This window comes from Streptomyces coelicoflavus, from assembly GCF_003112555.1.
Lineage (GTDB): Bacteria > Actinomycetota > Actinomycetes > Streptomycetales > Streptomycetaceae > Streptomyces > Streptomyces coelicoflavus.
The window spans coordinates 1-57,671 of sequence record NZ_BEWB01000024.1 but is presented as its reverse complement, the minus strand read 5'-3'; the positions used below and the strand labels follow the sequence as shown (position 1 = coordinate 57,671).

Genomic DNA, 57,671 nt, shown 5'->3' with positions numbered 1-57,671 from the left:
TGGGGACCCAGGCGTACAACCCGGCGTTCGACGTGACCCCGCCCGAACTGGTGACGGCGATCGTCACCGAGGAGGGCGTGGTTTCGCCCGTGACCAACGAGGCCCTGGCCGCGCTGTGTGCCAGGTCACGCCAGGTAACGATTAGCTAATGGGATGATGTCGTTTATGAAGGGACGAGTCCTTGTCGTCGACGACGACACCGCACTGGCCGAGATGCTCGGCATTGTGCTGCGTGGTGAGGGTTTTGAGCCGTCTTTCGTAGCCGACGGCGACAAGGCGCTGGCCGCCTTCCGGGAGACCAAACCCGACCTGGTGCTGCTCGACCTCATGCTGCCCGGCCGGGACGGCATCGAGGTGTGCCGCCTGATCAGGGCGGAGTCGGGCGTACCGATCGTGATGCTGACGGCGAAGAGTGACACCGTCGACGTCGTGGTCGGTCTCGAGTCGGGTGCCGACGACTACATCGTGAAGCCGTTCAAGCCGAAGGAGCTGGTGGCCCGTATCCGGGCGCGCCTGCGGAGGTCGGAGGAACCGGCGCCGGAGCAGCTCGCCATAGGCGACCTGGTCATCGACGTGGCCGGTCACTCCGTGAAGCGGGACGGGCAGTCGATCGCGCTGACGCCGCTGGAGTTCGACCTGCTGGTGGCGCTGGCCCGAAAGCCGTGGCAGGTGTTCACGCGCGAGGTGCTCCTCGAGCAGGTCTGGGGCTACCGGCACGCCGCCGACACCCGGCTGGTCAACGTGCATGTTCAGCGGCTGCGCTCCAAGGTCGAGAAGGACCCGGAGAAGCCGGAGATCGTGGTGACCGTCCGTGGCGTCGGTTACAAGGCCGGACCGAGCTGACATGACCAGGGACAGTGCCGCTTCGGCGCCCGGGTCCGGGGCCCGCGCCGGACGGCCTGTCGGCCCCGCCCCAGCCGGTCGCAAGCCTCCCGGCTCGCGGTGGAGCCGCCTGCTGGAGGGCGGGCTGCTGCACGGCGGGGTGCAGGGCAGCCCGGTGCTCCGGCTGTTCATGCGCTGGGTGCGCCGCCCCCTGCTGCCGGTCATGCGGCTGTGGCGGCGCAACATCCAGCTCAAGGTCGTCGCCACGACGCTGCTGATGTCGCTGGGTGTGGTGCTGCTCCTCGGTTTCGTGGTGATCGGGCAGGTCCGCAACGGACTGCTCGACGCCAAGGTGAAAGCCTCCCAGAGCCAGGCCACCGGTGGTTTCACGGCGGCCAAGCAGAAGGCCGAGGAAGCGGCCAGCACCAACGGCGACGACACCACCCCCGCCGACGGCCGTCCCGCGCAGAACGTCATCCAGTGGATGAGCGAACTGGTGAAGTCGCTCTCCAGCGGCGGTCAGAGCGCCTTCGACGTGGTCACCCTGCCCATGGGCGGGGAGAGCGGCAGTGGACGCGGTCCACGCGCCTCCGGGACGGTCAACTGGGCGGCCAGCGTCCCCGAGGCCCTGCGCGAACGCATCGACGGCGACACCGCCGCCGCCCAGAGCTACACCCGGATCGTCTACAACTCCGACCAGCCCTCCCAGCCCGGACTGGTCATCGGCAAGCAGGTCAACGACCCGAACGGCGAGCCCTACCAGCTGTACTACCTCTTCCCGCTGACGCAGGAGGAGAAGTCGCTCAGCCTGGTCAGGGGCACCCTGGCGACGGCCGGGCTCTTCGTCGTCGTCCTGCTGGGCGCCATCGCCTGGCTCGTGGTGCGCCAGGTCGTCACACCCGTACGGATGGCGGCGAGCATCGCCGAGCGGCTGTCCGCGGGGCGGTTGCAGGAACGTATGAAGGTCACCGGCGAGGACGACATCGCCCGGCTCGGCGAGGCCTTCAACAAGATGGCGCAGAACCTCCAGCTCAAGATCAGCCAGCTGGAGGACCTGTCGCGGATGCAGCGGCGGTTCGTCTCCGACGTGTCGCACGAGCTGCGGACCCCGCTGACCACGGTCCGGATGGCGGCCGACGTCATCCACGACGCGCGCGTGGACTTCGATCCGGTGACCGCGCGGTCTGCCGAGCTGCTCGCCGACCAGCTGGACCGGTTCGAGACGCTGCTCGCGGACCTGCTGGAGATCAGCCGCTTCGACGCGGGCGCCGCGGCCCTGGAGGCCGAGCCGATAGACCTCAGGGAGGTCGTACGGCGGGTCGTCAGCGGTGCGGAGCCGCTCGCCGAGCGCAAGGGGACGCGGATACGCCTCTCCGGCGACCAGCAGCCCGTGGTCGCCGAGGCGGACGCCCGGCGTGTCGAACGCGTGCTGCGCAACCTCGTCGTGAACGCCGTCGAGCACGGCGAGGGCCGGGACGTCGTCGTCAAGCTCGCCGCCGCCGGGGGCGCGGTCGCCGTCGCGGTGCGCGACTACGGTGTCGGACTCAAGCCGGGCGAGGCCACCCGGGTCTTCAGCCGTTTCTGGCGGGCCGACCCGGCACGCGCGCGTACCACCGGCGGCACCGGCCTGGGACTGTCCATCGCCCTGGAGGACGCGCGGCTGCACGGCGGCTGGCTGCAGGCATGGGGCGAGCCCGGTGGCGGTTCGCAGTTCCGGCTGACCCTGCCCAGGACGGCGGACGAGCCGCTGAGGGGTTCGCCGATACCGCTGGAGCCGGCCGACTCGCGCCGCAACCGCGGGCTCCAGGACGCGGGCCTCAACGACACGACATCGACGCGCGCCGCGGACAAGGCGGTCGGCGTCCCGGCACAGGCCCCGGCCGGGCAGGCCTCGTCGGTCCCCGCACGGGGACCGATACCGCCGCGGCAGGCCGCGGTCGCTCCGACGGCCGACCCGACGGCGCTGCCGGGCAACGGGGCACGCGTGGTGCCGAGGCCGGTCTCGGGCGCCGCCCGGAGACAGGACGACGGGCCGGCGCCTGGGGCGGCGAGCCGTCCGGACACCGGGTCCGAGGAGTCGAGCAGGCAAGGGGAGGCAACTCGTGGGCGCTGACCGCGAGGGGAGCGGTCGGCGGGGGCCGGCACGCGTGATGGCGTACGCCGCCTGCGGGTTCGTACTGCTGGCGGGATGCGCGTCCATGCCCGACAGCGGGGACCTGCGAGGAGTGGAGTCCACGCCCCGGCAGGACCCGCAGGTGCGGGTGTTCGCGATGCCGCCGCAGGACGACGACCCGCCCGCCGACATCGTGCAGGGCTTCCTGGAGGCGCTGACCAGCGACGATCCGCACTACGAGACGGCGCGGAAGTACCTGACGGGCGACGCAGCGAAGAACTGGCGGCCGGACCGGTCGGCGACGGTGCTCGCGGACGGCCCGGGGACCATGTCCGACCACTCGGGCAACCGAGAGGACGCCAACGACTACTCGGTCAACCTGACCGGCACCAAGGTCGCCACGGTGGACGCGCAGCAGTCCTACTCGCCGGCACAGGGCTCGTACCGCGAGTCGGTGCACCTCAGCCGCAACCCCAAGACCAAGCAGTGGCGCATCGACGTGCTGCCGCAGGGCGTCGTCATGGGCAAGTCGGACTTCCAGCGCAACTACATGTCGGTCAACCGGTACTACTTCGCCTCGAACACCGTGACGCGGGCGGACACCGGCACCGGCACGGTCCGGGAGCCGTCGGCCGTCGCCGACCCCGTCTACGTGCGCCGACGGGTGGATCCGCTGACCCAGGTGGTGCGTTCCCTGCTCAGCGGGCCGACGAGCCTGCTCGACCCCGTGGTCAGGTCCAGCTTCCCGACCGGGACGGCGCTGGCGGAGGAAGTCGACTCGCTGACGCCGGACGACCGCAACAAGCTGACCGTGCCACTGAACGACAAGGCGGCCGCGGCGGGCTCCGACGAGTGCGACGAGATGGCCGCGCAGCTCCTGTTCACGCTGCAGAACCTCACGCCGGCGGTCGAGGAGGTCGAGCTGCGCTCGGGCGGCGAGCAGATGTGTTCGCTCTCCGAGGACCGGGCCGAGACGGTCGCGACGCGCGGCTCGGCGCAACGGCCCGACTACCTGTACTTCATCGACGACCAGGACCGGCTGGTGCGGATCGCCGCCGGCAGCAACGGGACCCGGGCCGAACCGGTGCCCGGCCCGCTGGGCGAGGGGCACCGGGCCATGCGGTCGGTCGCGGTGTCGCGCGACGAGCACAGCGCGGCGGGGATCGGTCTCGACAGCAAGTCGCTGTACGTCGGCTCGCTGGTGTCGGGCGGTTCGCTCGGCGACCCGGTGCTGACCAGCGGGGGCAAGGCGGAGACGGACCGGCTGACACCGCCCAGCTGGGACACGCAGGGCGACCTCTGGATCGCCGACCGCGACCCCGCGAACCCGCGGCTGCTGCTGCTGAAGGAGGGCGCGGGCGATCCGGTGGAGGTCAGGACCCCGGGCCTCGACGGGCGCGTGCAGGCCGTGCGCGTGGCCGCCGACGGGGTGCGGATCGCGCTCGTCGTGGAGAAGGACGGCAAGCGGTCCCTGCTCATCGGACGGATCGAGCGTGAGGTACGGGCCGGCGAACAGCCCGCGGTCACCGTGCTCGAACTGCGCTCCGCGACCCCGGAGCTGGAAGAGGTCACGGCCATGTCGTGGGCCGGTGACGCCCGCCTCGTCGTGGTCGGGCGCGAGCGCGGCGGCGTCCAGCAGATCGGTTACGTCCAGGTCGACGGCTCGACGCCGGAGGCCTCGGTGCCCGCGGCGCTGACCGGCGTCAAGGAGATCGCCGCGACCGAGGACGAGCGGCTGCCGCTGGTGGCGTACTCGGAGAAGCTGATCGTGCGGCTGCCGTCCGGGCTCCAGTGGCAGAAGGTGACCGAGGGGACCGCGCCGGTCTATCCGGGGTGAGGCCCCGGCGTCCGCACCTTCTGGGGGCGCGACGGGGTTTTCCACAGGCCTGGCAGGGTTCTGCGGGCGCGGGCACAGTGGTGGCCATGAGCGGATCGCGGACGTTGCGGGGATGGTGGACGGACCTCACGGACCTGGTGCTGCCGGCCGAGTGCGGGGGCTGCGGCAGGGCTCGTGCGGTGCTGTGCCCGCGCTGCCGTACGGCGCTGGGCGGGGCCCCGCCGCGCCGGGTGCGTCCGGGGCCGGCGCCGCCCGGACTGCCGGCGGTGCACGCGGCCGCGCCGTACGCGGACGAGGTGCGGGCCGCGCTGCTGGCCCACAAGGAGCGGGGGGCGCTGTCCCTCGCGGGACCGCTCGGTACGGCACTGGCGGGAGCGGTGCGGGCGGGGCTCCGGGAGGCGTGGGCGGGAGCCCGTGAGGTGGGAGCCCGTGACGCGGATGCCGGTGGTGCGGGTGCCGGAGACGTACGGGGGCGGGGTCCGGTGCTGCTCGTGCCCGTGCCGTCGGCGCGCCGAGCCGTGCGGACCCGCGGACACGATCCGGCGCGGCGGATCGCCCTCGCGGCCGCCGGGGAGCTGCGGCGCACCGGGACGTCCGCCCGGGTGCTGGCCGTGCTGCGGCAGCGGTACGCCGTGGCGGACCAGTCGGGGCTCGACGCCAGGCAGCGGGTGGCCAACCTCGCGGGTGCGCTGGCGGTGGCGCCCGGCGGCGGCGTGCTGCTGCGCGGCGGTGGGGCGCTCGTCCTGGTCGACGACCTGATGACGACGGGGGCGTCGCTGGCCGAGGCGGCACGCGCGGTGCGGGCGGCGAGTGCTCCCGCCGTTGAGTCGCGGGCGGGACCGGCCACGTACGGGAGGGCGAAATCGGCTGTGTATCCGGCGGAGGCAGGGGAAGGCAGAGAGGAACGGAAGACCGGGCCCCGAATGGCGGGACGGTACGGAGGCGGTGGCGTGATCCGTGAGGTGTTCTGCGCGGCAGTGGTCGCGGCGTCACCAGATTCCTTCGAAATAAACCGGAACTGACTGAGAACTTTCGTCGTTGCAGGTAATGAGAGGTTCAATTCACCGGAACGGAGGTACGCCGCGGTAGAGGGTGACGACATCCGTCCGGGCGAGATATGTTCGGTTGTGAGGCAAAGCCGCAGGCCACACCTCTCAAATCCGAATGCCGTGCTGCGGGTTATGCCGTCATCACCCGCACCGGTGGAGTGGAGATCCCGCCCACGGGGGAGGAGGTGGACGTCACCGAGTCCGAGGTTTCGGGAGAGACCGGAACCTGGTGCAAAAGGGAGATGCTCCGCCGTAGAAGCGGAGCGATCCGGGAACGGAGTTCTGCGTGGACATCGTCGTCAAGGGCCGCAAGACCGAGGTGCCCGAGCGGTTCCGGAAGCACGTGGCCGAGAAGCTGAAGCTGGAGAAGATCCAGAAGCTCGATGGCAAGGTGATCAGCCTCGACGTCGAGGTGTCCAAGGAGCCGAACCCCCGGCAGGCCGACCGCTGTGACCGAGTGGAGATCACCCTCCGCTCCCGCGGTCCGGTGATCCGGGCGGAGGCGGCGGCGAGCGACCCCTACGCGGCGCTCGACCTGGCGGCGGAGAAGCTTGGCGCACGGCTGCGCAAGCAGCACGACAAGCGCTTCTCGCGCCGCGGCGCGCGCCGGATCTCGGCGGCCGAGGTCGCCGACCACGTACCCGGTGCGGCGACGCTCAACGGGAACGGCGACGTCGTCCCGACGGAGGAGCAGGACGGCGTCCCCACCAAGAAGATCGGCTCGCTGGAGGTCCAGGGCGACGGCCCGCTCGTCGTCCGGGAGAAGACCCACGTTGCCGCCCCGATGTCCCTCGACCAGGCGCTCTACGAGATGGAGCTGGTCGGGCACGACTTCTACCTGTTCGTCGACTCCGAGACCAAGGAGCCCAGCGTCGTCTACCGGCGGCACGCCTACGACTACGGCGTGATCCACCTCACCACGGACACGATGGTCACCCAGGCGCACGCTCCCGACGCGGGCGACGCGCTCGGCGGCTGACACAGACCGCCGGGTGACAGCGGTTCGGTGCCCCTGGAGCGCGTGTGCGCCCCCCAGGGGCACCGGTGTGCGACGGTGCGCGAGGGTGTGCGACCCCATCGCTGCCCGTTCGGTCACCCCGCTGTCGGCCAGGCATGGAATCATGGCGGCAACGGCCCAACGGGTGGGTCGTTGCTCTGGGTTGGCGATGGCTCAGGACCACGTGCCACAGCCTTCAGGGGGAGGAACGATGGCGGACAGTTTCGGACCGATGCGGAGCGCGGGCGTCGACCACGGGATCGACGGCGCGGCGGTCGGCATGGGCCCGGACGCGGACGCGGGCTCCGCACGCGAGGAGCCGATCAGGGTGCTGGTCGTGGACGACCACGCCCTCTTCCGCCGCGGCCTGGAGATCGTGCTCGCGGCCGAGGAGGACATCCAGGTCGTCGGCGAGGCCGGGGACGGCGCCGAGGCCGTGGAGAAGGCCGCCGACCTGCTGCCGGACATCGTTCTGATGGACGTGCGGATGCCGAAGCGCGGCGGTATCGAGGCCTGCACCTCCATCAAGGAGGTGGCCCCCAGTGCCAAGATCATCATGCTGACGATCAGCGACGAGGAGGCCGACCTCTACGACGCGATCAAGGCGGGCGCGACCGGATATCTCCTCAAGGAGATCTCGACGGACGAGGTGGCCACCGCCATTCGCGCGGTGGCCGACGGGCAGTCCCAGATCAGTCCGTCCATGGCGTCGAAGCTGCTCACCGAGTTCAAGTCGATGATCCAGCGGACCGACGAACGCCGGCTGGTCCCCGCCCCCCGGCTCACGGATCGCGAGCTGGAGGTCCTCAAGCTCGTCGCCACGGGAATGAACAACCGGGACATCGCCAAGGAACTGTTCATTTCCGAGAACACCGTGAAGAACCACGTGCGCAACATCCTGGAGAAGCTTCAGCTGCACTCCAGGATGGAGGCCGTGGTGTACGCGATGCGGGAGAAGATTCTCGAGATCCGGTGAGCCGGTTCCCGATCAGGCGAGCAGTCGGGCCAGCTCCCGGGTGAGGGGCTCGCACAGCTCCGGTGTGTCGACCCGTTCCACGCGTACGTTCGTGCAGTCCACCCAGCTCGCGGCCTCGGCCAGGGCCTGGGCCACCGCCGGAGCCGCCTTGGGGCCGTCCAGCGTGACCTGCTTGGCGACCAGGGTGTGTCCCTCCCTCCCCGGGTCCACACGGCCGACGAGTCGCCCGCCGGCCAGGACCGGCATCGCGAAGTAGCCGTGCACCCGCTTCTGCTTGGGCACGTAGGCCTCCAGGCGGTGGGTGAAGCCGAAGATCCGCTCCGTGCGCGCCCGCTCCCAGACGAGGGAGTCGAAGGGGGAGAGCAGCGTCGTGCGGTGACGCCCGCGCGGGACCGTCTCCAGGGCCGCGGGGTCCGCCCAGGCCGGCCGGCCCCAGCCCGCCACGGTGACCGGCACCAGGCCCGAGTCGGCGATCACCGCGTCGACGTGCTCGGCCTTGAGGCGGTGGTAGTCCGCGATGTCCGCGCGCGTGCCGACGCCGAGGGACTGGCCGGCCAGGCGGACCAGGCGGCGCAGGCACTCGGTGTCGTCCAGGTCGTCGTGGAGCAGCTCGGCCGGGACCGCGCGCTCGGCCAGGTCGTACACCCGCTTCCAGCCACGGCGCTCCACGCACACCACCTCGCCGTACATGAGCGCGCGCTCGACGGCGACCTTCGTGCCCGACCAGTCCCACCACTCGCTGGTCTTCTTCGCGCCGCCCAGGTCCGTCGCGGTGAGCGGGCCCTCGTCGCGCAGTTGCTTGACGACGCGGTCGTAGTCGCCGTCGGGGAGGTGGTGGTTCCAGTGCGGGCGGTTGCGGTACGCGCGGCGGCGGAAGGCGAAGTGGGGCCACTCCTCGATGGGGAGGATGCAGGCCGCGTGGGACCAGTACTCGAAGGCGTGGGTGTCGGTCCAGTAGGCGTCCTCGACGGTGCGGCGGCCGACCGCGCCGAGGCGGGCGTAGGGGATCAGCTCGTGGGAGCGGGCGAGGACCGAGATGGTGTCGAGCTGCACCGCGCCCAGGTGACGGAGGACGCCGCGGACGCCTGCGCGGCGGTCGGGGGCGCCGAGGAAGCCCTGTGCGCGGAGGGCGAGGCGGCGGGCCTCGTCTGCGGACAGTTCCGTGGCGGGGGGCGGGAGGGTCGTCATACGTCCGCAGGGTAGGGGGTGGGTCTGACAGTGGGGGGTGGGCCGGCTCCGGCCGGGTGCCGCTGCGCCCACCCGGTGCCGCCCCGGCGGCACGACTGCCCGCGGCTACGGGGGGCGACTGTCCGCAGCTCCGTACCTGCCGGCGGTTACGTCCGTGCCGGCAGGTACGGGGACGTGGAGGGGAGGGAGAGGTCCGAGGGGAGGAGGGAGCCGATCCAGCAGTCGCGGCGGACGCCCTTGTTGTTGATCCCGGAGCGCAAGGTGCCCTCCATGGTGAAGCCCGCGCGTTGGGCCACCGCGCGGGAGGCCGTGTTGCCGACCTCGGCGCGCCACTCCAGGCGGTCGACGGCCCGCTCGGTGAAGGCCCAGCGGGAAGCGGCGACGGCGGCCTCGGTGACGTAGCCCCGGCCGCGGTGTTCCTTGGTGCCCCAGAAACCGATCTCGCCGACGCCCAGGGAGATCATCGTGACGCCGAGCATGCCCACCAGGTCTCCCGCGGGGAGGAAGAGGCCGAAGTTGAACACCGAGTCGTTCGCCCAGCCGTCGGGGACCATCTGCTCCGTGAAGCCCCGCGCGTGCTCCGGGAGGTAGGGCGAGGGGATCGTCGTCCAGCGCTGGATGTCGGGGTCCTGGCAGGCGGCGTACACGGCGTCGGTGTCCTGCGGGCCGACCCCGCGCAGCGACAGGCGGTCGGTGGTGAGTGTGGCGGGTTCCATCGGCCGATTCTGCGGGGTGCCGGGCGGGGGTGCCAATATTTTTGCCGTCCGTGAAACTCCCGTCACCTCTTGTGCCGATTCGCCGGAAGGGTGCGGCACCATCCGCGGGGCCCGGACGTTGAAAGGGGTGACAGCGGACAGGGATGCTGGACGTAAGGATTGGACGGTCCCCGTTACGGCAGCCTCCCGGTGCGGCGGGGTCCTCGCATACGATGGCCGTTGCCCGATCCGTCACAGGAAACCGACCGTCCCAGGCCCGACCGGCAAGGAGACCAACCCCCGTGTCCGTCCTCTCGAAGCTCATGCGTGCAGGCGAAGGCAAGATCCTGCGCAAGCTGCACCGCATCGCGGACCAGGTCAACTCCATCGAAGAGGACTTCACTGACCTCTCCGACGCCGAGCTGCGTGCCCTCACCGACGAGTACAAGCAGCGCTACGCCGACGGTGAGAGCCTTGACGACCTGCTGCCCGAAGCCTTCGCCACCGTCCGCGAGGCCGCCAAGCGCGTCCTGGGCCAGCGCCACTACGACGTGCAGATCATGGGCGGCGCCGCCCTGCACATGGGCTACGTGGCCGAGATGAAGACCGGTGAGGGCAAGACCCTCGTCGGCACGCTGCCCGCCTATCTCAACGCCCTGTCCGGCGAGGGCGTGCACATCGTCACGGTCAACGACTACCTGGCCGAGCGCGACTCCGAGCTGATGGGCCGCGTCCACAAGTTCCTCGGTCTGAACGTCGGCTGCATCCTGGCCAACCAGACGCCGGCCCAGCGCCGCGAGATGTACGGCTGTGACATCACCTACGGCACGAACAACGAGTTCGGCTTCGACTACCTGCGCGACAACATGGCGTGGTCCAAGGACGAACTCGTCCAGCGCGGCCACAACTTCGCCATCGTCGACGAGGTCGACTCCATCCTCGTCGACGAGGCCCGTACGCCGCTGATCATCTCCGGTCCGGCCGACCAGGCCACCAAGTGGTACGGCGACTTCGCCAAGCTGGTCACCCGCCTGAAGAAGGGCGAGGCCGGCAACACCCTCAAGGGCATCGAGGAGACCGGCGACTACGAGGTCGACGAGAAGAAGCGCACCGTCGCCATCCACGAGCCGGGTGTGTCCAAGGTCGAGGACTGGCTGGGCATCGACAACCTCTACGAGTCGGTGAACACCCCGCTGGTCGGCTACCTGAACAACGCCATCAAGGCCAAGGAACTCTTCAAGAAGGACAAGGACTACGTCGTCCTCGACGGCGAAGTCATGATCGTCGACGAGCACACCGGCCGTATCCTCGCCGGTCGCCGCTACAACGAGGGCATGCACCAGGCGATCGAGGCGAAGGAAGGGGTGGACATCAAGGACGAGAACCAGACGCTCGCCACGATCACCCTCCAGAACTTCTTCCGCCTCTACAAGCGCCACGACCACAACGGCAAGGAACAGCCCGGCCTGTCCGGCATGACCGGTACGGCGATGACCGAGGCCGCCGAGTTCCACCAGATCTACAAGCTCGGCGTGGTGCCCATCCCGACCAACCGGCCGATGGTGCGCAAGGACCAGTCGGACCTGATCTACCGCACCGAGGTCGCCAAGTTCGAGGCCGTCGTCGACGACATCGAGGAGAAGCACCGCAAGGGCCAGCCGATCCTCGTCGGCACCACCTCGGTCGAGAAGTCCGAGTACCTCTCGCAGCAGCTCAGCAAGCGAGGCGTCCAGCACGAGGTGCTCAACGCCAAGCAGCACGACCGGGAGGCGACGATCGTCGCCCAGGCGGGCCGCAAGGGCTCCGTGACGGTGGCCACGAACATGGCCGGCCGTGGTACGGACATCAAGCTCGGCGGCAACCCGGAGGACCTCGCCGAGGCCGAGCTGCGCCAGCGCGGCCTCGACCCCGAGGAGCACATCGAGGAGTGGGCCGCGGCCCTGCCCGCCGCGCTGGAGCGTGCCGAGCAGGCGGTCAAGGCCGAGTTCGAAGAGGTCAAGGACCTGGGCGGCCTCTACGTCCTGGGCACCGAGCGGCACGAGTCGCGCCGTATCGACAACCAGCTCCGCGGTCGTTCCGGCCGTCAGGGCGACCCCGGTGAGTCCCGCTTCTACCTTTCCCTGGGCGACGACCTGATGCGGCTGTTCAAGGCCCAGATGGTCGAGCGCGTGATGTCCATGGCGAACGTGCCGGACGACGTGCCGATCGAGAACAAGATGGTCACGCGCGCGATCGCGTCCGCCCAGTCGCAGGTCGAGACGCAGAACTTCGAGACCCGCAAGAACGTCCTGAAGTACGACGAGGTCCTCAACCGCCAGCGCGAGGTCATCTACGGCGAGCGTCGCCGCGTCCTGGAGGGCGAGGATCTCCAGGAGCAGATCCAGCACTTCACGAACGACACGATCGACGCCTACGTGCAGGCCGAGACCGCCGAGGGCTTCCCCGAGGACTGGGACCTCGACCGGCTGTGGGGCGCCTTCAAGCAGCTCTACCCGGTGAAGGTCACCGTCGAGGAGCTGGAGGAGGCGGCGGGCGACCGGGCCGGACTGACCGCCGACTACATCGCGGAGTCCATCAAGGACGACGTCCAGGAGCAGTACGAGGCGCGGGAGAAGCAGCTCGGCTCCGAGATCATGCGTGAGCTGGAGCGCCGGGTCGTCCTCTCGGTCCTGGACCGCAAGTGGCGTGAGCACCTCTACGAGATGGACTACCTCCAGGAGGGCATCGGCCTGCGCGCCATGGCGCAGAAGGACCCGCTGGTCGAGTACCAGCGCGAGGGCTTCGACATGTTCCAGGCCATGATGGACGGCATCAAGGAGGAGTCCGTCGGCTACCTGTTCAACCTGGAGGTCCAGGTCGAGCAGCAGGTCGAGGAGGTTCCGGTCGAGGACGCGACGCCGTCGCTCGACAAGGGCGCGCAGGACGCGGTCCCGGCCCAGGCGGGCGCCCGTCCGGAGATCCGGGCCAAGGGGCTCGACGCGCCGCAGCGCCGGGACCTGCACTTCTCCGCGCCGACGGTGGACGGCGAGGGCGGTGTCGTCGAGGGCGAGTTCACCGACGGCGAGGCCGCGCAGGACCAGTCCGACGGGCTCACGCGCGCGGAGCGCCGCAAGCAGGCCAAGGGCGGACGCCGCCGCAAGAAGTGACGGTGCGGTGCCTGCGGGCGCCGCGTCGGTGAGAAGGGCCGGTCACCCGGGGGTGACCGGCCCTTCGGTCTGCCCGGCGGAGGCCGCGGGGCCGGCCGGGCCAGCTGTGCCAGATGTGTCAGGTGTGCCAGGCGTGCCAGGGTCGTGTCAGTCGTCGTCCGAGCGAGGCCTGCGCGGGCCGCCCACTTCCACCGCCGTGCAGCGCCAGCGCAGATCCCGGCCCTGCTCCAGCCGGAAGGCCAAGGCGCGCAGCCGGCCGCCCGCGCCGATGCGGGCGAAGACCTCGAGAGCGCCCGGCCGGGGCTCGAAATAGCCGATGTCGCGGACGACGGGACACGCGCCACGGGTGCGCAGCGGGCCGCGTTCGGCGAGGTGGGCAAGGTCGTCGTAGGCGCGGCCGACGGTGTGGCGGAGCATCGAGTGCACGGGGCGCCGGCCGCTCAGGACGCCGAGGAGAAGCTCGGCGAAGTGATCGGTGGGGCGGAGCTGCGGGACCGGCCGGCGCGGCGTCTGAGCGGGGACCACGGGCGCCGTGGCGGGCCGGGCGACCCGGCGGTGGCCCCCCGGTGCGGCCCGCCCCGCGACGGGGACTGCGGCAAGGGCCGGGGCGGGGTTCGCGGTGCGGGCGGGAGCGACGCCCGTACCCCTGCCGGGGGTGGGTACGGGGGCGGTCACGGGGGCGGGGGGCGTGGTCGGGCCCGGCACCGAGTCCCTGGCGGGGATGCCCGGTTCTGCGACCGGACCCGGCCGTGGGCCCCGGCCCGGCCCGGCCGTAGGCGGACGGGTGTCCGCCGGCCGCGTACGTGACCGCTGGGAGCGGCCGGGAGCCCCCGGCGGACGCCCACCGCCCGCCACGGCACGCGCCCCGGGCGCCCCCGGCCTACGGGGCGGCGCACCGCCGGACGCACGGGGCGGGGTCTCACCGGGCCGGGCGGCCGGGGCAGCACCGGGCAGGCGGGCGGAGGCGCCGCCGGGCGAGCGGGGCGGCATGTCGCCGGGGCCTCCGGATGGGGCGTGGCCGGGAACGGCACCCAGGGGTGAGTAGCCGGGCGTGGACATGGGACCGCCCTCGGCGGGGTGGAGCCCGCCGGACCGGCGGGAGGGGGCACCACCGGGCACACGGGCCGAGGCACCGCCGGGCACACCGGACGGCGTGGCCTCGGGGCCGTAGGACGGCGTGCCTCCGGGGCCGTAAGGCGGCGTGCCTCCCGGACCGTAAGGCGGCCTGCCTCCCGGGTCGTGAGGCGGTGGCGGGGGTGGGGTGAGAGGGGCTGTGGCGGCGGGGCGGCGTTGGGTTCTGGTCATGACCTTGCGCATGGGGGTCCCCGTTCTGCGGCCCGGGAAATACCGGGCGGTAACTTTCGCGGTCGGGGATCTTGTACGGGCTGGAGGGGCGGCACGGCAAGCAGGCCGACGTCCGTGCCGAGGGGGCGGGGAAGTTCACCTATCCGAGTGATGGCAGGAGGTGGGGAGCCCCGGGCGCCGGGGTGGACCGGGTGAATTCCGGGCCCGGAGTGGACGCCTCCGGTGCCTTGGGTGGGGACCCGAAAGGGGACACCCGCACGTATCCTGAAGGCCTCCCGCCGGGTCCACCGAGCGCCCGGCGGCGTCCCCGACCACGAAAGCGGCAGACTCATGCGCGTCTACGTCCCCCTGACCCTGTCCGGCCTCGCCGAGGCGCACCGGGCCGGGGAGCTGGGGGCCGGGCCGCTCGTCGCCTACGCCGTTACGCCGGCGCTGCGCGAGTGGTACCGGTCGGACGACATGGAGGAGCTGGAGTACGCCGCCCTGAACCGGGCCGCGCTGGCCTCGCTGCGGCTGCTCGCGGCCGACGCCGGCGCGGCGCGGCGGCGGGTCGTGGTCGCCGCCGACGTACCCGACGCCGCCGCCGAGCCCGGTCCGGACCGGGGGACCGACCCGGCGGCGCTGGGCGAGGTCCTGGTCGCCGGCCCGCTGCCGCTGGCCAAGGCGGCCGCCGTGCACGTCGACTCCGCCGACGCGGAGGCGGACGTGAGTGCCGCGGCCGAGGCCCTCGCGGCGGCGGACGGCGGGGACGACGACGCCCGGTTCGTCGTGGACGGCGCGGACGACCACGAGCTGCTCTGGTACGCGACGCAGGAGCTTCCGAACCTGGTGTGACCAGGCACGTTGCATCGCGGTGTCCCGATTGTCAGTGGCGGCGGGTACGTTTTCGGGCATGGGGATGCAGACGGGCGCACACATCGTGTGGGACTGGAACGGCACGCTGTTCCACGACAACGACGCGATCATCGGAGCGACGAACGCGGCGTTCGCCGAGCTGGGGATGGCGCCGATCACACTGGAGCAGTACCGGGCGCTGTACTGCGTGCCGGTGCCGAAGTTCTACGAGCGGCTGCTGGGGCGGCTGCCCACCGACGCCGAGTGGACGGTCATGGACGCGACCTTCCAGCGCCACTACGGCGCCCACCGGGACCGGTGCCGGCTCGCCGACGGTGTCGCGGAGCTGCTCGCGGGATGGCGGTCGGCGGGGCGCAGCCAGTCGATCCTCAGCATGTACGGCCACGACGAGCTGGTGCCGCTGGTCAGGGGCCTCGGCATCGAGGCGCAGTTCATACGCGTCGACGGGAGGACCGGGCCGTCCGGGGGCAGCAAGGCCGAGCACATGGTCCGGCACCTCGCGCAGCTGGCGCTCTCCGGAGTGGAGCCCGCTCGCACGGTGGTGATCGGGGACGCCGCCGACGACGCGGTGGCGGCGCGCCACGTGGGGGCGGGGGCGGTGCTGTACACGGGCGGATCGCACAGCCGGGCCAGCCTCGAGGGGGTCGGGGTGCCGGTGGTGGACACGCTGGGGGAGGCCGTGGTGGTGGCGGAGCGGCTGGCGGGATGACCGTGCCGTCCCGTGCCGCCGGCGGTGCGGTTACCCGGCCGTAGCTGTGCGGAACGTCCAAGTCGCGGGCCCGGTTTTGTACACAAGCGGCTCATGACGGGGAGCCCGTGCGGGGCGATAGCCTGGTGGCGTGATCAGCGCGATAGCTCGCGGGGGCACTGGTGCCCCTGCCCTGCGCCCGGCACGCACGGACGACATCCGTGACCGGGCGGCGGTCGCTGATCCTCGCGGGCGGGACGGGGTGGCCGAGGCCCCCGGTAGGCCGCCGCACACTCCCCGGACGGTGACGGCGAGAGCGAAGTCACACCCGGCGACAGCGGCGACATTGGCTGATATGCCCCCGCTCCTCTCGTCTTGCGGCATAGCGTCGAAGTGGACCGGACACCCCGTGTCCCGACGTCATGCCGGAAGGCAGGAGACCGTACTTCCTTCTACGTCACGCAACGGCGCGCGACAGGAGTCAGAGGACAATGCAGACCAAGCTGGACGAAGCCAAGGCCGAGCTGCTCGAAAGGGCTGCGCGGGTAGCTGAGAACAGCCCGGTCGGGGGGCAACTACCGACCGGGACGACGGGCGAGGGCACTCCGGGTACCCCGGGCACGCCGGACGCCCCGGACGGCGCCCCGGACTACGCGTCCGTGTTCGCGTTCCTCCAGCGCTACTACCGGCACACCGCCCCGGAGGACCTGGCCGACCGCGACCCGGTCGACGTCTTCGGAGCCGCCGTCTCGCACTACCGGCTGGCGGAGAACCGCCCGCAGGGCACGGCGAACGTCCGGGTGCACACCCCGACGGTCGAGGAGAACGGCTGGACGTGCAGCCACTCCGTCGTCGAGGTGGTCACCGACGACATGCCCTTCCTCGTCGACTCCGTCACCAACGAGCTGACCCGCCAGGGCCGCGGCATCCACGTCGTCGTCCACCCGCAGATCGTGGTGCGGCGCGACATCGCCGGGAAGCTCGTCGAGGTGCTCGCCGGTCCGCCCGCCGCCGACCTGCCGCACGACGCGCACGTCGAGTCCTGGATCCACGTCGAGATCGACCGCGAGACCGACCGCGGCGACCTCAAGCAGATCACCGCCGACCTGCTGCGGGTCCTCAACGACGTCCGCGAGACCGTCGAGGACTGGGGCAAGATGCGCGACGCGGCCGTCCGCATCGCCGACCAGCTGTCGGACGAGGCCACCCCGGAAGACCTCCCCGCGCGCGAGCTGGAGGAGGCCCGCGAGCTGCTGCACTGGCTGGCCGACGACCACTTCACCTTCCTCGGCTACCGCGAGTACCAGCTGCGCGAGGACGACTCCCTCGCCGCCGTCGCCGGTACCGGCCTCGGCATCCTGCGCTCCGACCCGCACCACGCGGCCGACGAGAGCCACCCGGTCAGCCCCTCCTTCGAGCGGCTCCCCGCCGACGCGCGCGCCAAGGCCCGCGAGCACCGGCTGCTGGTGCTGACCAAGGCCAACAGCCGGGCCACCGTGCACCGGCCGTCGTACCTCGACTACGTCGGCGTCAAGAAGTTCGACGAGAACGGCAACGTCGTCGGCGAGCGGCGCTTCCTCGGTCTGTTCTCCTCCGCCGCCTACACCGAGTCCGTCCGCCGGGTGCCGGTCGTGCGGCGCAAGGTGGAGGAGGTGCTGGAGCGCGCCGGGTTCTCGCCCAACAGCCACGACGGGCGCGACCTGCTGCAGATCCTCGAGACGTACCCGCGCGACGAGATGTTCCAGACCTCCGTCGAGGAGCTGGAACCGATCGTCACCTCGGTGCTCTACCTTCAGGAGCGGCGCCGTCTGCGGCTCTACCTCCGCCAGGACGAGTACGGCCGCTACTACTCGGCCCTCGTCTACCTCCCCCGCGACCGCTACACCACCGGTGTCCGGCTGCGGATCATCGACATCCTCAAGGAGGAGCTCGGCGGCACCAGCGTCGACTTCACCGCCTGGAACACCGAGTCGATCCTGTCCCGGCTGCACTTCGTGGTCCGCGTCCCGCAGGGCACCGAGCTGCCGCACCTGTCCGACGCCGACAAGGAGCGCGTCGAGGCCCGTCTCGTCGAGGCCGCCCGCTCCTGGGCCGACGGGTTCGGCGAGGCCCTGACCGCCGAGGTCGGCGAGGAGCGCGCCGCGGAACTGCTGCGCCACTACGGCTCCGCCTTCCCCGAGGGCTACAAGGCGGACCACGGCCCCCGCTCCGCCGTCGCCGACCTGGGCCACCTGGAGCGGCTCGACGACGACAAGACCTTCGAGCTGAGCCTGTACGAGCCGGTCGGCGCCGCGCCCGAGGAGCGGCGTTTCAAGATCTACCAGAAGGGCGGCTCGGTCTCCCTGTCGGCCGTGCTGCCGGTGCTCAGCCGGCTCGGCGTCGAGGTCACCGACGAGCGGCCCTACGAGCTGCGCTGCGCGGACCGCACCACGGCCTGGATCTACGACTTCGGCCTGCGCATGCCCAAGGCGCCGGCCGGCGGTGCCGACTACCTCGGCGACGACGCCCGCGAGCGCGTCCAGGACGCCTTCGCCGCCACCTGGACCGGCAAGGCGGAGAACGACGGCTTCAACGCCCTGGTGCTCAGCGCCGGCCTGACCTGGCGCGAGGCCATGGTGCTGCGCGCGTACGCCAAGTACCTGCGGCAGGCCGGCTCGACGTTCAGCCAGGACTACATGGAGGACACCCTCCGCAACAACGTCCACACCACGCGCCTGCTCATCAACCTGTTCGAGGCGCGGATGGCGCCGGAGCGGCAGCGGGCCGGACGGGAGCTCGTCGACGCCCTGCTCGAAGAGGTCGACGCCGCCCTCGACCAGGTGGCGAGCCTCGACGAGGACCGGATCCTGCGGTCCTTCCTCACCGTCATCAAGGCGACGCTGCGCACGAACTTCTTCCAGGAGGCGAGCGGCGGCGTGCCGCACGACTACGTCTCCATGAAGTTCGACCCGCAGGCCATCCCCGACCTCCCGGCGCCGCGCCCGGCGTTCGAGATCTGGGTGTACTCGCCGCGCGTGGAGGGCGTGCACCTGCGCTTCGGCAAGGTCGCGCGCGGTGGTCTGCGCTGGTCGGACCGCCGGGAGGACTTCCGCACCGAGATCCTCGGCCTGGTCAAGGCGCAGATGGTGAAGAACACCGTCATCGTGCCGGTCGGCGCCAAGGGCGGCTTCGTCGCCAAGCAGCTGCCCGACCCGGGCGTCGACCGCGACGCGTGGATGGCGGAGGGCATCGCCAGCTACCGGACGTTCATCTCGGCGCTGCTCGACATCACCGACAACATGGTGGCCGGCGAGGTCGTGCACCCCGAGGACGTCGTCCGGCACGACGAGGACGACACCTACCTCGTCGTCGCCGCCGACAAGGGCACCGCGAAGTTCTCCGACATCGCCAACGAGGTCGCCGAGTCCTACAACTTCTGGCTCGGCGACGCCTTCGCCTCCGGCGGCAGCGCGGGCTACGACCACAAGGGCATGGGCATCACCGCCCGCGGCGCCTGGGAGTCCGTCAAGCGGCACTTCCGGGAGCTGGGCGTGGACACCCAGACCCAGGACTTCACCGTCGTCGGCATCGGCGACATGTCCGGCGACGTGTTCGGCAACGGCATGCTGCTCAGCGAGCACATCCGCCTGGTCGCCGCCTTCGACCACCGGCACATCTTCATCGACCCGACGCCGGACGCCGCCACCTCGTACGCCGAGCGCCGCCGGCTGTTCGAGCTGCCCCGCTCCTCCTGGGAGGACTACGACACCGGGCTGATCTCGGCGGGCGGCGGCATCTTCCCGCGCTCGGCCAAGTCCATCCCGGTCAACGCACACGTCCGCGAGGCCCTCGGTATCGAGCCGGGCATCACCAAGATGACCCCGGCCGAGCTGATGAAGGCGATCCTCAGCTCCCCGGTGGACCTGCTGTGGAACGGCGGCATCGGCACGTACGTCAAGGCGTCCACGGAGTCCAACGCGGACGTCGGCGACAAGGGCAACGACGCCATCCGCGTCGACGGCAAGGACCTGCGGGTCCAGGTCGTCGGCGAGGGCGGCAACCTCGGCCTGACCCAGCTGGGCCGGATCGAGTTCGCGTTGCAGGGCGGCCGGATCAACACCGACGCCATCGACAACAGCGCGGGCGTGGACACCTCCGACCACGAGGTGAACATCAAGATCCTGCTCAACGGTCTCGTCAAGGACGGCGACATGACCGTCAAGCAGCGCAACAAGCTGCTCGCCCAGATGACCGACGAGGTCGGCGCGCTGGTCCTGCGCAACAACTACGCGCAGAACACGGCGATCGCCAACGCGCTCGCGCAGTCCAGGGACATGCTCCACGCCCAGCAGCGCTTCATGCGGCACCTGGTCAGGGAGGGCCACCTCAACCGGGCCCTGGAGTTCCTGCCCACCGACCGCCAGATCCGGGAGCGGCTGGGCAGCGGACACGGGCTGACCGGTCCGGAGACGGCCGTGCTGCTGGCGTACACGAAGATCACGGTCGCCGAGGAGCTGCTGCACACCTCGCTGCCGGACGACCCGTACCTCAAGGGCCTGCTGCACGCGTACTTCCCGACGGCACTGCGCGAGCAGTTCGCCGAGCAGGTCGACGGCCACCCGCTGCGCCGTGAGATCACGACGACCGTCCTGGTCAACGACACGGTCAACACGGGCGGTACGACGTATCTGCACCGGATGCGCGAGGAGACCGGCGCGTCGCTCGAGGAGATCGTGCGGGCCCAGACCGTGGCGCGGGCGATCTTCCGCTCCTCCCCGGTGTGGGACGCGGTGGAGGCCCTGGACACCAAGGTCGACGCCGCCGTCCAGACCCGGATCCGGCTGCACTCGCGCCGCCTGGTCGAGCGCGGCACGCGCTGGCTGCTCAACAACCGGCCGCAGCCGCTGGAGCTGGCCGAGACGGTGGACTTCTTCGCCGAGCGGGTCGAGCAGGTGTGGTCGCAGCTGCCGAAGCTGCTGCGCGGCGCGGACGCGGAGTGGTACCAGCACATCTACGACGAGCTGACCGCGGTCGGGGTGCCGGACGAGCCCGCCACGCGGGTGGCCGGGTTCTCCTCGGCCTTCGCGACGCTGGACATCGTGTCGGTGGCCGACCGCATGGGCAAGGAGCCGCTGGACGTCGCCGAGGTGTACTACGACCTCGCCGACCGGCTCGGTGTCACGCAGCTGATGGACCGGATCAGTGATCTGCCGCGGAACGACCGGTGGCAGTCGATGGCCCGTGCGGCGATCCGCGAGGACCTGTACGCGGCGCACGCGTCGCTGACCGCGGATGTTCTGGCGGTGGGCAACGGGTCGTCGACGCCGGAGCAGCGGTTCAAGGCGTGGGAGGAGAAGAACGCGGCGATTCTCGGGCGGGCGCGGACGACGCTGGAGGAGATCCGGTCGTCGGACGAGTTCGATCTGTCCAACCTGTCGGTGGCCATGCGGACGATGCGGACGTTGTTGCGTACGCATTCGTAGGCCGCCATACGGTGTTTACGCCGTTGCCGTGTGAGGCGCCCCGGGCCGGGTTCGGTCCGGGGCGCCTTTGCGTCGTGGCCGGGGTGGGAGTGAGCGTAGGGGTGGGTGCGCAGCCCGGCGTCGGCGGGGTGCCGCTGCGCCCTCCCGTGCCGCCCCAGCGGCACGACTGCCCGCAGCGGCGGCGGAGGCGGAACGACTGCCCGCAGCGGCGGCGGGGGCGGAACGACCGCCTGCAGCGGCGGCGGGGGCGGAACGACCGCCTGCAGCGGCGGCGGGGTGTGGCACGACTGCCCGCGGTTGCCTCAGTGCAGGATGTTCGCTGCCAAGCGGGCTGCTCTGCGCGTGCGGGGTGTCGACAGGCGGCGTGCGGCAGGGCGTAGTACCGCGGCGGTGGCACCCACCGGCTGCCAGGTGATCTGAAGGCGTCCCGGGTTGTGGCCCTCCGGGCGGAGGGTGACGCGGTGCGGGGTGAGACCGGCGCGGTAGGGGACGCGGGCGGTGAGGGGCGGGAAGGCCAGGGGCGCCAGCAGGATGCCCGTGTGGGTGCGGCCCCGGTGGCGGAGGCGGAGCACGGGATGACGGGTGCCCTCGAAGCCGTGGACCGGGAGACGGGCCGCCGCCAGGTCCAGGCGGACGCGGCCCTCGAAGAGCCCGGGGCGGACGGGCGAGAGACGGAAGGCGACCGTGAGGCGCCGGCGGCCGGGGGAGAGGTGGAGTACGGCGCGCTGGGGCCCGACGGGGAGGCGCCGGGCCGGGTCGTAGGTGCGGACGGTCAGGTCGACGGACGCACCGGGGCCGCGCGTGATCCGCGTGATCTCGTGCCGCAGCAGGGCGGTGAAGAAGGGACGGGCGTCCAGCTCCAGGTCCGTCAGGTCCAGCTCGCGGCGGGCCTGGGGCGACTCCGGGACGCGCTCGCCCCAGTACACGCGGCCGTTCTCCTCGTCCGGCGTCACCCGGCGGGGTGCCACGTCGTGGCCGAGGCCACGGGCCGCCGTGCGCACGTCGGACAGGCGCCGGTCGCGCAGCAGCCGCAGGACGACCCGTTCGGAGCGGGGCAGCCGGGCGTAGGCACCCTCGGACAGCGTGTCGAGGTAGGGGTTCATCAGGTCCGCGAAGGAGGTCAGCCAGGCGTCGTCCCGGTAGGGGAGGTCACCGGCGTACATCCGGAAGTCGTGCTTGAGGAACTTGAAGTCCTTGTCCTCGCGCAGCCCCTCGTGCCCGCTCTCGGCCAGGAAGGCGTCGATGAGGCGCTGCACGTGGACGCGGTCGCGGACGTTGCTGAGCTTGTGCCGCTGGTTGGAGATGGAGGCGGTGTCGGAGGTGGCGTACGGGGCTATGTACCAGCGGTACACCGGCTCCGGGACGACGGTGAACGTCTTGGCCAGGCAGTATGCCTGCGCCGAGAAGAGCTGGTCCTCGTAGTGGATGCCCTCGGGGAAGCGCAGGCCGTGCCGGTCGAGGAAGGCGCGGGCGTACATCTTGCTGGTGGAGAGGTGCTCGAAGAACAGGCGCGGGTCGGCCTCGATGCCGTCGAGGGTGCGGCGCTCGGCGACCAGGTGCGGCATCCAGGTCGTGCGGCGTCCGCCGTCCACGCGGACGCGGTGCACGGCGCCCATGGCGAAGTCCAGGTCGCGTTCGCGGTGGGCGGCGAGCAGGGTCTCGACGGCGCGTTCGGGAAGTTCGTCGTCGCTGTCCAGGAACATCAGGTAGGGCGCCCGGGCGATCTCCAGGGCGCGGTTGCGCGGGGCGCTGCACCCGCCGCTGTTCTCCGGCAGCCGGAGGTACACGATCCGCGGGTCGTGGGCGGCCAGTTCGCGGGCCACCTCCTCCGTCGCGTCGGTCGAGTGGTCGTCGCTGATGACGATCTCGATGTTGGCGTGGGTCTGGCGGAGCACGGACGCGACGGCGCGGGGGAGGCGTTCGGCGTCGTTGTACACGATGACCGTGACGGTGACGTCCGGAGTACTCGACGAAAGGGGCGGGAGCGTGCCCGTGGCCGGGCTCGTGGTGGCTGTCCTCATGACGCGGTGGCCTCCTCGGGGCTCGGGGCCGGGGTGCGGTCCTCGATGGGCAGGACCGGGGGCAGCGTCCGCTCGTCCTCGCCGAGGAAGACGCGGCGTACGACGCGTTCGGCGGCGTGGCCGTCGTCGTACTCGCAGAACCGGCGCCGGAAGGCGGCCCGTGCCTTCGTCGCGCGCTCGTCGTGCCAGGCGTCGGTGGTGAGGATCTCCGTCAGTTCCGCCTGGGTGCGGGCGACCGGGCCGGGGGCTTCGGCCGTCAGGTCGAAGTAGACGCCGCGGGTGGTGCGGTAGGTCTCCCAGTCGTCGGCGTGGATGACGATCGGGCGGTTCAGGTTGGCGTAGTCGAACATGATCGACGAGTAGTCGGTGACCAGCGCGTCGGCGGCCAGGCACAGCTCCTCGACGGGTTCGTAGGAGGAGACGTCGACGACGCGGCCGGTGCGGCGCAGGTCCCCCAGGGGGGAGGCGGCGCCGTCGTAGAAGTAGTGGGCGCGCACCAGCAGAATCGTTTCCCCGCCGAGCGACTCGGCGAGGGAGGCGAGGTCCAGGCGCGGGGTCCAGCCGGCCTCGTAGTCGCGGTGGGTGGGCGCGTAGAGGACCGCGCGGCGGCCGGGCGCGATGCCGAGGCGTGCGCGGGCGGCGCGGACCTCGGCGGCGCCGGCGGTGTAGTAGACGTCGTTGCGGGGATAGCCGTGGTCCAGGGAGATGTGGTGGGACGGGTAGGCCCGCTGCCACATGCGGGTGGTGTGGCTGTTGGCGGAGACGCTGTAGTCCCACTTGTCGACCCGCTCGAGCAGCGCCTGGAAGTCCAGGCCGTGGGCGGCGGCGGGGTAGGGCAGCTGGTCCACGCCCATGCGTTTGAGCGGGGTGCCGTGGTGGGTCTGGACGTGGACGGTGCCGGGGCGTTTGACCACCGCGTCGGGGAAGTTGACGTTGTTGACGAGGTACTTGGCGCGGGCCAGCACCTCCCAGTAGCGGCGGGTGCCGGGCACGACGTGGTCCGTGCCGGGCGGCAGCAGCGCCGCGCCCTGCGCCGTGACCACCCACACGGGGTGGATGCTCGGGGCGAGTTCCGCGAGCCTGGCGGCGACGGCGGCCGGGTTGCAGGCCACCCCGCGGTTCCAGTACGCCGAGAACACCGCGAGGTGCGGGTCGACCGGCCGGGCCAGGGCGGCGCGGTACTGGAGGGTGCGCAGCCGGGTGCTCGCACGGCGCCTGCCGGTGCGCGCGGCGGAGCGCACCGCGCGGCGGGCGTGGCTGGCGCTCCGGAGGGCGCGGTACTTGCCGTAGGCGCCCTCCTCGAGCAGCGACCGGCGCATGCCCTCCAGGCCGGCGGGGTGCCGGTGGCCGTCGGGGCGGTGGCGCCGGGCGGTCACGGACGCCCGGTGGAAGAACTCCCGCGCCACGTCGTCGGGCATCCCGGCGCGGGCGAAGGTGTGCAGGCAGTCGCGGATCATCAGGTCGTACAGGACGCCGTGGACGGCGGGCCGGCCGGCGGTGAGACCGAGGAGCGCCTCGTAGCGGTCGACCAGCGCGTACCGTTCGGCCGGCGTGAGGGGCGGGAGGCTCTCGGGCCGCAGCCGGCGGTCCTCGTACGCCGGGTGCGGCAGGCAGGCGACGCGGTCGGCGAGCAGCAGGGCGGCGTACGCGGCGAACGGCTCGTCCTCGGTGGTCAGGAGCCGTTCGTGCCGCCGCCAGAAGCCGGCGCGCACGGCGCGGGTGCCGAGCAGCGGGGTCAGGCGGAGCAGCGCGGCGCGGTCGTCCAGGGAGAGGCCGTCCTCGGCGCGGCCCGCCCGGGCCAGGCGGGGCCCGTCGGGGGAGGGCAGACCGGAGGCCCGCCAGGAGCTGCGGACGTGGTCGCACAGCAGGACGTCCACGCGGTCGGGGAGGCCCGCAGCGTGCCGGGCCAGGGCGGGCGGGGCGCCGGCCGGCAGTCCGTCCTTGGCGTGCACGAAGTGCAGCCACCGGCCCCGCGCCCGTGCCGCCCCGGCCGAGCGGGCCGCGGCGTCCCCCGCCGTGTCCGGGAGCGGCAGCACGGTGAAGGCGGGGGCGTGCCGCTCGGCCGTCTCCCGCGCCCAGTCCCCGACGGCGGCGACGATCACCTCGACGCCGGTGAGGGGGTGGGCGTCCAGGGAGTCGAGGAGGGCGGGCAGGTGGTCCTGCACGTTGCGGCCGTGGACGACGACGCTGAGGTCGGGGGCCGTCTCGGGGAACGGATCGGGGACCGTCTCGGGCATCGCGGGGACTCCTTCGCCTCGGCCTTCGCTTCGTCGCTCCCGGAGCACTCCTGTGGGTCGTTTTCTATTCGGTCATAGTGACATCAATCGGGCAAAAGGATTAATCGGAAGGGTGGGGACTACGCCTTCCGGGGGACGCAGCGCTCAGGCGACCGCCGTGGCCTTCGGCGCGGGTGGGGGTGCGGGCTTGGATGCGGCGGGCTTGGGCGCCGCCTTGGGCTTCGCCGCCGGGCCGCCGGTGAACTTCTCGTACTCCTTCAGGACCTCCTCCGTGGGCCCGTCCATCCGCAGCTCGCCGCGCTCCAGCCACAGCACCCGGTCGCAGGTGTCGCGGATGGACTTGTTGCTGTGGCTGACCAGGAACACCGTGCCGGCGTGCTCGCGCAGCTCCCGGATGCGTTCCTCGGAGCGCCGCTGGAAGGAACGGTCGCCGGTGGCCAGCGCCTCGTCGACGAGGAGCACGTCGTGGTCCTTGGCGGCGGCGATGGAGAACCGCAGCCGGGCCGCCATGCCGGAGGAGTACGTGCGCATCGGCAGGGTGATGAAGTCGCCCTTCTCGTTGATCCCGGAGAAGTCGACGATCTCCTGGTACCGCTCCTTGATCTGCGCGCGGGACATGCCCATCGCCAGGCCGCCGAGGTACACGTTGCGCTCGCCGGTGAGGTCGTTCATCAGGGCGGCGTTGACGCCGAGCAGGGAGGGCTGGCCGTCGGTGTAGATGCGACCGTTCTCCACCGGAAGCAGGCCGGCGACCGCCTTGAGCAGCGTCGACTTGCCCGAACCGTTGGTGCCTATGAGGCCGATGGCCTCGCCGCGGTACGCGGCGAAGGACACGTTCTTCACGGCGTGCACCCGGCGCACGCCGGCCGCCTTCTCGGCCTTCCCGCGGCGCAGGATGCGGTTGAGGGCGGCGGTCGCGGAGCCGCGGCCGGCTCCGGTGCCGTTGACCCGGTAGACGATGTCGACGCCGTCGGCGACGACGGTGGGTACGCGCTCGGCGGGGGTGTTGTCAGCGGGGGTGTCAGCCACGACCGTACGTCTCCTCGGCCTTCCAGAAGTAGATGAAGCCGCCGATCCCGGCGACCAGCGCCCAGCCCAGGGCCAGCGCCCAGACGTGGTCGGGCAGCATGCCGCCGCCGAAGCTGTCGATCAGCGCGAAGCGCATCAGGTCGATGTAGACGACGGCGGGGTTGACCTGGAGCAGCGGGCCGATCCAGGACGGCAGTCCGCTGTCCGGGCCGGTCATGTGGTGGATGCTGAACATGACGCCCGAGGCGTACATCCAGGTGCGCAGCAGGAACGGCATCAGCTGGGCCATGTCGGGAATCTTCGCGCCGACCCGGGCCATGACCATCGCCACGCCCGTGTTGAACACGAACTGGAGTACCAGCGCCGGGATCGCGAGCACCCAGGAGGGGCCGGGCGGCACGCCGAAGGCGAGCAGGATCACGACGAGGGCGCCCATCGAGAACATCAGCTGCTGGAGCTGCTGGAGGCAGAACGACACCGGCAGCGCCGCCCGCGGGAAGTGCAGGGCGCGTACGAGGCCGAGGTTGCCGGAGATCGCCCGGGTGCCCGCCATGATCGAGCTCTGCGTGAACGTCCACACGAACACGCCGGTCACCAGGAACGGGACGAAGTCCTCCACGCCGCGGCTGGTGTTCATCAGCATGCCGAAGATGAAGTAGTACACCGCCGCGTTGAGCAGGGGCGTCATCACCTGCCAGACCTGACCCAGCTTGGCCTGGCTGTACTGGGCGGTGAGCTTGGCGGTGGAGAAGGCGCCGATGAAGTGCCGGCGTGCCCACAGCTGGCGGACGTACTCGGGCAGGGAGGGGCGGGCGCCGCTGACCGACAGCCCGTGCCGGGCGGCGAGCGCCGCGAGGTCGTGGTCCGGTGCGGGGGTGGGGGCCGCCTCGGTGGTCGGGGGCGGTGGGTCGAGGACCTGGCTCACATCCGGTGCTTTCGCTCGGGGGGAGGGGGCGAGAGGGTGGCGCCCGGCGTTCACCTGGGTGACCGTGTGTGTTCACTTACGTCGGGACGGCACCGTATCGTCGTGACGTGAGCGTAGGGCGTGGCGACGCCGGAACGCAACCGTTTCGTCGTGACGCCCTATGCTTGACGCGCATGACGACCAACGCCGCCGCCGACGAGCCGACGCCGCGCCCGCGCCGCCGGGCCCCCGCCGGGGCGGCGGTGCTGCGCGAGGACGTGACGGAGGCCATCCGGGCGGCGGTCTTCGAGGAGCTGGCGGCGGTCGGTTACGCCCGCATGTCCATCGAGGGCATCGCGCGCCGTGCGGGCGTCGGCAAGACCGCCGTCTACCGGCGCTGGCGCTCCAAGCTGCACCTGGTGCTCGACATCGTCTCCGCCCTCGCCGTCCAGGGCCTGCCCGCGCCGGACACCGGCTCCCTGGAGGGCGACCTGCGGCTCCTGTACGAGGTGACGTCCCGTGCCCTGCGCCACCCGGTGGCCTCGCAGATCATCCCCGACCTCCAGGCGGAGGCGGCCCGCAACCCCGACATCGCCGAGGCCCTCCAGAAGACCCTGCGCGAGGGCCAGGACGGCGTCGCCAGCAGGATCCTCGCGGCGGCGGCCGAACGCGGCGAGCTGGGCCCGGCCGTCGACACCGACCTGGCCCTGGACCTGATCTCCGGCCCGCTGTACTGGCGCTCGGTGGTCGTCCGCGGCCCGAAACCGCCGAAGGGCTACCTGGGCTCGCTGGCCCGGGCGACGGCGGCGGGCCTGAAGGCGCTCTGAGCCGCCCGGAGCGGATTGTCAGTGGGTCCTGCCACGATGCCCCCATGAGGCCGATGGACTCAATGGACTCGACGGACGTGACGGAACCTACGGCGTTCGTGTGGCCGCTCTAAGGCGAAACCTACGGGGCCAAGGCTGCGGCCGGTCTCCTGGCCCCGTGACGCGCCGCTCCTTCGCCGTGATCCGCGTGAGCGACCTGTCGCGAACACCAACGGCCACTCGTCCGCGAGCAGGGCATCCGAACGTCGGCCTGATGAGTGTGGATCAGGTCGCAGGGACGTCAGCTGCGCTCGTGGTCCAGCTCGGGGAGACGCGATGGCTCAACGTCGTCAGCAGCCGGCCGAGCGAGGCGATCGCACGGTCGAGGTCGGGCACCCAGATCTCGACGTGGTGCAACGTTCCGTGTGTTGGGCGGGCCACGCAGCCACCACCTCGGGGGAAGGCTTGTCGGGGCTGTTCACCGTGGTCAGCAATATGGTTGCTGGTTCGTCATGGAAGCCGCTACACGCATCCAGACTCCGAACTGACGGTAGAGGCCGGGCAGAGCGCCCTGTGCCTGAATGGTCCGGGAGTCCTCGGCGGTGACACCGGGGATTCCCTGAAGCGCCGAGGCCACCGAGGCCGACTGCCATCGGACCGTGAGGACGGCTGGGCCAGGCTTCGCCGCCACGCCCCTCGATCCGGCCAGGCCGGTGGCAACGGCCTCCTCGATCGCTTTATGCGCCTCGTCCGCAGGACGGAGCTCGGCGGCGAAACGGTCGTGGGCGTACTTCACGGCCACGGTGGTGACCGAGGGGTCCCACTCCGTCATCTCCTCGCAGGCGCGGTCGTCGCCGGTGAGGACCGCCACGGGGACACCGAGAGAGGCCGCGGTTGCGTGGGCCAGGCCGATCTCCCCCACCGGTCGGCCGTCGAGCCACATGTCCTCGATCTCGTGCCCCATGAAACTGTGGCTCAGCACGCCGAGCGCGCCGGCCCTGGAGTGGTAACCGACGCAGATCATCGCGTCGTACTCGCCCGTCAGACCGTCGAGCATGCCCATGTTCTTGGGTTTGCCGCGGATGAGGCGGGCGGCCGGGTGCAGTGCCTCCGGCAGGAGGTTGCGCATCGGACCGTGCGCGTCGTTCACCGTGATGTGGGCGGCACCGGCGGCGAGCGCTCCTCGAACCGTGGCGTTCACGTCCTCTGCCATCATCTGACGACCGCGTTCGTAGTCCCGGCCACCAGGCTGGACATCGTCGGCGTCGACGAGCCCCGTTATGCCTTCCATGTCCACACTGAGGTAGATCCGCACTGGGTCAGCTCCTCCGAGGAATCGATCACTTGGAGGACATCGCCCAAGTGATCGACGGTTCCCGAACGGCAGCTGGAAACTGGCCTCATGACTCCGACAGATCCCAAGACCGATCTTCACTACTACCTTCAGTCCGCCCGCGACGCCCTGCTCTGGAAGCTTGAGGGGCTCTCGGAGTACGACATCCGTCGCCCGGCGACGCCGACGGGGACCAACCTGCTGGGCCTGGTGAAGCACGCCGCCAGCGTGGAGCTGGGCTACCTCGGGGACGTCTTCGGGCGGCCGTCGGGAGAACCGCTGCCCTGGGTCACGGACGGGGCCGAGACCAATGCGGACATGTGGGCCACCGCGGACGAGTCGCGCGCGTTCGTTGTGGAGTTGTACCGACGGGCGTGGGTCCACGCGGACGCGACGATCGACGCGCTGGCGCTGGACACGGTCGGCAGGGTGCGCTGGTGGGCGGAGGGCAGGGACGAGGTGACGCTGCATCATGCGGTGACCCGCGTGATCGCGGACACTCAGCGGCACGCGGGGCACGCCGACATCATTCGAGAGCTGACGGACGGTGCTGTGGGGATGCGCGAGGACAACGCCGCCGTGCCGCCGGGTGGTAAGGCGTGGTGGGAGGAGTACCGGGGGCGGCTGGAGCAGGCGGCTCGGGAGGCCGAAAGCCGGGGGACCTCCGGGCAGACCCGATGAGGCGGGCGTGGACGGGCCCCGTGTTGTTGTTGATCGCCGGAGCGGGGGCCGCGGCCGGGCCGTTCGCGCGGGGGAGCACCGGGGTCGTGCTGCTGCTGGTGTTCGTGCTGCTGGCGGTGCTGATCTCGCCGCTGGTGTTCCCCAGGTCGGTCGGGGCTGTGGAGGCGCGGCGGCGCAGTGCCGTGGACGGGCGGCCGGTCGTGTTCTGGCGGCCGGGGTGTACCTACTGCATGCGGCTGCGCATCCGGCTGGGGCGGAAGGCGCGGCGGTTGTACTGGGTCGACATCTGGCGGGACGAGGCCGGGGCGGAGCTGGTGCGGGAGGTCAACGACGGGAACGAGACCGTGCCCACGCTGCTCCTGGCGGGGCGGGCACACACCAACCCGGACCCCGCGTGGGTGCGCGAGCAGGTCGCCTCGTCCCGGTGACCCGGTGACCCGGTGACCCGGTGATCTGGTGCCGGGTGGCCCGGCGGCGGCGCCCTCCGGGCCTCCCGGGCCGGAGGGCGCGTCCGGGGTTCAGTCCCGGGCCGCCTCCGGGTGGAGCCGTACCCAGCCCGCCCACGCCGACGTGATCATGTCCTCGACGTCGTACTTGGCCTTCCAGCCCAGTTCGACGGCGGCGCGGTCGGCCGAGGCCACGACGCGGGCCGGGTCGCCGGGGCGGCGGGGGGTGACCGTCGGGGGCTGGTCGTAGCCGGTGAGGGCGTTGATGCGGTCGATCATCTCGCGGACGGAGACGCCCTCGCCGCGGCCGATGTTGAGGGTGAGGGTGCGGCCGGGGGAGGACTGGAGCGCGCGGGCCGCGGCCACGTGGGCCTCGGCCAGGTCGACGACGTGGATGTAGTCGCGCACGCAGGTGCCGTCCGGCGTCGCGTAGTCGTCGCCGAAGATGCGGGGGGCCGCGGACTCGGTCAGCTTCTCGAAGACCATCGGGACGAGGTTGAAGACGCCGGTGTCGGCCAGCTCCGGGCTCGCCGCGCCCGCGACGTTGAAGTAGCGGAGGGAGGCCGTGGCGAGGCCCGCCGCCTTTCCGGTGGCCCGGACCAGCCACTCGCCGGCCAGCTTGGTCTCGCCGTACGGCGACATGGGCACGCACGGCGTCTCCTCGGTCACCAGGTCGACGTCGGGCATGCCGTACACGGCGGCGGAGGAGGAGAAGACGAAGGACGGGACCTCCGCCTTGGTGACCGCGTCCAGGAGGACACGCAGGCCCTCGACGTTCTGCTGGTAGTAGTGCAGCGGCAGGTCCACCGACTCGCCGACCTGCTTCTTGGCGGCCAGGTGCACGACGCCGGTGACGGAGTGGTCGGCCAGGGCGCGGGCCACCCGCTCGCCGTCCAGGACCGAGCCCACCACCAGGGGGACGCCGTCGGGCACGCGGTCGGCGATGCCGGTGGACAGGTCGTCGTAGACCACGGCCTTCTCGCCCGCCTCGGTCATCGCCCTTACGACGTGCGCCCCGATGTATCCGGCGCCGCCGGTGATCAGCCAGGTCATTGCGGCCGTCCCCTTACGTTTGGTGGTTCTTGGTGCCCATGATCCGTCATCCCGGTGTCCGCCGGGCGTCCCCACCCGTCAGGACGGTGCCGGGGCCGGATCGGTGTCGTACGCGTCCAGCGCCGCCGTGAGCCGGTCGAGGCGGGCGCCCAGGTCCTGGATCTCGGCGAGGTCCAGGCCGGTCGCCGCGGCGATCCGGCGCGGCACCTCGACGGCCCGCTCGCGCAGCGCCGTGCCCTCACCGGTCAGCCGCACCTCCACCGACCGCTCGTCGCGCGCGCTGCGCTCACGCCGGACCAGGCCGGCCGCCTCCAGCCGCTTGAGCAGGGGCGACAGGGTGCCGGAGTCGAGGCGGAGGTGTTCGCCGAGCCGCTTCACCGGCAGCTCGCCGTGCTCCCAGAGGACCAGCATCACCAGGTACTGGGGGTAGGTGAGCCCGAGGTCCTTGAGGACCACACGGTAGACACCGCCGAAGGCGCGCGACGCGGCGTTCAGGGAGAAGCAGATCTGCTGGTCCAGGCGGAGCCAGTCGGTTGCGGGCGGCGTGCTCATGCTTCCCAGGGTAGCGGACAGGATTTGCGCGTCACTTAGTTGTGCGCAATTGAATTGCGTGCTCTACTTATGGACGTCAGGCCACGCAGTCTCCTTCGAAACGGACGGTCTCCCATGGACGCGCTCTACACCGCCGCCGCCACCGCCACCCACGGCCGCGACGGCCGCACCGTCAGCTCCGACGGCAAGATCGACCTCGAGCTCGGCATCCCCGTCGAGATGGGCGGCAACGGCCAGGGCACCAACCCCGAGCAGCTGTTCGCCGCCGGTTACGCCGCCTGCTTCGGCAGCGCCCTCGGCCTGGTCGGCCGGGCCGCGAAGGTCGACGTCAGCGACGCCGCCGTGACCGCCGAGGTCGGCATCGGCAAGCAGGGCGAGGGCTTCGCGCTCGCCGTCACCCTCCGGGTCGAGCTGCCCGAGGGCCTGGACGAGGAGACCGGCCGCAAGCTGGTCGAGCAGGCCCACCAGGTCTGCCCCTACTCCAACGCCACCCGCGGCAACATCCCGGTCGACCTCGTCATCGAGTAGTCCCCCGCCGGAGGGCGGCGCTCAGCCGACCCGCGCCAGCACCTCCCCCGTCCGCTCGCTCCACGCCACCACCACCGCTTCCTCCGGCACCGGGTGCCAGCGGGTCAGCAGCAGCCAGCGGACGTGGTAGCGGCGGACGACGGCGGTGCGCTCGGCGCGGGTCGAGTCCGGCGCGAGGTACGCCTCGACGTCGGCCACCCGCCGCCCGCGCTCCCGCTCGTCCAGCGACGGGTCCGGCCAGGCGGGCGCCGCGAGGTTCGGGCCGTACCCGGCGATGGCGTGCCCGGCGTAGTAGCCGTCGGTGATCACCACCTCGCCGGGGCCGATGTGCCGGGCCGCCCACTCGTACGCCGGCCACCGCGGCGGCTGCTCGAAGCCGACCGGGTCCAGCGCACGCGGCACCACCGCCCCCGCGTGGACCGTGAGGAACCCGAGCAGCGCCCCGGCCGTCGCGGTGCAGCCCAGCGCCGCCCGCCACCGCCCCCACGGCCGGGGCGCCGCCAGCTCCACCGCCAGGGCGAACTGCAACGGCACCAGCGTGAGCCCGAGGATGCGGCCGTAGGTGTAGTGGCCGCTGAACCAGCCGTACGCCACCACCGCGCAGTCCAGCGCGAACATCAGCACCAGCGGGTCCCGGCGCGAGCGGCGCCCGCGCACCCACAGGGCGGGCAGGCCGAGCAGCGCCAGCCAGAACTCCCCGGGCAGGTCGAGGTAGAGGACCCGGTGCATGGCGTCCACGCTGCCGTCGCCGGCCAGCGCGAACACGTCGAAGTACGGCCAGGCCGCCGCCGCTCCCACCGCCACGGCGCCCGTCAGCGCCCACCGCCCCACGACCGGCCCGCGCCACCCGCGCTGCCACCCGGCCACCAGTGCCACCGCGCCGAGCACCGCCGCCACCGAGGTGATCGGGTGGACGAGGAGGATCGAGCCGTAGAGGGCGCCCAGCGCCGCGTATCCGGGCAGGCCGCGCAGCCCGCCCGGGCCCACGTACCGCACCCGGCGCGTGTCCCTCGCCCGTGCGCCCGTCAGTGCCCAGGCCCAGAAGGTGAGCCCGATGGCGAAGGCCGACGGGTAGCCGAGGTTGCCCGTCATCGACATCAGCCCGAGATAGCCGCTCCACCAGGCCCGCTCGGTGCCCCACAGCAGTGTCATCGCGCCCAGCGCGAGCACCGGCGCCCACGGCCGCGGGGTCAGCACCCGCACGAAGCGGTTCAGGCCGGTCAGCAGCACCAGCAGGTTCAGCGGCCCGGCGAGCCGCACCACCTCCCAGCCGCCCAGCCCCGTCAGCCGGGCGAACGCGCCCTCGGCCACCGCGTACGGCGAGTAGTACGCGCTGCCCGCGCCCGGCAGGTCGGCCATCGGGTGGCGGGGGTGGAGGAGGTCGGCCTTCAGCCGCTCCACGACGGCCGCGTGCTGCCCGGCGTCGCAGCACAGCGGCACCGCCCAGTACGCCAGCGTCATCACGAGGAAGAAGCAGAAACCGGCGGCCAGGTACGGGGTCGGGCGCCAGGTGCGGCCGCCGCGCAGCGCCGTCGCGCCGCGCACGGGCCGCCGGACGAGGACGTCGGCGCTCACAGGACGGTCAGGGAAAAGGGCATTCGGGACATTTGCGGTATGTTCCCGATGGGGTCCCGCCCATGACCTCAAGTCACCTCAACGGGTGACGCTCAGCCGACCGCCTCGGCCCGGTTCCGCTCCCTCCGCACCGGGAGCGGCACCCGGCCGTCGCCGTCGCCGTCACCGTTGCCCCGCACCACCGGCTCGAGCAGCAGCGGCACCCCCACCACCGGCAGCAGCCACGCCAGCACGATCAGCCGCTCGCCCCAGATGTTGATGTCCGGGTGCCCCGCCTGCGTGAGCAGCCCGGTGAACGCCGCCGCGACCAGGAAGCCGCCGACCGCGCCCCCGCGCCGCAGCGCGCCCCACGCCCCGGCGGCCAGCGCCGCCACGAACAGCGGCTGCCAGGCCTGCCTGCGCAGCCACTCCACCCAGAAGTTGCCCTGCAACTGCCAGAACTCCGGCCACGGATGCTCCCGGTCGGGGCGGTTGAAGTGGTCGGTGAGCAGGTCCTGGAGGCTGTCCGCCTCGGAGGGGTAGTGCAGCAGTCGCGCCAGCAGCAGGGTGCCGACCGCGCCCGCCAGGCCGACGGCCGCGAGCGCCAGCACCTCCCGGGGCGCCGGGCCGCCCCGCCCCCGCTCCCGTCGCCGGTGCCGCCGCAGGGCGGTCACCCCGCCCGCCGCCGCCAGGCACATGCCCAGGAACAGCGCCTGGGAGTGCTTCACCGTGAACAGGGCGAGCAGCGAACCGCCGACGAGGGCGAGCCCGGCCCGTGGCCGCCCCGCCCGCAGCGCCAGCGCGCAGCCCCACACCGCCGCCAGGGTCAGCGCCATCAGCAGGCCCTCGGTCATCGGGCGCATCGCCGTCGTCCCGCACGGCAGCACGTAGTACAGCGCCTGCCCCGTCAGGGCGAGCGGCACCGGCACCGCCAGGGTGCGCAGGACCAGGAAGACCAGGACCCCGCCCGCGCACGCGATCACGACTCCCGCCGCCCACAGGCCCCACGTCACTCCGAAGGCCAGGACGAACGGCACCAGGAACGCCGGATAGCCCGGTCGCGCCTCGAAGATCCGCATGAAGCGCTCCGGCATGTACGGCACGGTGTGCCCGCCGGTCTGCCCGGCCGCCAGCCGAGGCTCGACCACCGCCCATTCCTGCTCGCGGCACTCGGCCGTCACCTCGGCGGTGGGGTCGGCGCGGTGGAAGCGCACCACGTGCACGCTCTGGTCCCGGCGCGCCCGCTCCGCCCGGCTCGCGCACACGTAGTCGATGGTGGCCGTCGCCGCCGCGCGCTTGCTCTGACCGGTGAGGCTCAGCGCGTACGACAGGTAGTTCTTGGTGTCGGGCGTGTCCCGGCCGGTGACGTTCGCGAGCTGGAGCACGGCGAACACGGCGGCCAGGACCAGCACCCCCGAGGCCGCGCCGCGGGGTCTCATGTGGACGGCAGCAGGTCGCGTCCGGACGGGACGCCCCGGGCGCCGGGGACGCCCGAGGGCTCCGGGCCGGGCATCGGCTCCCCGAGGAACAGCGTCCGCACCACCCGCTCGGCGGCCCGGCCGTCCTCGTACTCGCAGTACCGGGCCCGGAAGGCCGACCGCAGCCGGGCCGCCTCCTCGTCCCGCCACGCCCCGGACGCCAGCAGCCACGCCAGCTCCCGGTAGGAGCGCGAGACGTGCCCGGGGGCCTCCTCGGTGACGTCGAAGTACGTGCCGCGCGTCGCCGCGTACGGGCCCCAGTCGTCGGCGTGGATCAGGATCGGGCGGTCGAGGAGGGCGTAGTCGAACATCAGGGCGGAGTAGTCGGTGATCAGCAGGTCGGAGGCGAGCATCAGGTCCTCGACGTGCGGTTCGTCCGTCGCGTCGACCACCACGCCCCGCCGGTGCAGCTCCGACAGGCCCAGACCGCGCGCCGGGCCGGTGGCGAGCGAGGGGTGCAGGCGGACCAGCAGGGTGTGGTCCTCGCCGAGGTCGGCGGCGAGCCGGGCCACGTCGAGGCGCTCGACGAGCCCGCCGCGCCGGTACTCGCGGCGGGTCGGCGCGTACAGCACCACGGTGTGGCCGTCGGGGACACCGAGCCGCTCGCGCACCCGGCGGCCGTCCTCGGGACCGGAGTTCACCAGGACGTCGTTGCGCGGACTGCCGGTGCGCGCGGAGGCGAAGTGGCAGGGGTAGGCCCGCTCCCAGATCCGCTCCGCGTACCGGCCCGCGACCAGGCTGTGGTCCCAGCGGTCGGCCCGGCGCAGCATCTGCGGCACGTCCAGGCCGTGCCGGGCGCCGGGCCTGCCCAGCAGGTCGACTCCCATGTACTTGAGCGGGGTGCCCTGGTGGGTGTGGATGTGGACGCTGCCCTCCCGCTTCGCCACCGTGCCGGGCCAGTTGACGTTGTTGACGAGGAACGCCGCCCGCTCGGTGACCCGGCGACAGGCGGCACTGCCCAGGAGCACGTGCTCGGTGCCCGGCGGCAGCAGGGCGGGGTCCGCCGCGCACTCCTCGTCGCGCACCACCCACACCCCCCGCAGGTGCGGGGCGAGTTCACGGGCCGCGCGGTGGATCGCCGCCGGGTCGCCCAGCACGCCCCGGTGGGAGAAGGCCGAGTACACGACGAGGTCCGGGTCGAGGGGACGGCGCACGTGCACGGCGCTCGCGGCGCGGCGCACCCGCCCGGCCGCCGCGCCGCGCGCCTGCCGGGTCCGGCGCTCCAGCTCCCGCGCCGCCCGCCCGGACCGCCGGCGCAGCCGGTAGGCGGCGTACGACCCCTCCAGCACCCGCAGTTCGGCCGGTACCGCTGCGTCCTTGGGCCGGTACGCGCGGAACATCTCCGCCGTGCGGTGGAAGAACTCGGCCCGGTCGGACGGCGGCAGGCGGTCCGGCTTGGACAGGATGTCCAGGCAGTGCTCGCCCATCTTGGCGTGCAGGAACGCCCGCCAGCGGGAAGCCAGTTCCGGGCGGGCGTCGAGGAAGGCGAAGACCCGCTCGTACTGCGCGTGGACGTCGAAGTGCTTGCGGCTGGTGGTGGACAGGATGTTGCCCTGGCGGCGCTGCCGGTAGTTGAGGCAGATCCGGTCCAGTGCGGCGATCCGCTCCGCGCTGAACATGACCGGGAAGGTCCAGGGCGTGTCCTCGTAGTAGCCGGGCGGGAAGGTGAAGCCCTCGCGCTCGACGAAGTCCCGCCGGTAGAGCTTGTTCCACACCACCATCAGCAGGTCGAGGATCTCCGGGTGCCCGGCCGCCGTGAACGTGCCGTCGCCCGCCTCCGCGAGCACCCGGGCCAGGACGTTGCGCCGGGTGCCGCCCCACCAGTAGGTGCGCGCGTAGTCGAAGACCAGCACGTCCGGATCGTCCGTCTCGGCGAGCCGGTCGGCCATGGCGCGCAGGGCGCCCGGGGTGAGGGTGTCGTCGCTGTCGAGGAAGAAGAGGTAGTCGCCGCCGGCCAGCGGCAGCCCGGCGTTGCGGGCCCGGCCGAGGCCGACGTTCTCCTCCAGGTGCAGCACGCGGACCCGGTCGTCGCGGGCCGCGTACTCGTCCAGGATGGCCCCCGACCCGTCCGGGGAGCAGTCGTCGACGGCGATCACCTCGATGTCCCGGAAGGACTGGTCCAGGACCGAGTCGAGGCACTCGCGCAGGAAACCCTGCACCTTGAAGCAGGGGACGATGACGCTGAAGCGGGGCACGGCGGGGTCAGCTCCTTACGAGGGTGGCGGCGGCGGGGGCCGGGACGCGCTCCGCGAGCGGGATCACCGGCGGCAGCGCCTCGGGCGGCTCGCCGAGCAGCACCCGGCGCACGACGCGCTCGGCGGCCCGGCCGTCGTCGAACTCGCAGAACCGCTCCCGGAACGCCGCCCGCAGCGCCGTGGACTCCGGGCCCGCGTAGGCGCCGTCGGCGAACACGCGGGCCAGTTCCTCCGGGGTGCGCGCCACCGGCCCGGGCGGGGCCGCCATGAGGTCGAAGTAGACGCCCCGGGTCTCCCGGTAGACGTCCCAGTCGTCGGCGTACACGACGATCGGGCGGTCCAGGTTGGCGTAGTCGAACATGATGGAGGAGTAGTCGGTGACCAGCACGTCCGCGGCCAGGCACACGTCCTCCGAGGAGCGGTGCGCGGTCACGTCGACGACCCGGCCGGTGCGGGCCCGCTTCCCGCCCCGGTCGTAGAAGTAGTGGGCGCGCAGCAGCACCACCACGTCCTCGCCGGCCGCCTCGCAGAACGCCTCCAGGTCCAGGCCGCCCGCGCCGAACCCGGTCTCGTAGTCCCGGTGGGTGGGCGCGTACAGAACCGCCGTCTTCCCCTCCGGGACGCCCAGTTCGCGCCGCACGCGGGCCACGTCCTCGGCGGTCGCCGTGCAGTAGACGTCGTTGCGCGGGTAGCCGTACTCGAGGTGCTCGTACGAGCCGGGGAAGGCGCGCTCCCACATCCGGGTGGAGTGCCGGTTGGCGGACAGGTTGTAGTCCCAGCGGTCCACGCGGGCGAGGAGCTTGGTGAAGCTGCCGGTGGCCGCCGCCACCACCGGGTACGGCGACTGGTCCACGCCCATCGTCTTCAGCGGCGTGCCGTGCTGCGTCTGCACGTGCACGCTGCCGGGGCGCTTGACCACGCCCTCGGCGAAGTTGGCGTTGTTCACGAGGTACTTGGCGCGGGCCAGCACCTCCCAGTACCGGTTGCTGCCGATGACGGCGTGCTCGACGCCCTCCGGCACGGTGTGCGCCTGGTCCGGCTCGACCAGGAACACCGACCTCAGGTGCGGGGCGAGTTCGCGGGCCCTGGCGTGGACCGCGGCCGGGTTGCAGGCGTAACCGCGGCCCCAGTAGGCGCAGTAGACGACGAGGTTCGGATCCAGCGGGCGGCGCAGGTGGCGGCGGTAGCGCAGCCGGGTGCGCAGTCCCCGCGGCCACGGCAGGCGGCGCAGGACGCCGGTCGCCACCCGGTTGGCGGCGCGCAGGCAGCGGAAGCCGGCGTACGACCCCGACGCCAGCAGCCGGTGCTGCACGCCGAGCCGCCCGCCCGGCGGCCGGAAGCCCGCGGGGCGGTGGCGCCGGTAGAGGCGGCCGGCCCGGCGGTAGAAGGCGCGGCGCCCGGGGCGGGTCAGGCGCCGGGGGTGGGTGGCCGTCTTCAGGACCGCCGCGAACAGCTGCTCGAACAGCGGACCGAGCCGCTCGGGCGGCAGGCCCCGCTCGGTGGCGTACGTGAGCGCCAGTTCGGCCTGGTCGAGCAGGTCCATGTGGTGCTCGCCGGGCAGGTTCAGCCGGTTGCCCTGGCGGCGCGCCCGGTGCCGGACGGCCACGGAGCGCAGCACCGCCACGCGCTCGGCGCGCACCGCGACGCGGGCGCCGAAGCCGACGTCCGTGAAGTGGCCGTCGGTGAAGTCCAGCCCGCGCTCGCCGAGGAAGGTGCGGCGGTGCACGGCGCTCCAGGCGGGCAGGTGCACACCGGTCAGGTGCGGGGCGCGGTCGGGGGCGAAGGCGCCGTCCGGGGTCTTCGCGAGCAGTGGGGCGGCCGGGTTGGTGGTCTCGCCCTCCCACCAGGGCACGCGCTCGTACTCGAAGTACAGGACGTCGACGCCGCCGGTGTCCGCGAGGCGTGCGTCGAGCGCCGCCAGCGCGCCCGGCACGAGGACGTCGTCGCCGTCGAGGAACAGCAGGTACGCGCCGGTCGCCGCCCGCATCCCGGTGTTGCGCGCGCCGGCCAGACCGGCCGACGGCGGCGAGTGCACGGGCGTCACCCGGGAGTCCCGCTCGGCGTGCTCCCCGGCGACGTCCGCCGCGGCGCAGTCCGGGCCGTCGCAGACCGGGATCAGCTCGAAGTCGCCGAAGGACTGGCCGAGGACCGAGTCCAGTGCCTGGGAGAGCCGCCCCGCGACCCCATGGGACGGGACGATGATGCTGAAGCGGGGCATGCTGCTCTTTCTCTTCCTTCGCTCGTGTGCCCTACAGGTCGTGGTGGCGGCCCGGCCGTCCCGTCGGCCGCCACGTGGGCGGCCGGGTCGGAGTGGGCCGCGACGACGAACTGCGGGACATGGGAACTCCCGTGGGGCAAACGGTGGTCAGAGGCTGTCGGTGACGGTGCGGGGCCCCGCGGGTTGCGGCACCGTCGCCAGCGGGGCGCGGGCGACGGCGGCCGCGGCCGAGGGCGCGGGGCGGCGCCCGGCGAGCGGCACGACCGGCGGCAGGTCCGTCTCGCCCAGCACGACGCGGCGTACGACGCGGTCGGCGGCGTGGCCGTCGTCGTACGGGCAGAACCGCTCGCGGAAGGCGGCCCGCAGCCGCGCGGCCCGGGCGCCGTGCCAGTCGCCGCTCGCGAAGACACCGATCAGCTCGTCCTCGTCCCGCGCGATCGCGCCCGGCGGGAAGGACCGCAGGTCGACGTAGGTGCCGCGGACCGCCTCGTACGCCTCCGGCTCGTCGGCGAGGAGCACGATCGGGCGGTCCAGGCCCGCGCAGTCGAACATCAGGGACGAGTAGTCGGTGACCAGGGCGTCCGCGGCCAGGCAGAGCGACTCCACGTGCGGGTGGTCGCTGACGTCCAGCACCCGGCCGCCGGAGGCGGTGAGCGGGCCGCCGTGGGCGGGGTGCGCGCGGGCCAGCACCGTGAAGCGCGGGCCGAGCCGGCGCACGACACGCTCCAGGTCCAGGGCGGACCGCTGGGTGCGCCGGTAGTCGCGGTGGGTGGGCGCGTACAGGATCGCCACCGTGCCCTCGGGGATGCCCAGGGTCTCGCGCAGCCGGGCCACGTCCGCCGCCGTCGCCCGCTGGAGGACGTCGGTGCGCGGCTGCCCGTACTCCAGGGTGGTCCAGCCGCCGGGGTGGACGCGTTCCCAGGTCAGGGTGGAGTGGCGGTTGGCGGAGACCACGTAGTCCCAGGTGTCGACCTCGCGCAGCAGCCCGGCGAAGTCGGTTCCGCGCGCGGCGCCCGGGCGCTCCTGGAGGTCCAGGCCCATGTGCTTGAGGGGCGTCCCGGCCTGCGTCTGCACCAGGACCTGGCCCCGGCGCCGGACCAGGTCCGGGCCGAAGGCCGCGTCGCACACCAGGTAGCGGGAACGGGCCAGGGCCGTCCGGTGGGCGGCCGTGCCGGGGGCCAGGCGCCGGGTGCCGGGCGGGACGGTGTGGTGGTGCACGGGGTCGGCGGCCCACGCCGTGCGCACGTGCGGCGCGAGACGGCGGAACGCCTCCTCCAGCGCGCCCGGGTCGCGGCCGTACCCCCGGTGGCCCTCGACGGCGAAGACGGCACGGTCGGCGCGGAGCGGGAGGCAGCGCTGGGCGCGGTAGTGCAGGCGGAGGGCGAGGGAGCGGGCGGTGCGCAGGAGCGCGCCCGTGCCCTCCGCCGTACGGCGGCGCAGGGCGGAGGCGAGCCGCAGGGCTCCGTAGGTGCGGCGCAGGCCCAGGCGGAGCAGGGCGTGGCGGAGGCGGACGGGCAGCGGGGCCCGGGCGCCGGGGACCCGGTAGCGGCGGCAGTGGACGCGGGCCCGGCGCAAGAACTCGGCGCGCAGATGGCGCGGGAGGCGGTCGGGGCGGGTGTACACCGTCGTCAGGTGGTCGGCCATGCGGCGGTACAGGAGCGGCCGCCAGCGGGCCAGTTCCTCGCGAGCCTCCGGGTGCGTCTCCCCGCGCGCGTCCAGGAACGCGAAGACGCGGTCGTACTGCGTGAACACGTCCAGGTGCCGCTCGCTCGGCGTGCCGAGGATGCTGCCCCGGCGGCGCTGCCGGTAGTGCACGCAGACCCGGTCCAGGGTGGCGAGGGACCCCGCCGTGATCAGGACCGGGTACGTCCACGGGGTGTCCTCGTAGTAGCCCGGCGGGAAGGCGAGGCCCTCGCGCTCGGCGAACTCCCGCCGCACCGCCTTGTTCCAGGCCACCATCAGCAGCTTCAGCAGTCCCGGCCGGTCGGTGAGCCGGAACGGCGCCGGGCCCTGCTCGGTGAGGTGCGCGGCGGCCTGGTTGCGGACCGTCTCGCCGGTCCAGTACGTGCGCGCGTAGTCGTAGACCAGGACGTCCGGCTCCCCGGTCTCCTTGATCCGGTCGGCGATGCTCCGCAGCGCGTGCGGGGTGAGGGTGTCGTCGCCGTCGAGGAAGACCAGGTAGTCGCCGCGCGCGCGTTCCGTCCCGGCGTTGCGGGCGGGGCCCAGGCCCTCGTTGCGCGGCAGGCGGACGACGCGGACCCGCGGGTCCAGGGCCGCGAACTCGTCGGCGATCGCCCCGCAGGCGTCCGGCGAGCAGTCGTCGACCACGATCACCTCGAAGTCCGGGTACGACTGGGCCAGCACCGACTCCAGGCACGCGTGCAGATACGCCTGCACCTGGTACGCGGGAACGATGACACTGAACCGGGGCACGGGGACATCCATGGGTCGGCGGGATCGACGCGGGCGTACTGCCCGGCAACGGCCGCCGGAACGACTTGGTTACGGCTCCTGCGGCATTCGGGGGACGTGGTGCCCGTACGGATGAGGGGGCGGACCGGAGACCGGCCCGCCCCCTCAAGGGTGGTTTCCCGTGGCGCTACTTGACGGCGCCCGCCATGACGCCGGAGACGAACTGCCGCTGGAACGCGAAGAACACGGCCAGCGGGATCACCATGGAGATGAACGCCCCCGGTGCCAGCACGTCGATGTTGTTGCCGAACTGCCGTACCTGGGTCTGAAGCGCGACCGTGATCGGCTGGCTCCCGGAGTCCGAGAAGATCAGCGCGACCAGCATGTCGTTCCACACCCACAGGAACTGGAAGATGCCGAGGCTCGCGATCGCGGGCCCGCCGAGCGGCATCACCACCCGTGCGAACAGCCGCAGTTCGCCCGCGCCGTCCAGGCGGGCCGCCTCCAGCAGCTCCCTCGGGATCTCCGCGAAGAAGTTCCGCAGCAGGAACACCGCGAAGGGCAGGCCGAAACCGACGTGGAAGAGGATCACGCCGAGGATCGAACCGAACAGGCCGATCTTGCCGAAGAGTTCGGCGATCGGGATGAGGGCGACCTGCACGGGCACGACGAGCAGGCCGACCACCGCCAGGAACCACCAGTCGCGGCCCGGGAAGTCCATCCACGCGAAGGCGTACCCGGCCAGCGCCCCGATGACCACGACCAGGACGGTCGCGGGGACGGTGATCAGCGCGGTGTTGAGGAGGGACGACGTGATGTCGCCGTTCTTCAGCAGCTCCTCGTAGCTCTGGAAGGTCAGCCGGGACGGCTCGGTGAAGACCTTCCACCAGCCGCTCGCCGCCATGTCCTGGGGCGTGCGCAGCGAGGACAGCAGCAGCCCGATCGTCGGGACCAGCCAGAACAGCCCCACCACGATCAGGAACACCCGGACGAGCCCGCCGCTGACGACCTCCGCGAGCCGGGACCCGAGGGACTGCTTCGCCTTGACGGTCCTCCCGGGTGCCGTCGTCGTGGTGGCCGGGGTGAGGGAACCCGCGTCCGCGGTCATCGCCGCACCTCCCGCCGAAGTCGCCGTACGTTGAACCACATCACCGGGACGACCAGGAGCAGCAGGAACACCGCGATGGCGCTGGCGACGCCCGGCTGGTCCGAGGCGAAGCCCTTGCGGTACAGCTCCAGGGCGAGCACGTTCGCGTCGTCCTGGGAGGAGCCCGGGGCGATGATGAAGACCAGGTCGAAGACCTTCAGCACGTTGATCATCAGGGTGACGACGACGACCGCGAGGACCGGTGCCAGGAGCGGCACCGTGACCCGTCTGAAGACCTGCCACTCGTTGGCGCCGTCCACCCGGGCCGCCTCCAGGAGCTCCCGGGGCATGCCGGCCAGCCCCGCCGCGATCAGCACCATCGCGAAGCCCGCCCACATCCACACGTACGATCCGATGATCGCCGGGGTGACGAGGGAGGGGCCGAGCCAGTTCAGGCCGTTGTACGGCTCCTTGAAGTTGTCGGCGGGCAGTCTGAGCAGCGCCCCGTCGGCCGCCGCGGGCAGCGTGAAGGTGCCGTCCCCGGCCGCCGTGGCCGTCGCCACGACCTCGCCGTCCTTGACCGCCTCGATCTTCATCCCGGCGTAGCCCAGCTCGGCCGCGTCGACGCCGCCGAGCTTGCCGACGCCCTTGCCGCGGGTGAAGTCCTGCCAGGTGGTGCCGGTGACCTTCCCGTCCGCGGGCTCGGCGGTCGCGGCCTTCTTCGCGCCGTCGGGCATCAGGTCGGGGGCCACGCCCACCAGCGGCAGGGCGACGGGGGTGCCCGCGCCGACCGGCTGCTTGGTGATGAACGCGCCGCCGCCCGCTGGCTTCAGCGGCGAGTCACGCCCCGGGTGCGCCTTCGGGAACGCGGACGACTCGGCGAACGTGTCGTGCACCCCGACCCACACCGCGTTGGCGACGCCCTTGTCCGGGTCCTGGTCGTACACCAGGCGGAAGATGATGCCCGCCGCGAGCATCGAGATCGCCATCGGCATGAAGACGACCAGTTTGAACGCCGTGCCCCAGCGGATGCGTTCGGTCAGCACCGCGAAGATCAGGCCGAGCGCGGTGGCGACCGTGGGCGCGAACACCACCCAGATGACGTTGTTCTTCAGGGCGGTGCGGATGCCGTCGTCGGTGAACAGCGTCTCGTAGTTGTCGAACCCGGCGAAGGAGTCGCCGGACTGGTCGTAGAAGCTGCGGATCAGCGAGTACCCGATCGGGTAGACCACGAGCGCGCCGAGCAGCACCAGGGCGGGCAGCAGGAACAGCACCACCACGGACTTCCGGGTGCCGGTCACGCTCCTGCGCGACTTGGGTGACTTGGGGACGGCGGGGCCCCGTGAGGCTCCCGCCGCCGTCGCCGACGTCATCGCGTCAGCCTCCGTAGGCGGCGGCCGCGTCCGCCTCCAGCTTCGCCTGGGCGCCCGCGACGTCCTTCGGGTTCTTCAGGAAGTCCTGCAACGTCTTCCACTCGCCCTTGCCGGGGGTGCCGCCGAAGGCCTGCGGGGCCTGGTCCGACATGTCGAAGCGGAAGTCGTCACCGGCCGCGACCAGCGCCTCGGCGATCTTCTTCTGCACGTCGTTCGGGTACACCGACGCATCGACGCTCTTGTTGGGCGAGAGGAACCCGCCGAGCTTCGCCTGGATCGCCGCGGCGTCCGGCGAGGCCAGCCAGGTGGCCAGCGCCTGGGACGCCTCGGAGTCCTTGAAGACCACGGCCGCGTCGCCGCCGGACACCACCGGCGCGGTGTCGCCCACGGCCGGGAACGGGAACACCTTCGCTTCCGTGCCGACCTTCGCCTTCGTCTCGGCGATGTTGACCTGGACGAAGTCGCCCTCGTAGACCATGCCCGCCTTGGGCTGCTCGCCGCCGGTGAAGGTCTGCGTCACCGAGGCCGGGAACTCCGTCTGGAGCGCGCCGGACGCGCCGCCCGCGACGAAGTCCTTCTTGCCCCAGATCTCCGCGAGCGTGGTGAGGGCGTCCTTCACGGACGGGTCCGTCCACTTGATCTCGTGCTGGGCGAGCTGGTCGTACTTCTCCGGACCCGCCTGCGAGAGGTAGACGTTCTCGAACCAGTCGGTGAGCGTCCAGCCGTCCGCGCCGCCCACCGAGAACGGGGTGACGCCCGAGTCGTAGATCATCTGGGCGGTGTTGAGCAGCTCGTCCCAGGTCTTGGGCTCGGCGGCGCCCGCGTTCTCGAAGACCTGGGCGTTGTACCAGATGAGCGACTTGTTGGCGGCCTTGTAGTACACGCCGTACTGCTTGCCGTCGACCTTGCCGATGTCCTGCCAGCCCTGCGAGTAGTTCTCGCCCAGCTCCTTGGTCGCCTCGGCGCCCAGCGGCTTGGCCCATCCCTTCTCGACGGCCTGCTTGATGGCGCCGGGCTGCGGGAGCATCGCCACGTCCGGCGGGGCGCCGCCCGCGATCTTCGAGCCGAGGAAGTTGATGATCGGGTCCTGGGCGGGCACGAAGGTCACCTTGGCGCCGGTGCGCTTCTCGAACTCGGCGAGGACCTTCTTGAAGTTCTCCTGCTCGGTGCCGGTCCAGACGGCGGCGACCTCCAGGCTCTCGCCGTCCAGCTTCGGCAGGGTGACGGTGGAGGCCGGCTGCTTGCTCGCGCCGCCCTTGTCGCCGTCGTCACCGCCGCCGTTGTCGTCGCCGCCGCACGCGGTGAGCGAGAGGGCGAGTGCTGCCACGGCGAGGGTGGCGGCGGCGCGGGTGGTCCTCTTGACGGTTCTGCCTGTCCGGATGGTGCTGCTCATGCGCATCACTGCCCCGTTCTTCGTTCGTCGTCGAACGCTCGGCGCTGTCCCGTGCGCTCTGGTGTACGCCAGGGGGGTGAGGGCGGCAAGGGCGCGTCCGCGGCCAACCGGGGTTTCGTGACCGCGTCGTGACCGTGATCAGGAGCCGCCGGGGTCGAAGGGGCTGTCGGACGGCGGCATGGTCAATACTCCGAGTTCCGTCCGCACCATCTGGGAGAGTCGTGACAAGTAGGTTCACCGAGCTGACCGTTGACTGCCACGATCCGGAGAGGCTCGCCGCCTTCTGGTGCGAGGTCCTGGGCTTCGAGGCGATCGACCGGAGCGAGGGCAAGGTCGAGATCGGCTCCTGGGTGCCGACCGTCGAGGATGTTCGGGCCCGCCAGATGCCGCCCACCCTGCTGTTCATCCGGGTGCCCGAGGGAAAGACCGTGAAGAACCGGCTTCACCTCGACGTCAGCCCGATCGACGGCAGCACCGAGGACGAGGTCAGCAGATTGCTCGGCCTCGGCGCCACCAGGACGGACGTGGGTCAGGGTGCGGACCGGACCTGGGTGGTCATGGCAGACCCCGAGGGCAACGAGTTCTGCGTCCTGCGCACCCTGGCACCGTAGAACCGGGCCGCGGGCGGACGGCCGTACCGCGTGCCCGCCCCGTCCCGTCGCGGGGCCCCTGCCGAAACCAAACGCGGGTCAAAGGAGCGACGGGACCTCCGCCGCCGAGACCTCGCGGGCCGCCCGGTCCAGGGCGCTGGCCAGCAGGGCCAGGTCGGTGGGGCCGTTGCCCAGTTCGCGTACGGGGCGGCGGGTGGGCGGGTCGCCCATGCGGTGCCACTCCAGGGGGACGACCGTGGGGCGCAGGGTCGCCGTGCGCGGGATGCGGCCCGTGACCCGGCCGCCCTGGAAGGCGGTGGTGCGGCCGTCGGGGTGGGCCAGCCGGCCGCGTCCGGGCGTCGGTTCGTCCGGGCCCGGCACGGGCGCGTCCAGGGTGACGCGCAGGGTCGCGCGCAGGGCGGGCTCCGTACTCTCCGTGCGGCCGCCGGGGGCGGTGGCGGCCACCAGGTGGACGCCGAGCCGCTCGCCCTCCCGCGCGACGGCCTCCAGGGCCCGCATCACCGACCCCGCGGCCGGGCGCCCCGGGGAACCGAGCGGGGGAGCGACGAGGGCGTCGAGGTCGTCGACGACCACGACCAGGCGGGGGAGCGGCGGGACGGGCGCCGTCCGGCGGCGTGCCGCGGCCGGGCGCAGTCGGAGGGTGGAGCTGGGCGGGGACTCGACGTCCCCGGAGCCGGAGCCGGAGCCGGAGCCGGAGCCGGAGCCGGTGTCCGAGGCCGGCGCCGGTCCGGGCGGCGTCGGGGTGCGCTGGGCGACCAGCCGCCCCGACACCTCGCGCCCGGTGTGCCACTCGGCGAAGTCCGACCGCCCGAGCAGCTCGGCGCGCCGCTTCAGCTCGGCGCTCAGGGACTGGGCGAACTCCCGCATCCGCACCGGGTCGTTGGCGGTGAGGTGGGTGGTGACGTGCGGTACGTCCGTGCACACGCGCAGACCCTCGCCGTGGGCGCCGCCGGAACTCACGCTGTCCTGGCCGTCCATGAGGACGATGCCGAGCCGGTCGGGGCGTTCGGCCGAGGCGAGCGAGGCGACCAGCGCCCGCAGCAGCTCGGTGCGGCCGCTGCCGGGCGGGCCCTCGATCAGCAGGTGCGGTCCCTCGGCGACCAGGTCGGCCGGGACGGGACCGCGCGGACCGGCGCCCAGCACCGCCTGTGCGCGTCCCCCGAGGGACGACGTGTCGTCGGCCGCGGCGGCCCAGCGGGCCATCAGGGAGGCGGGGGTGGCGCGGGCCAGGCCCAGTTCGTCCAGGAGCCGGGCCGTCCGGGGGAGCGGTGCGGACACGCGCGCGTGGTGCTCGCCGCCGGTGGTGGAGACGTCGGTGCGCAGCGGGGCCAGGGCGCGCGCGAAGCGCTCGGCCCAGGGCAGGGAGACGGCGTCCAGCGTGCCGAGGGTGCCGTGACCGACCGGGCCGGCGGGAGCGGACGGGGCGCCCGCCTCCTGTCCGGTGTCCGTGCCGGCGCCGGTGCCCGTGCGGGCGACGCGCAGCAGCCGCAGGGTCGTCGCCACGTCGCCGCTGAGCAGCGCCACGGCACCGCACTCCCGGAACACCGGCGCCACCGCGCAGGCCGCCTCGTACGTCCGTGTCACCGGGGACGTGGGGGAGGCGGGGGCGGTCTCGGCGAGACACACGACGTGGATCCCGGCCCGGGGGCCCTCCAGGGCCAGCCGCGTCACCGCCTCGCGCACGTCGGCACCGCCGGGGTCCCCGTCCACGACGACCACGGTGAACGGGCCGGAGAAGCCGTCGGCCGGGTCGGTCCCCTCGCCGGGGCGAGCCCGGGAGGGCTGCCGCCGGGCGGTCTCCGTGGCCGGGGTGGCCGGGTCCGGGTCCGTGGGCGCTTGCGGGGAGTGCGCTCCGGACCGGGCCTCGTCCGCGAGGCGGTCGTCCAGGCGGCGCAGGAGTTCGAGGGCGCGGGCCGTGGCCTGTTCGCGGTCGTGGGCGAGCAGCAGGCGGCAGTCCTGGCCGTGTCCCGGGCGCACCTGCGGCAGCCAGCCGAGCCAGGACCACTCGGCGTTCCGCTCGGCGAGCGGACGGGAGCGGTCCGCGCTGATCAGAACGATCTCCAGGGCATCGGCCGAGTGCAGCGCGGCGAGCTGGGCCAGCACCGAGCGGGCCAGCCCGGTGAGCCGCTCGCGCGGGCCCGCGAGGCCGAGCGCGCCGACCTCGCGCAGGTCGGCGGTCACCGGCACCGCCGGCAGCGGGACGTCACCGCCCGGCGCCATCCGGTCGGCCGTGCCGAGCCGTACGGTGAGCGCCTCCGGGTGGTCCGGGCCGCGCTCCCACAGCCGGGGCCCCGGTCCCAGCGCCGTCAGCAGCAGTGAGGCGGGGTCCGGCCAGGTCTCCGGGGCGCGCGAGGTGCCGGACGGGGCCGCCGGTGCCGGTCGGGCCGCCACGTCGTCGTACGCGTGGGCGTCGGACGCGCCGGTCTCCGGAGCGACTGCGCGCCCGCCGGTCAGTCGCCGCGCCCACGCACCTATCCCGCCGCGCCGGCGCACCTCCTGCGGCGCTTCGGTCCCGCGCAGGGGGGTCCCTTTGCGCCCGGTGCGGGAAGCGCCGGCGCCGAGGGCGCCGGGGTCGTACGCGCCTGGGCCGTACGCGTCCCCACCGGTCGCGCCGGTGTCGTACGCGCCACTGTCCCGGGCGCTCGTGCCGTACGCGCCCGGCGTGGACGGCCCGGTGCCGTGCGCGTCCTCGTCGGGCGGGCCCGGAGCGCGGTACCCGCCCGCTCCCGGTCCGCCGGCCGGATACGCCCCCACGCCCCCCGTGCCGCCGTGCGTCTCGCCTCCCGCGGGGGACTGCCGGGGCAGGCCCGCCACGGGGCCGGTGCCGTGGCTCTCGATGCGGGGTGCGCCGCCCTGGCCCGGGACCTGCGGCGGCTCGACGGGCGCGGCGCCCCTGCCGTCCGCCGACGTGCCGTACGCATGGTGGGTACGTCCGCCGGGCCGGGCCGTGCCGTCCGCCCCGGTGCCGTGGCCCGTGGGGCCGGGTGCGGCACCGCCCGTCCCACCGGACCCGCGCGGGTCGCCCTCCGCCCCGTCGGCCACGCGCGCGTGGGCCACCGCGTCACCGTCCCCGCCGCCCGACGCGGGCGTCCGGTGCCCGGACAGCCGTACGTGTCCCTCCCCGTCCGGTGTCGTCGCGACCCGCGCCTCCGCCGCCGGCGGCACCGGCACGAGCCGCAGGGCCGACTCGCCGATCCGCAGCAGCGCGCCCGGCGCGAAGCGGACCGGACGGCCGCCCACGCGGGCGCCGTCCAGGGTGGTGCCGTTGGTGGAGCCGAGGTCGGCGACCGAGACGCGGGCGTCGGGACCGACGGTGACCGCGCAGTGCATGCGGGAGACGTCCGGGTCGTCGAGCGCGACGTCGGCGTCGGCGGAGCGGCCGAGCCGGATCTGGCCGCCGTGCAGGAGGTGGACGCCGCCCGCGTCGGGGCCCGCGACCACGTGGAGCTGGGCCGGGACGTCCGCCGGCTCGGCGTGCGGGTCGGGCTCGCCCGGGGCGCCGAGGCAGAGCACGGCACCGTCGATCAGCGGGGGCTCGCCCAGGGTGCTGCGCTGGGCGTCGAGGCGCTGCGCGCCCGCGTACAGCACCACCTGGCCGGAGCCCGCGCCCTCGCCGGGGAGCGTGGCGGCCAGTGCGGAGGCGACCGCGGCCAGGGCCGTGCCGGCCGGTGCGGTGACGAGTACGTCACAGCGGGCGGGGCGGCTCTCCACCGCAGCGGCCCCGGCAGCCGGAGCGGTCGGGGCGGCGGGAGCAGCCGAGGCATGCGGGCCCAGCGGGTCTACGACGGTCAGCCGGATCTGCATCGCCGTAAGCGGTCCCTTCGCGCGGGCGCACGCACGCCGGGACGGAAGCCGCCACCACGGTCCCCCACCGCGGACTTCCCCCACCGTCACACGAGCACGTCGGCCAGTACTGCACGCATCCTCGCACCTGCCACTGACAACGCGCCCGCCGCCCGCCGTCAAATGATCTTGATTGGTCGGCTCTGCCCCCAAAAATGCCTGACGGGTGCCCCGCGGATGACCGAATGCCGTCCGCTTGGGATCGGTCGCGAACGGGCAGCGGCAACCAAGGGACCGGGTCGCGCGTCTTTCCTTCGAACGTGGTCCGGAGGCGGCATTACAGTTGGGGTCCGACTGGGACCCGCCGTCGACCGACCGCTTCTGCGACAGTGGGTCCGAACAGCCAGCAAGCAACTAGGAGCGCATGACGTGCGGCCCGTCGGCAGCAAGTACCTCCTCGAGGAGCCCCTCGGCCGCGGCGCCACGGGCACCGTCTGGCGGGCCCGCCAGCGCGAGACCGCGGGCGCCGAGGCGGCCGTGGCCGGACAGCCCGGCGAGACCGTCGCGATCAAGGTCCTCAAGGAAGAGCTGGCGAGCGACGCCGACATCGTGATGCGCTTCCTGCGCGAACGTTCCGTCCTGCTCCGGCTCACCCACCCCAACATCGTCCGGGTCCGCGACCTGGTCGTCGAGGGCGAGCTGCTGGCCCTCGTCATGGATCTCGTCGACGGCCCCGACCTCCACCGCTATCTGCGGGAAAACGGGCCGCTCACCCCGGTTGCGGCGGCCCTGCTCACCGCGCAGATCGCCGACGCACTGGCCGCGAGCCACGCCGACGGCGTCGTCCACCGCGACCTGAAGCCGGCCAACGTCCTGCTGAAGCAGACCGGCGGCGAGATGCACCCGATGCTCACCGACTTCGGCATCGCCCGTCTCGCCGACTCGCCCGGCCTCACCCGCACCCACGAGTTCGTCGGCACGCCCGCGTACGTCGCGCCGGAGTCCGCCGAGGGCCGCCCGCAGACCTCCGCCGTCGACGTGTACGGCGCCGGCATCCTGCTGTACGAGCTGGTCACCGGCCGGCCCCCGTTCGGCGGCGGCTCCGCCCTCGAGGTGCTGCACCAGCACCTGAGCGCCGAACCGCGCCGCCCCTCCACCGTCCCCGACCCGCTGTGGACGGTCATCGAGCGCTGCCTGCGCAAGAACCCGGACGAGCGCCCCAGCGCCGAGAACCTCGCCCGCGGCCTGCGCGTCGTCGCCGAGGGCATCGGCGTGCACGCGAACAGCGCGCAGATCGGCGCCGCCGAGAGCGTGGGCGTGCTCCTCGCCCCCGACCCGGCGCCCGCGCAGGTCCCCGGCAGCCCCGACGGCGGCTACGACCCGAACGGCGCGACCAGCGTCCTGCCGCACACCGGAGGCCCGGCCGGCGCCGCCGACCCCACCGCCGTGCTCCCGAACACCGGGGCCGCCGACCCGACCGCCGTCATGCCGCCCGTGCCGCCGGGCGGGCCGGGTGCCCCGGGGCAGGGCGGGCCCGAGGACCCGCACCCCTGGCAGAACCAGCTGCGCGCCGCCCGCGACCGCAACGAGCAGACGCAGGTCCAGTACCTCGACCCCAACCAGGACCCGCTGCGCCGCCGCCCCCAGCGGCAGGTCTCCCGTCCGCCGCAGCAGGCCCCGCAGGGCCCGCCGCCCCAGCAGCCCGGCTACGGCTACCCGCAGCAGCAACAGCCGCAGCGGTACGCCACCCCGCAGCCCCAGGCCCCGCAGCCGCAACGGCCCCAGCCGCAGCGGTACGCCCCGCCGCCCGTGCCCGAGCCGCAGCAGCCCCGGCGTGAGCCCAGGCCGCCGCGGCAGCGCAGCGCCAACCCCATGCGCATCCCCGGCCTCGGCTGCCTCAAGGGGTGCCTGGTCACGATCGTCGTCCTCTTCGTGGCCGGCTGGCTCGTCTGGGAGCTGAGCCCGCTCCAGGACTGGATCGGCACGGGCAAGGGGTACTGGGCGCAGCTCAGCGACTGGTTCACCACCGTGACCGACTGGATCGGGGACCTGGGCGGCTCCGGCGGCGGAAGCTCCACCGGCGGCTGAGCCGGGCCGAGTCTGGAGACTTGTCGACATCCGGAGGGTGATTTCCGCCTCCGCGGTGAAGGTCGGCTCCTCAGGCGCGTACTTTTAGGCGCAACACGCGTCGGTAGGAGCAGTCTTGGCACGGAAGATCGGCAGCCGGTACACCGCCCACCAGATCCTCGGGCGGGGCAGCGCCGGCACGGTGTGGCTGGGCGAGGGTCCCGACGGACCCGTCGCGATCAAGCTGCTGCGCGAGGACCTGGCGTCCGACCAGGAACTCGTCTCCCGCTTCGTGCAGGAGCGCACCGCCCTGCTCGGCCTGGAGCACCCGCACGTCGTCTCCGTGCGCGACCTGGTGGTCGACGGCAACGACCTCGCGCTGGTCATGGACCTGGTCCGCGGCACCGACCTGCGCACCCGCCTCGACCGGGAGCGGCGCCTGGCGCCCGAGGCCGCGGTGGCCGTCGTCGCCGACGTGGCCGACGGGCTGGCCGCGGCCCACGCCGCCGGGGTCGTGCACCGCGACGTCAAGCCCGAGAACGTGCTGCTCGACATGCAGGGCCCGCTCGGCCCCGGCGGCTCGCACCCGGCGCTGCTGACGGACTTCGGGGTGGCCAAGCTCATCGACACCCCGCGCCGCACCCGCGCCACGAAGATCATCGGCACGCCCGACTACCTGGCCCCCGAGATCGTCGAGGGCCTGCCCCCGCGCGCGGCGGTCGACATCTACGCGCTCGCCACGGTCCTGTACGAGCTGCTGGCCGGCTTCACGCCGTTCGGCGGCGGCCACCCCGGCGCGGTACTGCGCCGCCACGTGACCGAGACGGTCGTCCCGCTCCCCGGCATCCCGGACGAGCTGTGGCAGCTCCTCGTCCAGTGTCTCGCCAAGGCCCCGGCCTCCCGGCTGCGCGCCTCCGAGCTGAGCGCCCGGCTGCGCGAGCTGCTGCCGATGCTCGTCGGCATGGGCCCGCTGGACGTCGACGAGCCCGACGCCGAGCAGCAGGAGGACGGCCCCGACGAGTCCCCGGCGTCCCCGGCCGCTCCCGCGTCCGCCGCGGAGCCCGTCCGGCGCCGGGGCGCGGTGCCCCTGGTGCCGGGGGCCAAGCCGGCCGACTCCAACCGCGACACCCACACCTCGATGCGCGTCCCCGCCCCGGACGAGCTGGCCGGCGGTGCCCGCGGCACCGCACGCGCCCCGCGCGCCTCGGGCGCCCCGCGCCCCGGCTCGGCCCGCAACCGCGCCGCCGCGCGCCGGCGCCGCATCGCCGTGAGCGCGGGCGCGGTCGCCCTGGTGGCCGCGGTCGGCGTCGGTACGTGGCTGGCCACGGGCGGTGACGAGGAGGGCGGCGGCCCCCAGGACACGCGGAACTCGGCACCGGCCGCTCCCTGAGCCCCGGACCGCCGCCGGCGTCCGCGCCCGGACCCGCCCGGCGTGGACCGGTGGACGGAGCCGTTACGCTGGATGCGTGGCAGTCGTCGATGTATCCGAAGAGCTGAAGTCCCTCTCCTCGACCATGGAGTCGATCGAGGCCGTCCTGGACCTCGACAAGTTGAGGGCAGACATCGCCGTGCTCGAGGAGCAGGCGGCCGCGCCCTCCCTGTGGGACGACCCCGAGGCGGCGCAGAAGATCACGAGCAAGCTCTCCCACCTCCAGGCCGAGGTGCGGAAGGCCGAGGCCCTGCGCGGCCGGATCGACGATCTCGGCGTGCTCTTCGAGATGGCCGAGGAGGAGGACGACCCGGACACCCGTGCCGAGGCCGAGTCCGAGCTCGCGGCCGTCCGCAAGGCGCTGGACGAGATGGAGGTCCGCACCCTGCTCTCGGGCGAGTACGACGCGCGCGAGGCGCTCGTCAACATCCGCGCCGAGGCGGGTGGCGTGGACGCCGCCGACTTCGCCGAGAAGCTCCAGCGCATGTACCTGCGCTGGGCCGAGCAGCACGGCTACAAGACCGAGGTCTACGAGACGTCGTACGCGGAAGAGGCCGGCATCAAGTCGACCACCTTCGCCGTGCAGTCGCCGTACGCCTACGGCACCCTCTCCGTCGAGCAGGGCACCCACCGGCTGGTGCGCATCTCGCCCTTCGACAACCAGGGGCGCCGCCAGACCTCCTTCGCGGGCGTCGAGATCCTGCCCGTGGTCGAGCAGACCGACCACATCGAGATCGACGAGTCCGAGCTGCGCGTGGACGTGTACCGGTCCTCCGGCCCCGGCGGCCAGGGCGTCAACACCACCGACTCGGCGGTGCGCCTGACCCACATCCCCACCGGCATCGTCGTCTCGTGCCAGAACGAGCGCTCGCAGATCCAGAACAAGGCCACCGCCATGAACGTCCTCCAGGCCAAGCTCCTGGAGCGGCGCCGCCAGGAGGAGCAGGCCAAGATGGACGCCCTCAAGGGCGACGGGGGCAACTCCTGGGGCAACCAGATGCGTTCGTACGTGCTGCACCCGTACCAGATGGTCAAGGACCTGCGCACGGAGCACGAAGTGGGCAACCCCGAGGCCGTGTTCAACGGCGAGATCGACGGCTTCCTCGAGGCCGGTATTCGCTGGCGCAAGCAGCGGGAGAAGTAACGGCAATCGGAATCGCCGCTTTGTCGACAAGGCAACTGCCGCTCTTCGGGCGGCAGTTGCCTTTTGTCTGCCCGCTGTTCGCCGGTGATGTCTGGGTTTTGCATCACACTCACACCCTTTGTGTCCGGCATACGTCCCTTACCTGGACATCGCGTACGCAATGGCCTTGACGTTGCTTTGAACATTCGGAATGGTGAGGCGCGGCATGCGTATTTCTGGGGCGCATGTGAACCGGGGGGCTCGAGCACACACGCAGCCGCCCCCCGTCGATCACGGCCCCCGAGTGCGGCCTCACCGACTAATCGGCTACTGGGGGTAGCAACTACATGACGAAGAAGACGCGCATCCGTGTCGCGCGCATCGCGGCCGGCGCAGTGATCGCGGCCGGCGCCTCGCTGACCGCCGCCGGCGCCGCCTCGGCGCTCGAGATCGGCGTCAGCGCGGACTCCAGCGGTGTCGGCCTGGGTGTGAGCCTCGGCGACGACGACGAGCCCACGGACCCGCCCACCATCCCGACGGACCCGAACGAGCCGACGGACGAGCCCACGGTTCCCACGGACCCGACGGACGACCCGACCGTCCCGACGGACCCGACGGACGACCCCACGGTTCCCACGGACCCGACGGACGACCCGACCGTCCCGACGGACCCCACGGACGACCCCACGGATCCCACGGACCCGACCGACCCGGGCACCACCGACCCGACGAACCCGACCGACCCGGGTAACGGCGGCGACAACGGCAACGGTGGCGACAACGGAAACGGCAACGGCGGCGGCAACGGTGGTGGCGGCGACAACACCTCCCCCGACGGCGGCGGCAACGACAACGTCACCCAGGACCAGGGCTCCTCGGCCCTGACCGACACCGGCGAGCAGGCTCCGGCCTCCTCCAACAACGCCGCTCAGGGTGACGGCAAGGAGCTCGCCGAGACCGGTGCAGCGGAGACCACGTTCCTGCTGGTCGGCGCCGCGACGATGATCGCCGGCGGCATCGGCTTCCGCTTCCTGCCGCGTCTGATGAACGGCCGCGGCGGCGCTGCTGCCTGACGGTAGCCGTCCGCGTACGCACCGCGCACGCAGGCGAAGGGGCCCGGAGCTTCACCGCTCCGGGCCCCTTCCGCGTCTTCCGTGTCGTGGCCCACGTGGCCGCCTCCTGAGGGCGCCCGAGGGCCGCTACCGGCGGGTCAGGCGGCCTGCTGGGCCAGCGGTCCTGTCTCTTTGGAGGTCTGACGCCTTGGATGAGGGCCGATTACTCTGTCGTGATGGCCAAGAGGATTGAGTCGGAGCTGGTGGTTGACCTGCGGGGTAGGTCGATCGAGATGCTCGATGACTTCTGGGACGCCGTGGCTGAGCCTTGCGGACTGCCGGAGTGGTTTGGCCGGAACACGGAAGCCTGGCGGGACACCATCCAGACGCGGGGCATCTCCGAGGTCATCGACAGCTATGACGTCCTGGTCGTGCACGTGGACAAACGAGGAGTCTTCGCGGCCCGGAACCGCGAAGCTCGAGCCCTGCGAAGCGTCTTTTCAGGGAGGCAGTCGCGTCTGGTCGTGCACGAGCTGCTCTGATCACCGCGTCGAGCGGGACCAGATCAGGATGGCCGCCAAGTGCAAAGCAGCCTCGTAGGCCAGGGCAAGCTTGTCCGTGCGCATCGCCAGACCACGCCACTGCTTCAAGCGGCTGATGCACCGTTCGACGGTGTTGCGCTGCTTGTACGCCTCCGCGTCGAAGCCTGGTGGCCGGCCTCCGGCTCGCCCTCTCCGCAGGCGGTGTCCGACCTGGTCGGCAGGCTGCGGGATGACGGCGCGGATGCCTCGCCGTCGGAGATGGCTACGGATCGCGCGGGAAGAATAGGCGCGATCCGCGAGGACGGTCTCCGGTCGAGTCCGGGGCCTGCCGAGTCCGCGTCGCGGGACGCGGATTCTCGCCATGACGGCCTCGAATGCCGGAGCATCACCCGCCTGACCAGCGGTGACGTAGAGGGCCAACGGCCGTGCCCGGTTATCGCTGGCCAGATGTACCTTCGTACTCAGGCCGCCACGAGAACGTCCGAGTGCGTGATCGTCGGGTTCCGACCGTCGCGCAGCCCCCTTTTCACGGCCCCAGCCGCGTGCTGATGGGCCCGGCAGATGGTGGAGTCCAGCGAGACCGTCCACTCCACGTCGTCATCCGCGTCGGCGGTGGCCAGGACTGCGGCCA

The 57,671-nt window shown here is 72.7% G+C and carries 41 protein-coding genes and 1 pseudogene (1 of these 42 running past the window's edge); 21 read left to right on the top strand and 21 right to left on the bottom strand.

Annotation, left to right across the window (positions count from 1 at the left end; translation table 11 throughout):
• The 7 genes from mtnA to Sco07f_RS38665 all read left to right on the top strand — a co-directional run.
• On the top strand, positions 1-149 hold the 3' end of the coding sequence (mtnA, locus tag Sco07f_RS38700) for an S-methyl-5-thioribose-1-phosphate isomerase (RefSeq protein WP_108990693.1). 994 nt of this gene lie to the left of the window's left edge; the window shows 149 of its 1,143 coding nt (coding positions 995-1,143); its start codon lies off the left edge, out of view; the stop codon is at positions 147-149.
• 4 nt (positions 150-153) lie between these two features.
• Positions 154-843 carry a two-component system response regulator MtrA gene (gene mtrA, locus Sco07f_RS38695; RefSeq protein WP_003975799.1) on the top strand — a complete coding sequence of 230 codons (690 nt, stop codon included), beginning with the start codon at positions 154-156 and terminating at the stop codon, positions 841-843.
• A gap of 1 nt (position 844) precedes the next feature.
• Positions 845-2,935: an MtrAB system histidine kinase MtrB gene (gene mtrB / locus Sco07f_RS38690; RefSeq protein ID WP_087790702.1), complete on the top strand. Its 2,091-nt coding sequence runs from the start codon at positions 845-847 to the stop codon at positions 2,933-2,935.
• The gene (locus tag Sco07f_RS38685; protein ID WP_108990692.1) at positions 2,925-4,772 is read left to right on the top strand and encodes an LpqB family beta-propeller domain-containing protein; all 1,848 of its coding nucleotides are present in this window, start codon (positions 2,925-2,927) and stop codon (positions 4,770-4,772) included. Before mtrB ends, Sco07f_RS38685 begins: the two co-directional genes overlap by 11 nt.
• 86 nt (positions 4,773-4,858) lie before the next feature.
• Positions 4,859-5,794: a ComF family protein gene (locus tag Sco07f_RS38680; RefSeq protein ID WP_108990691.1), complete on the top strand. Its 936-nt coding sequence runs from the start codon at positions 4,859-4,861 to the stop codon at positions 5,792-5,794.
• Positions 5,795-6,107: 313 nt separating this feature from the next.
• Positions 6,108-6,800, top strand: a complete 693-nt coding sequence (gene hpf, locus Sco07f_RS38670; protein ID WP_007450228.1) for a ribosome hibernation-promoting factor, HPF/YfiA family — start codon at positions 6,108-6,110, stop codon at positions 6,798-6,800.
• Between the two features lie 229 nt (positions 6,801-7,029).
• On the top strand, positions 7,030-7,794 hold the full coding sequence (locus Sco07f_RS38665) for a response regulator (RefSeq protein WP_007450227.1): 765 nt from the start codon (positions 7,030-7,032) through the stop codon (positions 7,792-7,794).
• 12 nt (positions 7,795-7,806) lie between these two features.
• Here the strand turns inward: Sco07f_RS38665 and Sco07f_RS38660 are convergent, their stop codons facing one another.
• A complete protein-coding gene (locus tag Sco07f_RS38660) occupies positions 7,807-8,982 on the bottom strand; it encodes a winged helix-turn-helix domain-containing protein (RefSeq protein WP_108990690.1) in 1,176 nt (391 codons plus the stop codon).
• Positions 8,983-9,128: 146 nt separating this feature from the next.
• The gene (locus Sco07f_RS38655; protein WP_087790706.1) at positions 9,129-9,698 is read right to left on the bottom strand and encodes a GNAT family N-acetyltransferase; all 570 of its coding nucleotides are present in this window, start codon (positions 9,696-9,698) and stop codon (positions 9,129-9,131) included.
• Between the two features lie 281 nt (positions 9,699-9,979).
• Between Sco07f_RS38655 and secA the strand changes: the two genes are divergently transcribed.
• A complete protein-coding gene (gene secA, locus Sco07f_RS38650; RefSeq protein WP_007450225.1) occupies positions 9,980-12,823 on the top strand; it encodes a preprotein translocase subunit SecA in 2,844 nt (947 codons plus the stop codon).
• Positions 12,824-12,970: 147 nt separating this feature from the next.
• Here the strand turns inward: secA and Sco07f_RS41305 are convergent, their stop codons facing one another.
• A complete protein-coding gene (locus tag Sco07f_RS41305) occupies positions 12,971-13,498 on the bottom strand; it encodes an Rv3235 family protein (RefSeq protein ID WP_369695817.1) in 528 nt (175 codons plus the stop codon).
• A gap of 960 nt (positions 13,499-14,458) precedes the next feature.
• Between Sco07f_RS41305 and Sco07f_RS38635 the strand changes: the two genes are divergently transcribed.
• The 3 genes from Sco07f_RS38635 (at position 14,459) to Sco07f_RS38625 (ending at position 21,133) form a co-directional block, all read left to right on the top strand.
• Positions 14,459-14,962 (top strand): DUF6912 family protein, encoded by a 504-nt coding sequence (locus Sco07f_RS38635; protein ID WP_054100738.1) that lies wholly within the window; start codon positions 14,459-14,461, stop codon positions 14,960-14,962.
• A gap of 58 nt (positions 14,963-15,020) precedes the next feature.
• On the top strand, positions 15,021-15,692 hold the full coding sequence (locus tag Sco07f_RS38630) for an HAD family hydrolase (RefSeq protein ID WP_007450259.1): 672 nt from the start codon (positions 15,021-15,023) through the stop codon (positions 15,690-15,692).
• Between the two features lie 470 nt (positions 15,693-16,162).
• The gene (locus Sco07f_RS38625; RefSeq protein ID WP_108990689.1) at positions 16,163-21,133 is read left to right on the top strand and encodes an NAD-glutamate dehydrogenase; all 4,971 of its coding nucleotides are present in this window, start codon (positions 16,163-16,165) and stop codon (positions 21,131-21,133) included.
• 302 nt (positions 21,134-21,435) lie between these two features.
• On the opposite strand, the gene Sco07f_RS38615 is transcribed toward Sco07f_RS38625, so the two are convergent.
• The 4 genes from Sco07f_RS38615 to Sco07f_RS38600 form a co-directional block, all read right to left on the bottom strand.
• Positions 21,436-23,154 carry a glycosyltransferase family 2 protein gene (locus tag Sco07f_RS38615; RefSeq protein ID WP_108990687.1) on the bottom strand — a complete coding sequence of 573 codons (1,719 nt, stop codon included), beginning with the start codon at positions 23,152-23,154 and terminating at the stop codon, positions 21,436-21,438.
• Positions 23,151-25,391, bottom strand: a complete 2,241-nt coding sequence (locus Sco07f_RS38610; protein ID WP_108990686.1) for a CDP-glycerol glycerophosphotransferase family protein — start codon at positions 25,389-25,391, stop codon at positions 23,151-23,153. Before Sco07f_RS38610 ends, Sco07f_RS38615 begins: the two co-directional genes overlap by 4 nt.
• A 144-nt stretch (positions 25,392-25,535) precedes the next feature.
• Positions 25,536-26,420: an ABC transporter ATP-binding protein gene (locus Sco07f_RS38605; protein WP_054100742.1), complete on the bottom strand. Its 885-nt coding sequence runs from the start codon at positions 26,418-26,420 to the stop codon at positions 25,536-25,538.
• Entirely contained in the window at positions 26,413-27,345 is a 933-nt protein-coding gene (locus Sco07f_RS38600) for an ABC transporter permease (RefSeq protein WP_054100743.1), read from the bottom strand. The genes Sco07f_RS38605 and Sco07f_RS38600 overlap by 8 nt, the downstream gene beginning before the upstream one ends.
• A 173-nt stretch (positions 27,346-27,518) precedes the next feature.
• Between Sco07f_RS38600 and Sco07f_RS38595 the strand changes: the two genes are divergently transcribed.
• A complete protein-coding gene (locus Sco07f_RS38595; protein ID WP_007450213.1) occupies positions 27,519-28,151 on the top strand; it encodes a TetR/AcrR family transcriptional regulator in 633 nt (210 codons plus the stop codon).
• 264 nt (positions 28,152-28,415) lie between these two features.
• On the opposite strand, the gene Sco07f_RS41000 is transcribed toward Sco07f_RS38595, so the two are convergent.
• Both Sco07f_RS41000 and Sco07f_RS38585 read right to left on the bottom strand, forming a co-directional pair.
• Positions 28,416-28,571, bottom strand: a complete 156-nt coding sequence (locus Sco07f_RS41000; protein WP_244942257.1) for a VOC family protein — start codon at positions 28,569-28,571, stop codon at positions 28,416-28,418.
• Between the two features lie 46 nt (positions 28,572-28,617).
• Positions 28,618-29,445: a M55 family metallopeptidase gene (locus Sco07f_RS38585; RefSeq protein ID WP_108990685.1), complete on the bottom strand. Its 828-nt coding sequence runs from the start codon at positions 29,443-29,445 to the stop codon at positions 28,618-28,620.
• Positions 29,446-29,532: 87 nt separating this feature from the next.
• Here Sco07f_RS38585 and Sco07f_RS38580 point away from each other — a divergent pair, with 87 nt between their 5' ends.
• Both Sco07f_RS38580 and Sco07f_RS38575 read left to right on the top strand, forming a co-directional pair.
• Positions 29,533-30,144 carry a DinB family protein gene (locus Sco07f_RS38580; RefSeq protein WP_108990684.1) on the top strand — a complete coding sequence of 204 codons (612 nt, stop codon included), beginning with the start codon at positions 29,533-29,535 and terminating at the stop codon, positions 30,142-30,144.
• Positions 30,141-30,572, top strand: coding sequence for a glutaredoxin domain-containing protein (locus Sco07f_RS38575; protein ID WP_108990683.1), 432 nt, complete (start codon positions 30,141-30,143; stop codon positions 30,570-30,572). Before Sco07f_RS38580 ends, Sco07f_RS38575 begins: the two co-directional genes overlap by 4 nt.
• Positions 30,573-30,662: 90 nt before the next feature.
• On the opposite strand, the gene galE is transcribed toward Sco07f_RS38575, so the two are convergent.
• Positions 30,663-31,643: a UDP-glucose 4-epimerase GalE gene (gene galE, locus Sco07f_RS38570; RefSeq protein ID WP_007450219.1), complete on the bottom strand. Its 981-nt coding sequence runs from the start codon at positions 31,641-31,643 to the stop codon at positions 30,663-30,665.
• 78 nt (positions 31,644-31,721) lie between these two features.
• Entirely contained in the window at positions 31,722-32,195 is a 474-nt protein-coding gene (locus tag Sco07f_RS38565) for a MarR family winged helix-turn-helix transcriptional regulator (protein WP_108990682.1), read from the bottom strand.
• A gap of 114 nt (positions 32,196-32,309) precedes the next feature.
• Here Sco07f_RS38565 and Sco07f_RS38560 point away from each other — a divergent pair, with 114 nt between their 5' ends.
• Positions 32,310-32,723, top strand: coding sequence for an organic hydroperoxide resistance protein (locus tag Sco07f_RS38560; protein ID WP_007450210.1), 414 nt, complete (start codon positions 32,310-32,312; stop codon positions 32,721-32,723).
• 21 nt (positions 32,724-32,744) lie between these two features.
• Here the strand turns inward: Sco07f_RS38560 and Sco07f_RS38555 are convergent, their stop codons facing one another.
• From Sco07f_RS38555 to Sco07f_RS38520, 8 genes are all read right to left on the bottom strand, one after another.
• Positions 32,745-34,298 (bottom strand): hypothetical protein, encoded by a 1,554-nt coding sequence (locus Sco07f_RS38555; RefSeq protein ID WP_108990681.1) that lies wholly within the window; start codon positions 34,296-34,298, stop codon positions 32,745-32,747.
• A 92-nt stretch (positions 34,299-34,390) separates the two neighbouring features.
• A complete protein-coding gene (locus tag Sco07f_RS38550) occupies positions 34,391-35,716 on the bottom strand; it encodes a hypothetical protein (RefSeq protein ID WP_108990680.1) in 1,326 nt (441 codons plus the stop codon).
• Positions 35,713-37,950: a bifunctional glycosyltransferase/CDP-glycerol:glycerophosphate glycerophosphotransferase gene (locus Sco07f_RS38545; RefSeq protein WP_108990679.1), complete on the bottom strand. Its 2,238-nt coding sequence runs from the start codon at positions 37,948-37,950 to the stop codon at positions 35,713-35,715. The genes Sco07f_RS38550 and Sco07f_RS38545 overlap by 4 nt, the downstream gene beginning before the upstream one ends.
• A 7-nt stretch (positions 37,951-37,957) precedes the next feature.
• Entirely contained in the window at positions 37,958-40,168 is a 2,211-nt protein-coding gene (locus Sco07f_RS38540) for a bifunctional glycosyltransferase/CDP-glycerol:glycerophosphate glycerophosphotransferase (RefSeq protein WP_108990678.1), read from the bottom strand.
• Positions 40,169-40,315: 147 nt separating this feature from the next.
• A complete protein-coding gene (locus Sco07f_RS38535) occupies positions 40,316-42,601 on the bottom strand; it encodes a bifunctional glycosyltransferase/CDP-glycerol:glycerophosphate glycerophosphotransferase (RefSeq protein ID WP_167468347.1) in 2,286 nt (761 codons plus the stop codon).
• Between the two features lie 166 nt (positions 42,602-42,767).
• A complete protein-coding gene (locus Sco07f_RS38530; protein WP_087790721.1) occupies positions 42,768-43,688 on the bottom strand; it encodes a carbohydrate ABC transporter permease in 921 nt (306 codons plus the stop codon).
• Entirely contained in the window at positions 43,685-44,968 is a 1,284-nt protein-coding gene (locus Sco07f_RS38525) for a carbohydrate ABC transporter permease (RefSeq protein ID WP_042826260.1), read from the bottom strand. The genes Sco07f_RS38530 and Sco07f_RS38525 overlap by 4 nt, the downstream gene beginning before the upstream one ends.
• 76 nt (positions 44,969-45,044) lie before the next feature.
• A complete protein-coding gene (locus tag Sco07f_RS38520; protein ID WP_108990676.1) occupies positions 45,045-46,439 on the bottom strand; it encodes an ABC transporter substrate-binding protein in 1,395 nt (464 codons plus the stop codon).
• A 215-nt stretch (positions 46,440-46,654) separates the two neighbouring features.
• On the opposite strand from Sco07f_RS38520, the gene Sco07f_RS38515 reads away from it, so the two are divergent.
• Positions 46,655-47,044, top strand: coding sequence for a VOC family protein (locus tag Sco07f_RS38515; protein WP_108990675.1), 390 nt, complete (start codon positions 46,655-46,657; stop codon positions 47,042-47,044).
• A gap of 78 nt (positions 47,045-47,122) precedes the next feature.
• On the opposite strand, the gene Sco07f_RS38510 is transcribed toward Sco07f_RS38515, so the two are convergent.
• On the bottom strand, positions 47,123-50,848 hold the full coding sequence (locus Sco07f_RS38510; RefSeq protein WP_108990674.1) for an FHA domain-containing protein: 3,726 nt from the start codon (positions 50,846-50,848) through the stop codon (positions 47,123-47,125).
• 408 nt (positions 50,849-51,256) lie between these two features.
• On the opposite strand from Sco07f_RS38510, the gene Sco07f_RS38505 reads away from it, so the two are divergent.
• The 5 genes from Sco07f_RS38505 to Sco07f_RS38485 all read left to right on the top strand — a co-directional run bounded on the left by Sco07f_RS38505 (position 51,257) and on the right by Sco07f_RS38485 (position 57,040).
• Positions 51,257-52,915: a serine/threonine-protein kinase gene (locus Sco07f_RS38505; protein WP_087790725.1), complete on the top strand. Its 1,659-nt coding sequence runs from the start codon at positions 51,257-51,259 to the stop codon at positions 52,913-52,915.
• A gap of 115 nt (positions 52,916-53,030) precedes the next feature.
• Positions 53,031-54,284, top strand: coding sequence for a serine/threonine-protein kinase (locus tag Sco07f_RS38500; RefSeq protein ID WP_054100756.1), 1,254 nt, complete (start codon positions 53,031-53,033; stop codon positions 54,282-54,284).
• Positions 54,285-54,360: 76 nt separating this feature from the next.
• A complete protein-coding gene (gene prfB / locus Sco07f_RS38495) occupies positions 54,361-55,467 on the top strand; it encodes a peptide chain release factor 2 (protein WP_030402050.1) in 1,107 nt (368 codons plus the stop codon).
• A 326-nt stretch (positions 55,468-55,793) separates the two neighbouring features.
• Positions 55,794-56,519 carry a hypothetical protein gene (locus Sco07f_RS38490; RefSeq protein ID WP_108990673.1) on the top strand — a complete coding sequence of 242 codons (726 nt, stop codon included), beginning with the start codon at positions 55,794-55,796 and terminating at the stop codon, positions 56,517-56,519.
• A gap of 215 nt (positions 56,520-56,734) precedes the next feature.
• Entirely contained in the window at positions 56,735-57,040 is a 306-nt protein-coding gene (locus tag Sco07f_RS38485) for a barstar family protein (RefSeq protein WP_087792868.1), read from the top strand.
• Here the strand turns inward: Sco07f_RS38485 and Sco07f_RS38480 are convergent.
• Positions 57,041-57,671 (bottom strand): annotated as a pseudogene (locus Sco07f_RS38480) (IS5 family transposase); the annotation flags it as partial.

Coding starts and splice junctions, on each gene's coding strand:
- Sco07f_RS38665 (WP_007450227.1), top strand. CDS start 7,030: ATGGCGGACAGTTTCGGACCGATGCGGAGCGCGGGCGTCGACCACGGG.
- Sco07f_RS38560 (WP_007450210.1), top strand. CDS start 32,310: ATGGACGCGCTCTACACCGCCGCCGCCACCGCCACCCACGGCCGCGAC.
- Sco07f_RS38510 (WP_108990674.1), bottom strand. CDS start 50,848: ATGCAGATCCGGCTGACCGTCGTAGACCCGCTGGGCCCGCATGCCTCG.
- Sco07f_RS38540 (WP_108990678.1), bottom strand. CDS start 40,168: ATGCCCCGCTTCAGCATCATCGTCCCGTCCCATGGGGTCGCGGGGCGG.
- mtrA (WP_003975799.1), top strand. CDS start 154: ATGATGTCGTTTATGAAGGGACGAGTCCTTGTCGTCGACGACGACACC.
- Sco07f_RS38530 (WP_087790721.1), bottom strand. CDS start 43,688: ATGACCGCGGACGCGGGTTCCCTCACCCCGGCCACCACGACGACGGCA.
- Sco07f_RS38490 (WP_108990673.1), top strand. CDS start 55,794: ATGACGAAGAAGACGCGCATCCGTGTCGCGCGCATCGCGGCCGGCGCA.
- Sco07f_RS38550 (WP_108990680.1), bottom strand. CDS start 35,716: ATGAGACCCCGCGGCGCGGCCTCGGGGGTGCTGGTCCTGGCCGCCGTG.
- Sco07f_RS38625 (WP_108990689.1), top strand. CDS start 16,163: ATGCAGACCAAGCTGGACGAAGCCAAGGCCGAGCTGCTCGAAAGGGCT.
- Sco07f_RS38520 (WP_108990676.1), bottom strand. CDS start 46,439: ATGCGCATGAGCAGCACCATCCGGACAGGCAGAACCGTCAAGAGGACC.
- Sco07f_RS38680 (WP_108990691.1), top strand. CDS start 4,859: ATGAGCGGATCGCGGACGTTGCGGGGATGGTGGACGGACCTCACGGAC.
- mtrB (WP_087790702.1), top strand. CDS start 845: ATGACCAGGGACAGTGCCGCTTCGGCGCCCGGGTCCGGGGCCCGCGCC.
- Sco07f_RS38595 (WP_007450213.1), top strand. CDS start 27,519: ATGACGACCAACGCCGCCGCCGACGAGCCGACGCCGCGCCCGCGCCGC.
- Sco07f_RS38485 (WP_087792868.1), top strand. CDS start 56,735: ATGGCCAAGAGGATTGAGTCGGAGCTGGTGGTTGACCTGCGGGGTAGG.
- Sco07f_RS38610 (WP_108990686.1), bottom strand. CDS start 25,391: ATGCCCGAGACGGTCCCCGATCCGTTCCCCGAGACGGCCCCCGACCTC.
- Sco07f_RS38565 (WP_108990682.1), bottom strand. CDS start 32,195: ATGAGCACGCCGCCCGCAACCGACTGGCTCCGCCTGGACCAGCAGATC.
- Sco07f_RS38575 (WP_108990683.1), top strand. CDS start 30,141: ATGAGGCGGGCGTGGACGGGCCCCGTGTTGTTGTTGATCGCCGGAGCG.
- Sco07f_RS38660 (WP_108990690.1), bottom strand. CDS start 8,982: ATGACGACCCTCCCGCCCCCCGCCACGGAACTGTCCGCAGACGAGGCC.
- galE (WP_007450219.1), bottom strand. CDS start 31,643: ATGACCTGGCTGATCACCGGCGGCGCCGGATACATCGGGGCGCACGTC.
- Sco07f_RS38655 (WP_087790706.1), bottom strand. CDS start 9,698: ATGGAACCCGCCACACTCACCACCGACCGCCTGTCGCTGCGCGGGGTC.
- Sco07f_RS38630 (WP_007450259.1), top strand. CDS start 15,021: ATGGGGATGCAGACGGGCGCACACATCGTGTGGGACTGGAACGGCACG.
- Sco07f_RS38615 (WP_108990687.1), bottom strand. CDS start 23,154: ATGAGGACAGCCACCACGAGCCCGGCCACGGGCACGCTCCCGCCCCTT.
- Sco07f_RS38635 (WP_054100738.1), top strand. CDS start 14,459: ATGCGCGTCTACGTCCCCCTGACCCTGTCCGGCCTCGCCGAGGCGCAC.
- Sco07f_RS38580 (WP_108990684.1), top strand. CDS start 29,533: ATGACTCCGACAGATCCCAAGACCGATCTTCACTACTACCTTCAGTCC.